Below are 56,414 nucleotides of genomic sequence, written 5' to 3' on the forward strand. Positions count from 1 at the left end.
CCCGTCCCCCCGCAGTCAAAACGCCTGACCGCCCGGAGTGGGCACGGTCGGCCGCAGCCCCAAACCGCAACCAAGGAGGAGCCGTGACACCGACCACAATCCTCACCATCGCCGGCTCCGACTCCGGAGGCGGCGCCGGCATCCAGGCCGATCTCAAGGTCTTCGCGGCGCTCGGCGCGTACGGCACCAGCGTCCTCACGGCGGTCACCGCGCAGAACACCCGGGGCGTCGACGCCGTCCTGCCGCTGCCCCCGCGCACGGTCACCGAGCAGCTGGACAGCGTGCTCGCCGACTTCACGGTCTGCGCGGTCAAGACCGGGATGCTCGGCAATCCCGCCGTCGCCGACGCCGTGGCCGAGGCCGCCCGGGACGGCCGGCTGCCCCAGCTCGTCGTCGACCCGGTGCTGGTGGCCACCAGCGGCCACCGGCTCGGCGTGGTGAGCGCGGTCGAACGGCTCCTGCCGTACGCCAGGGTGGCGACGCCGAACTGCGCGGAGGCCGCCGCCATCACCGGACGCCCGGTGGACGACGTGGCCGGGATGGTCGCGGCCGCCGAGGCCCTCGCGGCCGGCGGCCCGAAGTACGTGGTGGTCACCGGCGGTGACCTGGACGCGGGCGAGGCGGTCGACGTGCTGCACGGCGGCGGCCACACCACCCTGCTGCGCGCACCCCGGGTGGACACCCGGCACACCCACGGCACCGGGTGCTCGTTCTCGGCGGCGATCGCCGTGCGGCTCGCGCTGGGCGATCCGGTGCCGGCGGCGGTGGGGGTCGCCAAGGAGTACGTGCTCCGCGCACTGACTGGAGCGCGGGGTTGGGAGCTGGGTGCGGGCCGTGGGCCGCTGGATCACTTCGGCTGGTCCGCTTGATCACCAGGGAGGCTGTCATGCAGGCACGAGGCAAGGTGTACGTCGAGGGGTCACGGCCCGATGTCCGGGTGCCGTTCGCGGAGGTGGCGCTGACCGGTGACCATCCGCCGGTGCGGCTCTACGACACGTCCGGTCCCGGCTCGGACCCGGAGGTGGGGCTGCCGCCGCTGCGCGGGCCGTGGATCGCCGAACGGGGTGACGTCGCCCCGGCGCGGGGCGCGGGTACGCCATTGGCCGGGGCGGACGGGCGCCGACCGACCCAGCTCGCCTACGCGCGGGCCGGCGTGGTGACGCCCGAGATGGAGTTCGTGGCGATCCGAGAGAACGTCGACCCGGAGCTCGTCCGCGCCGAGATCGCCGCCGGCCGGGCGGTGCTGCCGCTCAACGTCAACCACCCGGAGTGCGAGCCGGCGATCATCGGCAAGGCGTTCCTGGTCAAGGTGAACGCCAACATCGGCACCTCGGCGGTCAGCTCGTCCGTCGCCGAAGAGGTGGAGAAGCTGACCTGGGCCACCCGCTGGGGTGCGGACACGGTGATGGACCTGTCCACCGGCAAGCGGATCCACGAGACCCGCGAGGCGATCGTGCGGAACTCGCCGGTGCCGATCGGGACGGTGCCGATCTACCAGGCCTTGGAGAAGGTCGGCGGCGACCCGGTGAAGCTGAGCTGGGAGGTGTTCCGGGACACCGTGGTCGAGCAGGCCGAGCAGGGCGTGGACTACATGACGGTGCACGCCGGGGTGCTGCTGCCGTACGTGCCGCTCGCGGTGAACCGGGTGACCGGGATCGTCTCCCGGGGCGGCTCGATCATGGCGGCCTGGTGCCTGGCGCACCACGAGGAGAACTTCCTCTACACCAACTTCGCCGAGCTGTGCGAGCTGCTGGCCCGCTACGACGTGACCTTCTCCCTCGGCGACGGGCTGCGGCCCGGCTCCATCGCCGACGCCAACGACGAGGCGCAGTTCGCCGAGCTGCGCACCCTCGGCGAGTTGACCAAGGTCGCCTGGGAGCACGACGTGCAGGTGATGATCGAAGGGCCCGGGCACGTGCCCATGCACAAGATCAAGGAGAACGTGGACCTCCAGCAGGAGTGGTGCCACGAGGCGCCGTTCTACACGCTCGGCCCGCTGACCACCGACATCGCGCCGGCGTACGACCACATCACCTCGGCGATCGGCGCCGCGATGATCGGCATGTTCGGCACCGCGATGCTCTGCTACGTCACCCCGAAGGAGCACCTGGGCCTACCGGACCGCGATGACGTCAAGGCGGGCGTGATCGCGTACAAGATCGCGGCGCACGCCGCGGACCTTGCCAAGGGCCATCCCGGCGCGCAGGCGTGGGACGACGCGCTGTCCAAGGCGCGGTTCGAGTTCCGCTGGGAGGACCAGTTCAACCTGTCGTTGGACCCGGAGACGGCGCGCTCGTACCACGACGCCACGCTGCCCGCCGAGCCGGCGAAGACGGCGCACTTCTGCTCGATGTGCGGCCCGAAGTTCTGCTCCATGAAGATCACGCAGGAGCTCAAGGAGTACGCGGCCCGCGGCATGAAGGACAAGTCGGCGGAGTTCGTCTCCGGCGGTGGAAAGGTCTACCTGCCGCTGGCCTGATCCGCCTACCCCGCGCCGGCCGCCCGTGCACAGGCGAGCCCGCGCGGGGCTGCGGGGTCAGTCGCGGTGGTGTCGTCCGGTGGAGCGCAGCGAGCGGCGGCCGTTCTCCTGCTCCGGCTCGTTGTCCGCCACCGGCTCGCTCAGGCCGCTGACCCAGTCGACGAACTCCTCGTCCTGTGCCGGCAGCGGCTCGGTCGCCTCCGGTGCGGCCGGGCTCTCCTCGTCGGCGCGGGACCGGTTGCGGCGGAACAGGCCGCCGAGCCGTCCCCGGCGGGAGGGCTGCTCCGCGTCGTTGCCGGCGCCCGGTGCGGCGTCGGCGCTCGCCGGACCGTCGGTATAGACGCCGGTCTGTTCCGGCACCAGCGGAGCGGCCGCGGTCGGGGAGGCCTGTCCCGCCGCAACGGTCGGAACAGGCTCGGCGGCCAGGTCCGGCGTGCCGGCCGCCCGTCGCCATCGGGTGGCCGCCCGGTCCGACGCGCTGCGCGGGACAGCCGGTGTGGCTGTGCCGTTCGGTGTGGCGGTGCCGTTCGGGCTCGACGCTCCGGCGGGAGGTGCCGGGTCGCCGGCCGAGGGCGAGTCGGTCGACGCCGGCCAGGTGGCGCCCGCCGAACTTTCCAGCGGGTCTGCCGCCCCCTCGCGGCGTGCGGTGGTGAACGCGTCCCAGGTGCTGGCCCTGCTCAGGTCCGGCAGGGGTGCCCGGTGCCGGGGGCGCAGCGTCCGCTCGGTCGGCTCCTCCGGGCTGATCGGGGTGTCCGATGCGGAAGGTTCCGGGGCGCCGGCCTGTGGAGGTGCCGTCCACGCCGGGGTGACCGGCCAGGCTGGCGCGGCCGGGGTCCACCGATCCGCCTCCGGGGTGGCTGCCGCCGGCCGGATCAGAGGTCCGGCGGGACCACTCGCGGTCGCGGACCGTTCGGTGTCGGTGTCGGTGGTCCGGGGCGCGACCGCGGCTGCGGAATCACCGCCCGGGTCGGCCGCCGTCGGGCCGATGGTGGCGGGGCTCGCCGCCGGGTCGGTGGTGGCGGGGCTCGCAGGGCCGGTGGTGGCGGCCGGGGTCGCCGCGGGCGTCCCGGCTCCCGGACCGGGCTCGGTGCCCGGGGCGTCCTCGCCGGGGCGGGACCCGTCGGTGGCCGTGCCGGTGCCGTCGGTGCCCTTGGCTGGCCGGGTGGTTCTTCTGGCGCGGCCTGCGGTCGTGGACCTGCCCGGGTCGGCGGCGACCTCCGGGTCGGACGGCGTCGTACCGTCGGCCAAGTCTGCGGTCGTGGCGGCCGGTGCGGCCTTCGGCTTGCGGGTCCGGCGCGGCTTGGGCGCCGGTGCGTCGGCCGTGCCGTCACCGGCAGTGCCGGCGCTCTCGTTGGTCGTCCCCGCGCTGGTCGTGCCGGTGCTCTTGCTCGCCGCGCCCGTGCTGGTCGTGCCCGCGCTCGCTGTGGTCGTGCTCGCGCTCGCTGTGGTCGTCTCCGGGCTCGCGCTGGTCGCGGCGGTGGTGCCGTCGATGGTTGAGTGGTGGCTCGTCGCGTCTTCGCCGGTCGGCTGGGCCGTGCCGGTGGTGGCCGTCGCCGCGGTGCTGGTCGAGCCGTCGTCGCCCGGACCGCCCTTCGGAGCGGTGGGGTTCGGAGCGGTGGGGTCGACGCCGACCGGACCGTCCTGGGCCGGGTCGTCGGTGCTCGGCCCGCCCCTGCTTGGCGTGGTCGTGGCCGGCTCGCCCCTGCTTGCCTTGGTCGCGGCCGGCTCGTGCGTAGTGGCCGTCGTCGCGGGGTCACCGAGGTTGTCGCTGTGGTGGCGGGGACCGCCGGCCGGTCGGGGCAGGGGAGTGCCGGTCGGGTGAGCCGGCACCGACCCGTGTTGGCCGATTCCCGAGGTCGCCGGCCAGTCCCAGTGGGCCGGGACGGTGCGGACGGCACCGGTGCTGTCGGCGGCGCCCGGGTCACGTCCGGTGCTGTCGGCGGCGCGCGGGTCACGTCCGGCGCCGGCGCTGGCCAGGTCCGTGCCGGTGGACTCGGCGGCGCCCCGGTCGTCTGCCGCGTCTGCCGCGTCGGCGCCGGGTAGGGCCGGGCCGGCGGGCAACGGGCGCAGGATGTCGGTCGGCTCGATCGCCCGTCGATCGGCGGTGCGGGTACGCGCCGGCCAGCGCAGCAGGGCGGCGGCGGCCGCGCCGAGCGCGCCGGCGAGGATCGCGATCAGCGCGCCGTAGTAGGGGGTGGTCTGGTAACGATCCACCGCGTCGCCGGGACCGGCGGTCAGGTAGGCGAACGCCACCAGCGCCGGGCCGGCCACCCCGGTGGCCCCGCTGACCAGGGGGACCTGGCCACGCCAGCGGGCCAGGCCGGCGGTCGCCACGCCGGCCAGCAGCGCCGTGAGCGGCAGCAGGACCAGCGCCAGCCGTTGCGCCGCGCCGTCGTCCAACCAGCTCGGCTCGAGGACGCCGAGCCGGACCGTGGGCAGCGGGCCGACCGTGCCGAGCGACGGCAGGACGGAGACCAGCGCCAGCACCCAGACCGCACCGGCCACCGCCGCCATGTTCCAGCCCAGCTCGGGCCGGAGCAGGACGGCGATCGCCGCGCCGGCCCCGATCACCGCGCCGAGCACGGCGCAGATGCCGACCGCCCAGACCGGGTCGACGGAGATCAGTTCGGCTGCCCGGGCGGGCTGCATGCAGAGCGGAGCGACGACGGTGGCGCCGAGCGCGGCCGCGGCGCCGATGGCCAACTGCCGGCCGGTGCTGACCGGCGCGGCGTCCCGGCGGGCCAGGCGTCCGGTGAGGACGGCACCGGCAACGGCGGCGTTCGCGGCGAACCAGCCCACCCAGACGAGCTGGGCCGGCCACTGATTGACGGTCGTGCCGGTGAAGGCGCCGGTGAGTCGGACGATGCCGAATCCGTACGCGACGCCGAGCTGGCCGGCTCCGGCCAGCACGCTCACCCCGAGCGCCGTGAGCAGCAGTCTGCCCCAGGTCCGAAAGGCCATGTCCGGCACGTTACGCACCTGGTACACCCGATCGCCACCGGCGCGCCGCGCGGCGCGCCGGCCCGCTCCCGGCGGGTCTACTTGAGTTCGACCAGCCGGGCCAGGTACGTCGTATCTCCGACATTGGTGAGCATGTGTACGGCGCCGGGGTCCCGGTAGACCACTCCGCCGGTGGGTTCGTCGGCGTCGATCAGGGTGCCGTCGACCGTCTGCACGACGTTCTTCGCGCCCTCGATCGCCACCACCAGGTACGGGTGGTCGTGCCGGTGCAGCGGCTGCCGCTCGCCCGGTTCGAGCCGGATGTGCCAGACCCGGACCCGGTCGTTTTCGTACACGATCTCCTGGCCCACCGGCCCGAGCTTGGTCCCGTCGAACACGTCGGTCATCGTTCTCCGTCCAGTTGCGGGAGCACCTCGGCGGCGATCAGCTCGAGGTGGTCCAGGTCAGCGAAATCGATCAGGCGTAGGTGTACCCGGGTGGCCCCAACCGCGGCGAACTCGCCGATCCGCTGCACGAGTTGCGCGGGCGAGCCGACCACCGGGTCCTCCGGAGGTAGCGCGCTCTTCTCGTGCAGTGGCGCGGCCCGTCGCTTCGCCTCGGCGTCGGTCCGCCCGACGGCCACCACGATCCCGGCGGAGAGCACCAGCGGCGCCCGCCCGGACTCCGTCCGGCCGCTGCGGTCGCACGCCTCGCGCACCCGGTCGTACGCCTTCGCGGTCTCCGCCACGGACTTGAACGGCATGTTGAACTCGTCGGCGTACCGGGCGGCCAGCTCGGGGGTGCGCTTGGAGCCGCGCCCGCCCACGATGATCGGCGGCCCGGGCACCTGCACCGGCTTGGGCAGGGCAGGTGCGTCCACCAGCCGGTAGTGGTCGCCGGTGTAGCTGTACGTCGCGCCCGGCGGCGTCCGCCACAGCCCGGTGATCACCTCGAGCTGCTCGGCCAGCCGGTCGAAGCGTTCGCCGACCGCCGGGAAGGGGATGCCGTACGAGATGTGCTCGCGCTCGTACCAGCCGGCGCCGATGCCCAGCTCGACGCGGCCACCGCTCATCTGGTCGACCTGCGCGACCATCACCGCCAGCGGGCCGGGGAGCCGGAAGGTGGCCGACGTGACGAGGGTGCCGAGCCGGATCCGCTCGGTCTCCCGGGCGAGCGCGGCGAGGGTCAGCCAGGCGTCCGTCGGGCCGGGCAGGCCCGGGTCGGCGCCCATCGACTGGTAGTGGTCGGCGCGGAGGAAGCCCTCGAAGCCGCCCGCCTCGACCATCCGCGCGAACCGGAGCTGGTCGTCGTAGCTGGCGCCCCGGTGCGGCTCCGTGAAGACGGACATCCGCATGTCTATCGTCCTTCCGCACCGGCCGCGGCCGGCTGGTCGCGTTCCATCAACAGCTCGTGCAGGTCGGCGCTGACGCTGGCGACGTCAGCGAGGTGGGCATTGCGGCCCAGGGTGCGGGGTCGGGGGATGGTCACCTCGACGACCTTGCGGATACGGCCGGGGCGGGGGCTCAGCACGACCACCCGGTCGGCGAGCAGCACCGCCTCGTCGATCGAGTGGGTGACGAAGACGATGGTCGGCTTGTTCTCCATGTGCACCCGCTGGAGTTCGCCGGAGAGTTCCTCGCGGGTGAGCGCGTCCAGCGCGGAGAACGGCTCGTCCATCAGCATCACCCGGGGCTCGCCGATCAGCGACCGGCACAGCGACACGCGCTGCTGCATGCCACCGGAGAGCTCGTGTGGCAGTCGCTTCTCGAAGCCGGCGAGCCCGGCCACGTCGAGCAGCTGCCGGGCCCGCTCGCGGTGCTTGGCGCGGCTCCAGCCGAAGATCTCCACGGGCAGGAGAACGTTGTCCAGGACGGTGCGCCAGGGCAGCAGCGCCGGCTTCTGGAACAGCATGGCGATGTCCCGGCGGGGCCGGGTGATCGGCGTCCCGGCCACGGTGATCTCGCCGGCGCTCAGCGGGAGCAGCCCGGCCACCAGCCGCAGCAGGGTGGACTTGCCGCAGCCGGAGCGGCCGAGCACGGCGACGAACTCGCCCTCGGCGACGTCGAGGTCGATGCCCCGCAGCGCCTCCACCCGGCCGGATCGGCCCTCGAAGGTACGGGACACCCCGGACAGTCGGATCATCTCGGGCGGACCTCCGCTGAGTGGACGGTCAGGAATCTGGCAAAGGCTAGCCGGCTCATCACCTAATCGCACCGTCCGGGGTGGTCGTCAGGTTGTTTCCGTTCCGCAACCCGATACGCCTGGCGTCGCAAAGGTGGGTTTCTCGTACGCTGTGCCCGCGAAGAGTCCCCTCACGATGGCGGTGCCCGGCTTCCACCCCTCCTGCCGGTTCCGCCGCGACAACCCCCTCCGGTGGCCTGCCGGCCCCGGTCGGAAAGGACATGGTGCACTGATGAGAAGGCTGACCCGTACGGTCGCTACGGCCGCGCTGGCCACCGCCCTCGCCCTTGTCTCCGCCTGCAGCAGCGGGTCGGATTCGGCCGACGACGCCAAGGGCGGCGACAGCAAGACGCTGGAGAAGGTGACCTACCTCACCTCCTTCGGCCAGTTCGGCCGTGACTCCTACGCCTGGGTGGCGAAGGAGAAGGGCTTCTTCAAGGAAGCCGGCTTCGACGTCGAGATCAAGGCAGGTCAGGGCACCGGTGGTGTGATCCAGACCGTCGTAGGTGGCCAGGCCGACTTCGGTCCGATCGACCTCACCGGTGGTCTGCTCCAGGTCGGCAACGGCCAGGCGAGGGACTTCACTGTTGTGGCCGCGATCCAGCAGCGCACCATGGCCGGCATCGCCACGCTCGAGGGCAAGAACATCGCCTCCCCGAAGGACCTGGAGGGCAAGAAGCTCGCCGACACCCCCGGGTCCGTGGTCCGCAACCTCTTCCCGACGTACGCCCGGCTGGCCGGCGTGGACGTCAACAAGGTGACCTGGGTCAACGGTGAGGCGCAGCAGCTGATCGGCACCCTGGCCTCCGGGTCGGTGGACGGCATCGGCCAGTTCGTCGTCGGCCAGCCGACCATCGAGGCGGTGGCCAAGAAGAAGGCCGTCATGCTGCCGTACAGCAACGTGATGCAGGACCTCTACGGCAACGTGCTGATCACCTCCTCGAAGATCGCCAAGGAGAAGCCCGAGATGGTGAAGCGGTTCACCACGGCGCTGCTCAAGGGCCTGGAGTACAGCCTGGCGAACTCCAAGGAGGCCGCCGAGATCCTGAAGAAGAACGTGGACGCCACCAACACGGCGTCCGCCGCCGCCGAGCTGGAGCTGATGGCCGCGTACGTGCGCTCCGGCAACTCCGGTACCGCCATCGGCACGCTGGACAGCGGCCGGGTCGCCAAGAGCATCGCGATCCTGCAGGGCGCCGGCGCGCTGAAGCAGAACATCACCCCCGAGCAGGTCATCGACTTCAGCCTCGCGCCGAAGGCCTGATCGTCCGGTCGTCACCAGGGGGTACGTCCCACCGGCTCCGGTGGGGCGTGCCCCCGTCGCTCGTCGGCCCCGGTGGGGCCGCGGCATATCGAGGAGGACAAGATGACCGACGTCCGGTCAGCGGAGCCGGTGGCGGAAGTGCCCGCGCCCCCGGGCGCCGGCACCGAGGCGGGGCGAGCGGGGCGGGGCGCGGGCCTGCGTACCGGGGTCGGGGCGGGGCTGTTGCCCGTCGCGGGCATCCTGATCGCCCTGGCGGCCTGGTGGTTGATCGCCCGGCTGGAGCTGGTCCACCCGGCCGCCCTGCCACCGCCGGGCGACGTGCTCACCGCATTCGTCGACAAGCCCGCCCGGATGCTGGAGCACACCTGGGACACCCTGTTGGAGATCGTGTTCGGCTTCGCCCTGTCGGCGGCCGCCGGTGTCCTGCTCGGACTCTCCCTGGCCAGCTCCCGCACGGTGGAGCGGATGTTCACCCCGCTGCTGGTCGCCATCAACGCGGTGCCCAAGATCACGCTGGGTCCGCTGCTGGTGGTCGCGCTCGGTTGGGGTCAGAAGCCCATCCTGACCATGGTGTTCCTGCTCTGCTTCTTCCCGATCGTGCTCTCCACCGCGACCGGCCTGACCACGACCCCGGCCGACCTGGCGGAGCTGGTCCGCTCCTGGAACGCCTCCCGCTGGCAGGCGTTCCGCAAGGTGCGCTTCCCGGCCGCGTTGCCGCAGATCTTCGTCGGGCTCAAGGTGGCCATGCCGCTGGCCGCGATCGGCGCGGTGATCGGTGAGTTCCAGGCCGGCGAGAGCGGCCTGGGCTACGTCATCGTCCAGTACGCCGGCATCGGCGACACCGCCACCGCCTGGGCGGCGATCATGCTGGTGGCGCTGGTGAGCATCCTGCTCTACTCGGTGCTGGTGCTGCTCGAACGGCTCGCCCTGCCCTGGGTCCGAGAAACCACCAGCAGCCGCTGACCATTGAGATCATCACCAGGGCGAGCCGGTTCAGTCCCGGCTATCCCGCTCACCGTGACCGGTGAACGGCCTGAGGTGTGGCCCCGCCGTGCCCGGCGGAGGGATCAAGCCTGACCGCCCGGAGCCGGGTACGGCGGGGGCCACACCGTCCACCGACGCGGGATCGCGCCGGAGGGGGTGTGGCCCTCGACCGGCCTCAGCCCGCCAGCCGCCACCGCCCGTTGCGCGCGACCAGCGTGGTGAGCGCCTGCGGCATCAGCCCGGAGTGGTTGTCCGGCGTCATCCGGATCGGGCCGGAGAGGCCGTCCATCTGGGACGTTTCCAGCACGTCCCGGATGCCGTTCCGGTCCACCCGCCCCGCCGGGCCGCCGGCACGCAGCTCGGCGTCGGCGATGAGCTGGACCGCGTCGGCCGCGAAGGACGAGGATCCGTTGTACCCGCCGAAGCGCGCGGTGTAGTCCTGGAACCACTGCCGCCGGGCCGCCTTCGCCGGCGTCGTGGCGATCACGTCGTCGATCACCATGGTCTGGGTGAAGATGAGCGTGGCCCGTTCGGTGGCCCGGGCCGCCGCGCCGAGGAAGAGGTCGCCGGCCGCCCCCGGATCGAAGAAGAGCGACCCGCGGAAGGTGGTCTGCTGGATGCTGGTGGCGGCCAGTGTCGCCTGCTCCGGCGGGGTCCAGACGACCAGCGCGTCGGGCTTGAGCTTGGCCAGCCGCTCGACCTGCTGCGAGACGTCGGTGTCGGTGGTCTTCACCGACTCCTCGCCGAGCGGTTTGATCGTGGTCTTGGCCAGCTCCCTGCGGAGCGCGGCTGCGCCCTCCCGACCGTAGTCGTCGTTGCTGTAGAGCAGGCCAACCTTGCGGACGTTCTTGCGACGCAGTTCGGTGGTCAGTGCCGCGGCGCTGTCCACGGCGTTCGGGCCCAGCTTGAACACGTATCGCCGTTCCGCGACCGGGCTGGCGATCGCGCCGGAAGAGGCGAGCGCAATGGTGGGAATCTGCTTCTCGTTGATGGTCCCGACCGCGCCGACCGCGCATTCGTTGCAGCCACCCATGATGATGGCGCTGACCCGGGAATCACCGCTGAAGTCGGCGATGTTGCGTAACGACTCGGCGGCGTCGGAACGGTTGTCCTTCCACTTCAGCTCGATCTTCCGGCCGTTCAGCGCGCCGGACGAGTTCAACTGTTCGACCTTGAGTTCCAGGGCCCGTTGGTATGCCCGGCCGACCGGAGCGGCTACGCCGGAGAGTTCGAGGTCTGCGGCGATCACGATCGGACTCGTGTCCTGCTCCGCCCCGCCGAACTGACAGCCGGTGAGCGTGGTGGCCACTACGGCCGATGCGAGCGCCGCGATGGTCGCGGAGCGGATGGGGCTCAACTCAGTCCTCCAGGTGCGGGCGCGGGCGCTGCCCGGTCACCGCCGCTAATCCGTCCTCAGTGGAGGACGGGATCTCCTCTGCCGTACGGTGTGCGCGAAGCCTGCAAAACCTTGCCAATGGCCGGCGCTGTGGTCAAGCGCGGACGCGGGTCGCATTTTCGGGACGGCCATCCCACATGCTGGGGTAACGCAATGTTTGCAAAAGCTCACTTTGCATGCACGCGTGACCACTCTGGAGTTACATGCCCTGTTCAGGGGCTTGCGGAAATGAAGGTATCAGTTGACCGGATCATGGGTTGCGCGCCGTCCGACCGTTTCCTGCCCCACTGCGGCTTCCCAAACAGGACCTTCTCTGATGAAATCGCGGCCGTGCCGCGCGTGGTCCCCTCCGCTCGTGGCACGGTTCGGCGGGTCAGGCGGGGAAGAAACGACGGAGGCGATGTCGTGAGCACCGGACCGACGACCCTGCCCGCGCTCGGCGACACCGCTCGGCCCACGCGCCGACGGTTGCCGAGGCTGCGCGACGCCCGGATCCGGTCCAAGCTGGCGCTGATCCTGGTCGTCCCGGTGGCGGCGGTGATCGCGCTGGCCACGGTCCGGCTGATCTCGGTGGGTGAGGGCGCCTTCGACGCCACCCGGGCGCGGTCGCTCACCGCGCTTTCCATCGACGTCAGCGCGCTGACCCAGGACCTCCAGGTCGAGCGGATGGCCGCGGCGGCCTACCTGGCCGCGCCGCAGCAGCCCGCCGACGCGTACAACCTGCGGGTCCGCCAGACGCAGCAGCGGGTGGACGAGTACCGCGCCGAGCGGGCCCGGATCGGCGAGGTGCCGGCGGCTCTGCGGAGCCGGCTGACCGCGATCGACGAGCATCTGGCCACGCTGGACGGAACCCGCCAGGAGGTGCTCGACCGTCGGCAGATGGCCGTCGCCGAGGCGGTGCTGCGTTACGGCGTCATCCTCACCGACCTGGTCGCCTACGGTGACGGGCTGGCCCAACTGCCCGGCGAGGAGCGCCTGTCGGACAGCCGGCGGGCGGTCGCCGCGTTCGCCCGGGCCAAGGCGTCCGTCGCCGAGGAGGAGGCGGTCGCCTTCACCGCGCTGAGCGCCGGCCAGCTCGACGAGGAACAGTTCTCCTCCTTCGTCGCCACCCTGACCAGCCAGCAGGAGGCCCTGGTCGCCTTCTCGCTCGCCGCCGACCCGGTGCAGCGCGCTCTGGTCGACAGCACCGTCTCCGGTGACGCCGTCGGCCTGGCCGACCGGGTGGCCACCGACATCACCCGCTCGGTGGGGCAGCGCCCGCTGGTCGCCGCCCAGGACGCCACCTCCGCCATCGGCGCGGTCCACGACCTGATGCGCTGGGCCGAGATCCAACTGCAGAACCGGCTGCTCGAGCAGGCCGACCAGGCGCGCTCGAGCGTCATCCGGCAGGCCGTGGTCGAGTCGGTGCTGGTGCTGCTGACCCTGATCATCGCCGTGTCGCTGGCCGTGGTGCTGGCCCGCTCGCTGAACCACTCGCTGCGCCGGCTGCGCGAGGGCGCGCTCTCGGTGGCCAACCACGACCTGCCCGACGCGGTGCAGCGGCTGCAGAACATGGGCAGCGTGGGCGACGGCGGGGTGGACGAGATCGTCCGTCAGGTCCGGGACCCGATCCAGCTCAACAACCGCGACGAGGTCGGTCAGGTGGCGCTGGCCTTCAACGTCGTACACCGGGAGGCGGTGCGGGTCGCCGCCGAGCAGGCCGCTCTGCGTACCAGCGTCTCGGCGATGTTCCTCAACCTGGCCCGCCGCAGTCAGACCCTGGTCGACCGGATGATCGGCGAGCTGGACGCGATCGAGCGTGGCGAGGAGGATCCGAAGCGGTTGGCGCAGCTCTTCGAGCTGGACCACCTGGCCACCCGGATGCGCCGCAACGACGAGAACCTGCTGGTCCTGGCCGGCGCCGACTCCGCTGTGCCGCGCCGTGAGGACGCCCTGGTGGTGGACGTCCTGCGCGCCGCCCAGTCCGAGGTCGAGCTCTACAACCGCATCGAGTTCGGCACCGTGGACACCGACATCTCGGTGGCCGCGCACGCGGTCAACGACGTCGTACGGCTCGTCGCCGAACTGCTCGACAACGCCACCCGGTTCTCGCCGCCGAACACCACGGTGGTCGCCGACGGTCGCCGGATCCGCGACTACGTGCTGATCCAGATCGAGGACCGGGGGCTCGGCCTCAGCGATGAGCAGCTCGACTCGCTCAACCGGCGGCTGGCCGCGCCGCCGAGCGTCGACGTCGCCGCGTTCCGGCTGATGGGTCTGGCCGTGGTGAGCCGGCTCGCCTCCCGCTACGGCATCCGCGTCGAGTTGCGCCGCAACATGGAGGGCGGCACTGTTGCTCAGGTGACGTTGCCCGCCGCAACCGTGGTGCTGCCCGTCAACCGCGGCCGCGAGCAGGTGCTGACCCGGCCACGCCAGCCGATGGCGGTCGAGCAGACGCCGCTCACCCCGGTCGGTCACGCCGAGCCGTTCGCCGGTGCCACCACCTCGGCGGCGACGCTGCCCGAACAATGGCGGACCAGCACGCCGGCGCCGGCGACCTGGCCGTCCCCGCTGGAGGCCCGGAACACCGCCCCGGCCGTGCAGGCCGGCGGCTTCACCGGGGCGCACACGACGTTGCCGCCCGCGTCGGCCCCGGCCACCCCGGTCCCGCCGGCCCGAACCCCGTTCAAGGGCGGGGGTGCCTCGGTGGGCAGCCCGACCGTCGACCCGCTGCCCCGGCGCGGCTCGGGGGCGGACGCCACCGACACGCGGAATGCTCCGGTGCTGCCGGTCGGGCCGGTCGCCGGCCCCGGTGCGGTCGCGCCGCCAGCCGCGCCGCCGGTGCCGGCCGCGCCGGTCACCAACCGGCCCGACTTCCCCGCCGAGGCGCCGATCTTCCGGGAGATGGAGGCGGTCTGGTTCCGGTCGCACGGCGACGACGCCACCGCGATCTTCACTCGGCCGCAGTTCGACTCGCCGCCACCCTCCACCGACGCCGGCACCCGCTCGGGCGGCGGTCACCCGACCGCCACTGCCGCGCCGGCCGCGACGCCGGCCCGACCGCCACTGCCGACCCGTACCCCGGGCGGCGGCTCCGCCACCGACGGCACCGCGACGCCGGGTGCCGCGAGCACCGGCGGGTTCGGCGCCGCGACACCGCCGCCCCCGCCGTCGTACAACCCGCCGCCGGCCGCCCGGACCGCGCCCGCGGCGCCCGCCGCCCCGAGCGCGCCCGCCGCTCCGGCGGTGGACCCGAGCGCCTGGCGGACGGCGGCCGACGAGGGCTGGTCCCGGGCCAGCCGGGCCGCCGAGCCGGCCGCCGCCGGCACCACCCGCTCAGGGCTTCCCAAGCGGGTGCCGCAGGCGCAGCTCGTGCCCGGCGGCATCGAACCGAAGAGCGGCCGGGACCGCAGCCGGCGGACCCCCGATGAAGTACGCGGTCTGTTGTCGGCCTACCACCGTGGCGTGCAGCGCGGGCGGACGGCCGGGACGGACCTGAACAGCACCTCGACCAAGGAGAGCCGATGAACAGGCCAGCTGCCATGCAGGACATGGGTTGGCTGCTCACCAACTTCGCCGACAGCGTGGCGGGTATCGCCCACGTGGTGGCGGTGTCCGCCGACGGGCTGCTGCTCGCCTCCTCCCGGGACCTCCCGGGAGACCGGGCGGACCAGCTCGCCGCGATCACCTCTGGCGTGGTGAGCCTGACCGAGGGCGCGGCCCGCATGTTCAGCGCGGGTGGGGTGTTGCAGACCGTCATCGAGATGGACAGCGGCTACCTCTTCCTCATGTCGATCAGCGACGGCTCGTCGATGGCCGTGCTGGCCGCGCGCAGCTGCGACGTGGGCCAGGTGGGCTACGAGATGGCGCTGCTGGTCGAGCGGGTGGGTGCCGCCCTGGTGCCGCTGCCGCGCGACGCGGTGCGCTCGTAGCGACGACACGACGGCGTGCCGACGGTGCGCCGGAGCAGGGAGGGGAGGCGGTGTGGACCGGCTCCACGGGGGACGAGGAGGTGATCGGGGATGGACCAACGACGCGCTGACCCGCGCGGCGCTCTGGTACGTCCCTACGCGGTCACCCGTGGTCGTACCGAGCCCCGGCAGGACATCGCCCTCGAGGCGGTCCTCACGGCTTCTCCCACCCAGGTCGCCGAGTCCCGCTTCGCCGGGCATGACAAGCACCGCATCGCCTCGGTCTGTGAAGGCCGGGCACAGTCGCTGGCGGAGATCGCCGCGTACACCCGGATGCCGCTGGGCGTCGCCCGGGTACTGGTCGCCGACATGGTGGCCGAGAGCCTGCTGACGTTACACACTGCTGCTCCCGCCGAGGGGTTCGAGGAGCGGATGGAACTGCTTGGAAGGGTGCTAAGTGGACTTCGCAGGCTATGACCCCGCCGGGGGACGGCCGAGCCGGGGAATCGTCTCCGCGAAGATCGTCGTCGCGGGCGGCTTCGGCGTCGGTAAGACGACGCTGGTCGGGTCGATCTCCGAGATCACACCGCTGACGACGGAGGCGGTGATGACCGCGGCCGGTGTCGGCATCGACGATCCGTCCAAGGTGCCGGGCAAGGAGACCACCACGGTCGCCATGGACTTCGGCCGTATCACCATGGCGCAGGACCTGATTCTGTACCTCTTCGGCACCCCCGGCCAGACCCGGTTCTGGTTCATGTGGGACGAGATCATCCGGGGTGCGGTGGGTGCGGCCGTGTTGGTGGACACCCGCCGGATCACGGACGCCTTCGCGCCCCTGGACTACTTCGAGAACCGCAACCTGCCGTACGTGGTGGCGCTGAACCGGTTCGACGACGCTCCCCAGTACGAGCTGGAGGAGGTCCGCGAGGCGCTGGCCATCTCGCCGCAGGTGCCACTGGTGATGACCGACGCCCGGCACCGGGAGTCGGTCAAGCAGGTGCTGGTGACGGTGGTCGAGCACGCCATGCTCCGGCTCGAGGCCGAGCACGGCCGGGGATTCGCCACGCCGGTCGGCTGACCCGGGGCGACCGGCCGGCACACGCCGGCCGGTCGCGAGGCGTCAGTCGACCCGGAGCCGGTAGCCGCGCTTGACCACGGTCTGCACCACGCGGGGGGCGTGCAGGCCGGCCCGGAGCCTGGCCACGGCCATCTCCACCGCGTGCTCGTCCGCGCCCCGGGGCAGGGTTCGCAGGAGCGCGGTACGGGACAGCACCCGGCCGGGGGACTGGGCCAGCGCACGCAGCACCGCCATCGGGGCGGGGGCGAGCGGGCGCAGCTCGCCGTCGATCACCGCGGCGTGTCCGCGCAGGGTGAGCAGGTGCCCACCGGCCTTGAACGTCGTCGTCCGGCGGGGCAGCTCGTCGACGATGGTCCGTACCAGCGCGCCCAGCCGGGCCCGGCCCGGCGCGCTGACCGGCACCCCGAGCCGTAGCAGCGGCTCGGCGGTCACCGCGCCGACGCAGCTGGCCAGCACGTCGCCACGGAACGCGGACAGCACGGCGTCGGTACGGTCGCCGGCCGTCCGCAGCAGCGCCTCGGCCGCCGGTGCCGAGGTGAACGTCACCGCGTCCACCAGCCGGCCGGCGATCAGGTCGACCAGCCGGTGCAGCGGCGCCGGGTCGGTCGGCGGTGCCCAGCGGTAGACCGGCACCTCGATCACCGTGGCCCCGGCGGCCTCCAGCGCGAGCGTGCAGTCCGGCTGCCGCTCGCCGTGCAGCTGCATGGCGATCACCTGCCCGGCCACCCCGCGCCGCCGCAGGTGGTCGACGACCTCGTCGCAGCTCTCCGAGGCGGGCGACCACTGGTCGTGCAGCCCGGCGGCGCGGATCGCGCCGCGTGCCTTGGGGCCTCGGGCCACCACGTACGACCTGGCGAGCACCGAGCGCAGTGGCTCGGCCAGCCCCCAGCCCTCGGCAGCCTCCAGCCACCCGCGCATGCCGATGCCGGTGTTGGCCATCAGGATGTCCGGCGGCCGGTCCAGGCAGGCGCGGGTCGCCTCGCGCAGCTCGGTGTCGTCGGACAGCGGCACGATGCGCAGAGCCGGGGCGAGGACCACCCGGGCACCTCGGCGTTCGAGCAGCGCGGCCAACTCGTCGCGCCGCCGGTCGGCGGTCACCCCGATGGTGAAGCCGGCCAGTTCCTCCCGCATCAGGCCTCCTGTCGCAGCCGCACCTCGACCAGCCCGTCCCGGCAGCGCACGTCGTGCCGGGCCACGGCCACCCCGGGCAGGTCGAGGCAGCGACCGGTGCGCAGGTCGTACACCTGCTTGTGCAGCGGCGAGGCAACCGTCGGCGCCGCGCCGCGGCTGCCCACGATGCCCCGGGACAGCACGTACGCGCCGGTGACCGGATCGTGGTTGTCGATGGCGAACAGCCCGTCCGTGGTCCGGAAGAGTGCCACCTGCACGCCGTCGACCAGGGCGGCGACGCCGCGGTCGGGCTCCAGCCGGTCGAGCCGGCAGATCCGGGTCCAGGTCAGGGTGGCGGTCCCGCTCATCGCCGTACCTCCGGCAGGCCCAGTGCCACGGGCTGCCGCCGCCGGCCGGTGTCGGCCGGTTCCCGTTCCCGACGGTCGTCGCCCGGGGTGGCGGGCGGCGGACCACCGCCCGCCGGCACCGGCTGGCCGCGCTCCAGCGCGAAGGTGATCGACGGGTCGGGTACGTCCGGCGCGTTGACGAAGGAGGTGAACCGGCGCAGCCGCTCCGGGTCGTTCAGCACGTCCCGCCACTCGTCGGAGTACGACGCGACGTGCCGGGCCATCGCCGCGTCGAGGTCGGCGCAGAGCCCCAGCGAGTCGTCGACGATGACCGACCGCAGATGGTCGAGGCCGCCGTCCATCGCCTCGATCCAGGCGGCGGTGCGTTGCAGCCGCTCGGCGGTGCGGATGTAATACATCAGGAACCTGTCGATCAGCGAGATCAGCGCTTCGGTGGACAGGTCGGAGGCGAACAGGTCGGCGTGCCGGGGCCGGAAACCGCCGTTGCCGCCGACGTACAGGTTCCAGCCGGTCTCGGTGGCGATCACGCCGAAGTCCTTGCCGCGCGCCTCGGCGCACTCCCGGGCGCAGCCGGAGACCGCCGACTTGATCTTGTGCGGGGCGCGTAGCCCCCGGTAGCGCAGCTCCAGCGCGACGGCGAGCCCCACCGAGTCCTGCACCCCGTACCGGCACCAGGTCTCGCCGACACAGGACTTCACCGTGCGCAGCGCCTTGCCGTACGCGTGGCCGGACTCGAAGCCGGCATCCACCAGCCGCCGCCAGATCTGCGGCAGCTGCTCCACCCGGGCTCCCAACAGGTCGATCCGCTGACCACCGGTGATCTTCGTGTAGAGGCGGAAGTCCCGGGCCACCTCGCCGATGACGATCAGCTTCTCCGGGGTGATCTCCCCGCCGGGGATCCGCGGCACGACGGAGTAACTGCCGTCGCGTTGCAGGTTGGCCAGGAAGTGGTCGTTGGTGTCCTGTAGCGACGCCTGCTCGCCGTCGAGCACGTGCCCCGCGCCCAGCGAGGCGAGGATCGACGCCACCACGGGCTTGCAGATGTCGCAGCCGCGTCCCCGGCCGTGTTCGGCGACCAGCCGGGAGAAGGTGCGGATGCGGCGTACCCGGACGATCTCGAACAGCTCGCGCCGGCTGGCGTCGAAGTGCTCGCAGAGCGCGGTGGACTGCGCCACGCCGGCCGCGTCCAGGAGCTGCTTCAGCATCGGCACGCAGGAGCCGCAGCTGGTGCCGGCCCTGGTGCACGCCTTCAGTGCCGACACGTCCGCGCATCCACCGGCGATGGCGGCGTCCACGTCGCCCCGGGTCACCGCGTTGCAGGAGCAGACCTGGGTGGCGGCGGGCAGCGCGCCGGCGTCCGCGCCGCCGTCCGGCGCGAGCAGCGCCAGCGGAGCGGCCGGCAACGGGCCACCGACGCTGGCCCGCAGCGTCGGGTACGCGCTGGCGTCACCGACCAGCACACCACCGAGCAGGGTGCGCGCGTCGTCGGAGAGGACCAGCTTGGCGTAGACCCGGGTGGCCGGGTCGGTGAACGTGACATCCAGGCAGCCCGGGGTCACGCCGTGCGCGTCGCCGAACGAGGCCACGTCGACGCCGAGCAGTTTCAGCCTGGTGGCGGTGTCCGCGCCCGGGAAGGTCGCCGCACCGCCGAGGAGCCGGTCGACCACCACCTCGGCCGTGGCGTACCCCGGGGCGACCAGCCCGTGGCAGGTGCCGTCGACCGCCGCGCACTCGCCGACCGCCCAGATCCGCTCGTCGGCGCTGCGGCAGGTCGCGTCGACCAGCACCCCGCCGCGCGGACCCAGCGGCGGGCCGGCGGCCCGGGCCAGTTCGTCCCGGGGCCGGATGCCGGCGGCCACCACCACCAGTTCGGCCTCCACCGTGCGGCCGTCGGAGAGGTCCAGCGCGGCGACCGCGCCGTCCGGACCGGGCCGGATCGCGGTGGTGGCCACCCCGAGGTGGGTCCGCACGCCCAGCTCCTCGACGTAGCGGCGGAGCATCGCGCCGCCGGCCGGGTCCACCTGCACCGGCATCAGCCGGGGTGCGAACTCGACCACGTCGGTGCTCAGGCCGAGCAGCCGCAGGGCGTTCGCCGCCTCCAGCCCCAGCAGCCCGCCGCCGATCACCGCGCCGGCCCGCCGGCCCCGCGCGTACGTCCGGATCGCCACCAGGTCGTCGAGGGTGCGGTAGACGAAGACCCCGGGCAGGTCCGCGCCGGGCACCGGCGGCACGAACGGGTACGACCCGGTGGCCAGCACCAGCGCGTCGTACCGGTGTTCGCCGGTGGCCGTGCTGACCACCCGCCGCTCGCGGTCGATCGCGGTGGCCGGCTCGCCCAGGCGTAGCCGCACCCCGTCGTGCGGGGTGTGCAGGTTCAACGCGTCCGCGTCCACCCCGTCGAAGAAGGCCGAGAGTCGCACCCGGTCGTACGCGGGTCGGCTCTCCTCGGCGAGCACCGTCACCCGCCAGCGCCCGTGCGGGTCGCGGGCCCGCAGCGCGTCCACGAAGCGCTGCCCGACCATGCCGTTGCCGATGACGACCAGATCGCCGTCGTTCATCGTGTCACCTCCACGGAGTCCGCCTGGGAAAGCCAGTCGACGATGCCGGCGACGGCGTCCCGACAGCCGCCGCAGCCGGTTCCGGCCCGGGTCGCCGCCAGCACGGCGTCGACGCTCCGGGCGCCGGAGCGCCAGCAGCTCACCAGGGCGCCCTTGGTCACGGTGTTGCACTGGCAGACCGTGGCCGCGTCCGGCATCAGCGCCGGGGACGCGGCCGGTGCCGCGCCGGCGCTGCCCGAGGCCCGGCCCAGCAGCAGTGACCGCCGGTCGGCCGGGACCGGCTGACCCCGGTCGAAGAGCTGGATCACGGTGCCGATCGTCGGGTTGTCGCCGATCAGGATCGCGCCGGTCAGCCGCTCGTCGCGGATCCGCAGCCGGGCGTACGTGCCCCGGGTCGGGTCGCTGAAGGTCAGTTCCTCACCCGGACCACCGCCGGTGGCGTCGCCCATCGCGGCCAGGTCGACACCGGCCGCCTTGAGCCGGGTCACCGCCGGCCGGGGCCGGTACCGGGCCAGCGGCTCGGCACCGCTGAGCACCTGGGCCAGCACCCGTGCCTGGGCCCAGGCGGGGGCGACCAGCCCGGTGAGTGTGTCGTCGTGCTCGGCGCAGTCGCCGATCGCGGAGATCCGCCGGTCGCTGGTGCGCAGCCGGTCGTCCACGACCACGCCGCGACGCACGTCCAGGCCGGCGTCGGCGGCGAGCGTGGTGTCGGGGCGTACCCCGCAGGAGAGCACCAACAGGTCGGCGTGGAGCGACCGGCCGTCGGCCAGGTCGAGGCGGACGCCGGTCGCGTCCGCGGCCACGCCGGTCGCCGGCACGGCCAGCTGGATGGTGACGCCCAGGCCGGTGAGCGTGTCGGCGAGCACGCCGCCGGCCATCGGGTCGAGCTGCCGTTCCATCAGGTGCCCGGTGGGGTGGACCACGGTGGTCGCCAGCCCCCGGGTGGCCAGTTCGCGGGCGGCCTCCAGGCCGAGCAGTCCGCCGCCCAGGACCAGCGCGCTGCGCGCGCCGCCGGCCACCCGGAGGATCCGCCGGCAGTCGTCCAGGGTGCGGAACGGCGCCACCCGGCGCGGCAGCTCCCCGGTCAGGCCGGGCAGCGGCGGCACCATCGCCCGGCTTCCGGTGGCCAGCACCAGGTGGTCGTAGCCGATCCGGTCGCCGTCGGCGGTGTGGACCGTCCGGCCGGCCCGGTCGATGCCGGTCACCGGCACGCCGGTGCGCAGGTCGCTGCTGTGCCTGGCGGCCTCGGCCAGCTCCACGTCCTGCTCGCCGATCCGGCCGGCCAGCAGCGCGGAGAGCATGATCCGGTTGTACGCCCGGTGCGGTTCCGCCCCGAGCACGGTGACCTTCCGGTCGCCGGCGCGGGCGTGCAGCTCGGCGGCGAGCCGTGCGCCCGCCATCCCGTTGCCGACGACCACCACGCGCTCGGTCATGCCCTCTCCACCCGCACGGCGCAGATCTTGAACTCGGGCATGCCGGAGATCGGGTCCACCGCGTCGTTGGTGACCGAGTTGGCCCGGGCGGGGCCCGGCCAGTGGAACGGCGCGAAGACGGTGTCCGGCCGGATGGTCGGGCTGAGCCGGGCCGGCGCCCGCAGCTCGCCCCGCCGGGAGGTGACCCGTACCGGCTCACCGTCGCCGATGCCGAGCCGGGCGGCCAGGTCGGGGTGCAGCTCGACGAAGGCGTCCGGTGCGGCCAGACGCAGCGCGTCCACCCGGCGGGTCTGGGTGCCGGACTGGTACTGGGCGAGCACCCGGCCGGTGGTGAAGTGCAGCGGGTACTCGTCGCAGACCGGCTCGGCGGCGGGACGGTGGTCCACCGGATGGAACCGGGCCCGCCCGTCCGGGGTGGCGAACCGGTCGGTGAAGAGTCGTGGCGTGTCCGGCCCGTCCTCGGTGGGGCAGGGCCAGAAGACACCGTCGGCGGCGTCGATCCGGGACCAGCTGATCCCGGCGTAGTCGGCCGGCCCACCGGCGGAGGCCCGCCGCAGCTCCGCGAAGACGGCGGCCGGGTCGGTCGGGAACCGGGCCACCGCGGCGCCGGTCGGCACCTCTGTCGGCTCGGCGGCGGCCAACCGGGCCGCCAGGTCGGCGAGGATGGCCAGATCGGTACGGACGCCCGGCGGGGGAGGGCGGAGCGCCCGTCGGTGCAGCACCCGGCCCTCCAGGTTGGTCATGGTGCCGTTCTCCTCGGCCCACTGCGCGGTGGGCAGCACCACGTCGGCCAGCGCGGCCGTCTCGGACAGCAGCAGGTCGGCCACGACCAGCAGATCGAGCTCCCGCAGTCGGCGTTCGACGTGGGCCGCCCGGGGTGCGGACACCACCGGGTTGGAGCCGAGCACCAGCAGCGCCCGTGGCCCGCCCGGGGTGCCGAGCGAGTCGAGCAGTTGGTACGCCGGCACGCCCGGGCCGGGCAGCTCGTCGGCCGGTACGCCCCAGACCCCGGCGACGTGCTCCCGTGCGGCCGGGTCGTCGATGCGCCGGTAACCGGGCAACTGGTCGGCCTTCTGCCCGTGCTCCCGTCCACCCTGGCCGTTGCCCTGGCCGGTCAGGCAGCCGTACCCGGAGCCGGGGCGGCCGGGTAGCCCGAGGGCGAGTGCGAGGTTGACGTACGCGGTGACGGTGTCCACGCCCTTGGCGTGCTGTTCGGCGCCGCGCGCGGTGAGGATGATCGCCCGTCCGGCGGTGCCCAGAGCCCGGGCGGTCGCCTCCAGGTCGGCCACCGGCACGCCGGAGAGCTGTTCCGCGCGGGCCGGCCACCAGGCCGCCACGCTGCGCCGGACCGCCGCGAAGCCGGTGGTCCGCTCCCCGACGTACGCCCGGTCGACCCAGCCCTCGGTGAGCGCGATGTGCAGCAGCGCGTTGGCCACCGCCAGGTCGGTGCCGGGCAGCGGTTGCAGGTGCAGGTCGGCCTGGCGTGCGGTGGCGGTGGCCCGTGGGTCGACCACGATCAGCCGGCCGCCGTTGCGGCGCTGCTCGGTCAGCCAGCGGACCAGCGGCGGCATGGTCTCCGCCGGGTTGGCGCCGACCAGCAGCAACGTGTCGGCCCGGCCCAGGTCGGCGAGGGGGAACGGCAGCCCGCGGTCGACGCCGAAGGCACGTAGGCCGGCGGCAGCCGCCGAGGACATGCAGAACCGTCCGTTGTAGTCGATGTGCCGGGTGCGCAGCGCGACCCGGGCGAACTTCCCCAGCGCGTAGGCCTTCTCGTTGGTCAGTCCGCCGCCGCCGAACACGGCGACCGCGTCCCGGCCGGACTCGGCCTGGACGGCGCGGATGCCGGTGACGATCCGTTTCAGCGCGGCGTCCCAGCTGGCCGGGCGCAGCTCGCCGCTGGCCGGGTCGCGCAGCAACGGGGTGGTCAGTCGTTCGGGGTGGTCGAGCAGCTCGGCGGCGGTCCAGCCCTTCTGGCACAGCCCGCCCCGGTTGGTGGGGAACTGCCGGGGGAGCACCGTCACCCCGTCGGGCTCCTCGCGCAGCAGCATGCCGCACTGGAGCGCGCAGTACGGGCAGTGCGTGGCAACCTCGCGGGGCGGGAACCCCGGTGGAGTTGCCGACCGTGCACCGTCTGTCATGTCGGCAAAGCGTGCCGTCGGGCGGTTTCCGGTCCGGGTCCCTTCTGTTTCGGTCCTGTCAAGTGGGGCTCACACCGCACCGAGGCAGGGGACGCGATGGCGGGGCGACGCCCTCGGCCTAGAATATGAGAAACCTGTCTCGATAATTGGGAGGGCGCGATGAGCGTGGCGGACGCCTTCGACGCGGTGGCGGGCAGCTACGACGCGGCACGCCGACGGTTGGTCCCCTGCTTCGACTCCTTCTACGGCACGGCGGTGCAGGTGGCCGCGCCCCCGCTGCGGGCCGCGCAGGCGGCCGGGCGTACCCCGGAGGTGCTGGACCTGGGCGCGGGCACCGGCCTGCTCTCGTTGCTGCTCGCCGCCGCGGTACCGGGGGTGCGGCTGACCCTGGTGGACGCCGCGCCGGCGATGCTCGCCCGCGCCGCCGACCAGCTGCACGTCCGGTCCGTGCCGCACCGGACGGTCCGGGCCGACCTGGCCGACCCGCTGCCGACAGGCCGGTACGACGCGGTGGTCAGCGCGCTGGCGATCCACCACCTGGCCGACACCGGCAAACGTGCCCTCTACCGGCGGGCCGCCGCCGCGCTGGTGCCCGGCGGGGTGTTCGTCAACGCCGAGCAGGTGGCCGGCCCGACCCCGACTCTGGACCGGCGCTACGACGAGGTGTGGACCGAGCGGATCACCGAGCTGGGCTCGCCCTCCGAGGAGATCGCCGCCGCCCGGGAGCGGATGCGGCACGACCGACCGGCGACCGTCGCCGACCAGTGCCGGTGGCTCACCGAGGCCGGCCTGGTCGATGTCGACTGCTACTTCAAGGAATGGCGCTTCGCGGTGTTCGGCGGTCGGGCGACCGGCGCCGGGCGCTGACGCGGTCCGACCAACGCCGGAATGTACGTTTCGACGCCAATGGTGACCTGCCCGGTCGCGAGGATGACTGACGGTCATACCGATGGGTAGTCTCACCGGCATGACTGCCAAGGTGACCCTGTCGTTCACAGACGAGACGATCGAGGAGGCCCGACGGTTCGCCAAGCGCGAGGGCCTGTCGCTCTCCGCGTGGATGGACCAGGCCGCCCGGGAGAAGGCGCTGCGTGAGGTCTTCACCGCACACGCCGCCGCGGTGAACCGCGCTGGCCTGGATCTGGAATCCGCCGCCCTCGCCGACGCGCGCGAGGTGGGCATGGTCGACGACCTGCTCTTCCGCGGCCGGCCGCGTGCTGCGTAGGGGTGAGGTCTGGCGCATCGAGGGCGCCCGGGAACGCCTCGGACTCGTGATCAGCTCGGACGTCTACAACTCCACCGACGTGCCCATCGTGATCGTCGTCGAGGTGGTCGAGGAGTCGCTGCTGCGGGACTCCCCGCTCGCCGTGTCGATGGGCCGGTACGTGGTGATGCCCGACCGGCTCTCCTCGCCGATGAAGAAGTGGTTCACCGAATGCGTGGATGTCGCCGACACCGACACCATGCTCCGGGTCGGCCGCGCGCTGCGCATCCTCCAGGAGCTCTGACCACCGCCGCTACCCGTCCGGCCGTCGCCGGGCGGGTCTCACCGTCGCCGCCGGCCTGCGGTGCGGCCCTCGTTTCCGCGCCGACCCGCGACGGGCACTGCCCGGCAACCCGGCGTTCCTAGCGTTCCCCCTGGTCACACCGACGAGGAGGAGCCGCAGTGAGCACGCTCACCAGCACAACCGCCCCACCCGCCGCCGCCGGGCGCCGGCACGAGCTCGCCGACTGGCGGCCCGAGGACCCCGACTTCTGGCGTACGACGGGCGCGCCGATCGCCCGGCGCAACCTCTGGGTCTCGATCTTCGCCGAGCACGTCGGCTTCTCGGTGTGGAGCCTCTGGTCGGTGACCGTGCTCTTCCTCGGCCCCGAGTACGGCATCGACCCGGCCGGCAAGTTCCTGCTCACCGCGGTGCCAGCCGCGCTGGGCGCGGTGCTGAGGCTGCCGTACACGCTGGCGGTGGCCCGCTTCGGCGGACGACGGTGGACCATCGTCAGCGCGCTGCTGCTGCTGGTGCCCGCCGTGCCGATGGCGGTGCTGCTGGAGCCGGGCGTCTCGTACCCGACCCTGATGGTGCTGGCCTGTCTGACCGGGGTCGGCGGCGGCAACTTCGCCTCCTCGATGGCGAACATCAACCTGTTCTATCCGCAGCGGCTCAAGGGCCGGGCCCTCGGGCTCAACGCCGGTGGCGGCAACCTGGGCGTACCCGCGGTGCAACTGGTCGGGCTGACGGTGCTGGCCACCGCCGGGGCCGCGTACCCCCGGCTGGTGCCGGCGGTCTACCTACCGCTGATCGTGCTGGCCGCGCTGGCGGCAGCCCGGTGGCTGGACACCGTCCCCGGGGCCCGGAACGAGCCCGGCGCGCTGCGCGAGGCGGCCCGCGACCCGCACACCTGGATCATGTCGGTGCTCTACGTCGGCACCTTCGGGTCGTTCATCGGGTTCGGCTTCGCCTTCGGCCAGGTGCTCCAGCTCCAGTTCGCCGAACGCTTCCCCACCCCGGTCGACGCCGCCGGGCTGACCTTCCTCGGCCCGTTGGTCGGCTCGCTGATCCGGCCGCTGGGCGGGCACCTCGCCGACCGGCTGGGCGGAGCCCGGGTGACCTTCTGGAACTTCGTGGCGATGGCGGCCGGCGCCGGAACCGTCCTGTACGCGGCCCGGGAGCGGTCGTTCGTGCTCTACCTGGTGGGTTTCCTCGCCCTGTTCGTCTTCTCCGGCGTCGGCAACGGCTCCACGTACAAGATGATCCCGGCGATCTTCCGGGCCCGGGCGGCGGGCGCGGTGGCCGACGGCCGGCGCGATCCGGTGGCCGCCGCCCGCTGGGCCCGCCGGATGACCGGCGCGCTGATCGGCATCGCGGGAGCCGTGGGCGCCTCCGGCGGACTGCTGGTCAACGTCGCGTTCCGCCAGTCGTTCCGCACCACCGGCACGGCCGACGCCGCCTACCTCGCGTTCATCACCTGGTACGCGTTCTGCGTCGCGGTGACCTGGCTCGTCTACCGTCGGCGGGGGGCGGCCCGACTGGCCGGCGTGTGAGCTGTGCCATGATGGGCCGTGTCGGCACGCGCGACCGTACCCCCGTTTTGACCTGCTGATGGGGCGCCGGGTATCGTTGCCTGCTGTTGTACGACATCCAGAGGCGTGCCCTATCAGGTACGCTTGGTCGTTCGTGCGCGCTGGTCCGGCCTGCAAGATCTGGTCACCTCGGCGCGCGACCCCAGACCGACGACGAGACAAGGTAGACCTGTGCGTACGTACAGCCCGAAGCCGGGTGAGATCGAGCGTCAGTGGCACGTCATCGACGCCTCTGATGTCGTGCTGGGCCGCCTGGCCACCCACGCCGCCACGTTGCTGCGTGGTAAGCACAAGCCGACTTTCGCGCCGCACGTCGACACGGGCGACTTTGTCGTCATCGTGAACGCGGGCAAGGTTGCGCTGACCGGCAACAAGCGCCAGACCAAGATCGCCTACCGCCACTCCGGTTACCCGGGTGGTCTGAAGCAGATCGGCTACGAGGAGCTGCTGACCAAGCGCCCCGAGCGGGCCATCGAGCTCGCCGTGAAGGGGATGCTCCCGCACAACAAGCTCGGCCGTCAGCTGATCAAGAAGCTGAAGGTCTACGCCGGTGCCGAGCACCCGCACCTCGCGCAGCAGCCGGTGCCGTTCGAGATCAAGCAGATCGCGCAGTGAGCGCGGGCGAAGGAAGCAGCATGACCGACATCACCGAGACCGAGGTTGCCCCGGAAGCCCCCGAGGCCACCGAGGCGCCGGCGCCCGTCGCCCGCGCGCCTCGTGGTGACCGGCCGATCCAGACCGTGGGCCGCCGCAAGGAGGCCATCGTCCGGGTCCGTATCGTCCCGGGCACCGGCAAGATCACCTGCAACGGCCAGGACCTCGAGGCCTACTTCCCGAGCAAGGTGCACCAGCAGCTCATCAAGGACCCGCTGGTCACCGCCGAGAAGCTCGAGCAGTTCGACGTCATCGCCAACCTGCGTGGCGGCGGCACCACCGGGCAGGCCGGTGCGCTCCGGCTGGGCATTGCCCGCGCGCTGATCATCAACGAGCCGGACGACCGCCCGGCCCTGAAGAAGGCCGGCTTCCTCACCCGGGACGCCCGGGTCAAGGAGAGCAAGAAGTACGGCCTCAAGAAGGCCCGTAAGGCTCCCCAGTACTCGAAGCGCTGATCTTCGCCAGCGCCTTGTACTTCTGACGGACGGCCGGTCCGCCTCCCCTCGAACGGGGAGGTGGGCCGGCCGTTCCGCTTTCTCCTCATTGGCAGTGCTCATCGGAGGTTGGCGGGTATGGGTCGGTTGTTCGGCACGGACGGCGTACGCGGGCGGGCAAACGCGGATCTCACCCCGGAGTTGGCGCTCGCGCTCGCGGTGGCCGCCGCGCACACTCTCGCCGAGACGGACCGCAGCCATCCGCCGCTCGCCGTGGTCGGCCGGGACACCCGGGCCAGCGGCGAGATGCTGGAAGCGGCCGTGGTGGCCGGGCTGACCAGCGCCGGCGCCAACGTGGTGCGGGTCGGCGTGCTGCCCACTCCGGCGGTCGCGTTCCTCACCGCGGAGGCCAAGGCCGACCTCGGGGTGATGCTCTCCGCGTCACACAACCCGATGCCGGACAACGGCATCAAGCTCTTCGCCGCCGGCGGGCACAAGCTGCCCGACGAGATCGAGATGCAGATCGAGGCGGCCGTCGAGACGAACGCCACCACCGCCTGGGACCGGCCGATCGGCGCCGGTGTCGGCCGGGTGCACGACCTGCTCGACGGCGCCGACCACTACGTCCAGCACCTGGTCGGCACCGTGCCGCACCGGCTCGACGGGATCAAGGTCGTGGTCGACTGCGCCAACGGCGCCGCCGCCGAGGTCGCCCCGGTCGCCTACCGGGAGGCCGGCGCGGAGGTCGTGGCGATCCACGCCGAGCCGGACGGGCTGAACATCAACGACGACTGCGGCTCGAACCACATCGAGGCGCTGCGAGAGGCCGTCGTCGAGCACGGCGCCCACCTGGGCATCGCCCACGACGGCGACGCCGACCGCTGCGTGGCGGTCACCGCCGACGGCGACGAGGTCGACGGCGACCAGGTGATGGCCATCCTCGCGCTCGCCATGCGGGACGCCGGCACGCTCACCCAGGACACCCTGGTGGCCACCGTGATGAGCAACCTCGGGCTGCGGCTGGCGATGTCCGCCGAGGGCATCCGGCTCATCGAGACGAAGGTCGGCGACCGGTACGTGCTGGAGGAGCTGCGCGCCTCCGGGCTGGCGCTCGGCGGTGAGCAGAGCGGCCACATCGTCATGCCCGCGCACGCCACCACCGGCGACGGAGTGCTCACCGGCCTGCACCTGATGGCCCGGATGGCGGACACCGGCCGATCCCTGGCCGAGTTGGCCTCGGTCGTCACCAAGCTGCCCCAGGTGCTGATCAACGTGCCGGTCGGCGACCGCACCGTCGGCGCCGCCGCGCCGGCCGTACGCGCCGAGGTCGAGCGGGCCGAGGCGGAGCTGGGCGAGACCGGTCGGGTGCTGCTGCGCCCGTCGGGCACCGAGCTGCTGGTCCGGGTGATGGTCGAGGCGGCCACCGAGCAGACCGCCCGCTCCGTCGCCGAGCGGATCGCGGAGCAGGTCCGCACCGCCAGCCCGGTCGGCTGAGGCCGCCACCCGGCGGCCTCACCACCGCAGTTGAGCCGCCCGCTCGTACGTGTCGGCGGGGTCCTCGCCGTCGGTGAGGTCGAGGTCCTCGACCATGCTGCCGTCACCGAGCCGGACCAACCGGTCGCAGCGGGCCGCGATCGACCGTTCGTGGGTGGCCAGCAGGATCGTCATGCCGTGCCGCTCCCGCAGGTCGAGCAGCAGGTCGAGGATCTGGGCGCTGGTGGTCGAGTCGAGGTTGCCGGTGGGCTCGTCGGCCAGCAGCAGCCCGGGCGCGCCCATCAGCGCCCGAGCGATGGCGACCCGCTGCTGCTCGCCACCGGACAATTGCGCCGGCATCGCCCGCTCCCGTCCCGCGAGGCCGACCGCGTCGAGCAGCTCACGGGCCCGGGTCGCGTGGTCGGCCCGGCCGCGTTGCGGCAGCACCGGGGCGATCACGTTGTCCAGCACGGTCAACGCGGGCAGCAGGTGGTAGCGCTGGAAGACGAACCCCACCCGCTGCCGGTACCGGGCCAGCGCGGTGCGGCGCAGCGCCGTGATCTCCACGTCGTCGACCGTGATGGTGCCGCTGTCGGCCTGTTCGATGGCGCCGATCAGGTGCAGCAGGGTCGACTTGCCGGAGCCGCTGGGACCGGTCAGTGCCACCACCGACCCGGCCGTGATCTCCAGCGAGACGTCGTCGACCGCGGTCAGCCGCTCCGCTCCGGTGCGGAACTGCCGGGTCAGCCCGAGGGTCCGGACCGTGCTGCCCGTCGTTGCCTCCATCGTCACTCCTCTGCGAGTAGCCCTGCGGTCGGGAGCCGGCGCAGCAACGCGGCCGGCACGAGCGCCGCGAGACAGGTGACCAGCACCCCGCCGAGCGCCACCGCGGCGGCGACCAGGACCAGGGCGCTCGGCAGGCCACCGACCAACCAGGCGGCCCCGGCGAGCCCGAGCCCGGCGCCGGCCACCGTCCCGAGCGCGCCGATGAGGAGCCCTTCGTAACCCACCAGGCGGCCCAGCGCGGCGTCCGTCCAGCCGACCGCGCGCAGGGTGGACAACTCCGCGGCGCGGTCCCGGACGTTCAGGTACAGCACGTCGGCGACGGCGCCCGCGCCGAGCAGGACGGTGACGACCGCGGCCAGGGTGTCCGCGCCCCGCACATTCAGCGAGACGGTGTCACCGAGCAGGTTGCCGACGATCGCGCCGCGGAAGGCGTAGGCGGCGGCGCTGACCAGGGTGAGCGCGGCCAGCCCGATGGCCTGCGCGCCCGCCCCGAGCAGGGTGCGCCCGGGGGTGCGGATCACATTGACCAGGGCCATCCCGAACAGGCCGCGGGGCCGACGCACCCAGCGGGCCGGGGCCACCAGCGGTCGCAGGGCGGCGGCCGGGTGGGCGCCCGCGGCCCGCAGCGCCGGGACCAGGCCCGCCACCAGCGCCAGCAGCAGAGCCACCGGTACGGCGAGCACCGCCTGACGCCAACCGATCCCGATGTCCAGCGCGGCGGCCAGGGGGAACGCCAACCCCAGGGCGAGCAGGCCGGCGGCCAGCCCCAGCGCGGCCACCTCGCCGAGGACCAGCGCCGCGATCCGACGGGCTGACCAGCCCAGGCAGGCGAGCACCGCCAGCTCGCGGCGCCGGTCCCGGACGGCGGCGGACACGGCGTTGCCGAGGAACAGCCCGCAGACCACCAGCACCAGCCCGAACAGCACGAGGCTCTTGCGGTCGACGGCCTTGGTGATGACCGACGCCACCCCGAGGGCGGACCACGGCTCGGTGAGCCGCAGCTCGGGCTGGCCGAACGAGCCCGCTGGCAGCTCCACGGTCTGCGGGGCGGGAGACGAGCCGAAGGTGAGATCGACGTCCAGCCCGGTCGTGTCGGCGATCCGCTCGGCGATGAGCCGGACCCGCTCGGCGGACCGGTCGGTGTAGCCGTCGACGCCGGCGACCCGGACCCGGATCGCGCTGATCGGCGCTGTTCGGGTGGGGGTGGCGTCGTCCGCCAGCAGCTTCGGCACCGCGGTCAGGCTGGTGAGCATCAGCGGCGGCGAGGAGAGGTAGCCCGCCGGGTTTCCGCTCGGCTCCAGCGGCCGACCGTCCAGCGCCTGGCGGCTGCGTTCGTCGGCGCCGTCGGTGCGTGGCGGCTCGTAGGTCTCCAGTGGCACCCGGGACAGGTCGCTGAACCCGCTCACCTTCTCCGGATCGAAGATGCCGACGGTCCGCCAGAGCCGGACCTGGAGGTGCGCGCCCGACGGCGGCTGAGGAAGCGCGGTCACCGGGCGGAAGCCGTTGTCGTCGGCCAGCCACGGACGGGAGCGGAAGTTGAGATCGTTCTCGCCGCCGTAGAGCGCGTGATCGAACGGTGGTCGCGCGACAGCGCGGAGAGTGCCGTCGGGGAGCCGCTCGTACTCCGGTGCGCCCGCCTGAATGATCGTCTGTAAATCACCCGTGCAGCAGCCGGTCTTGGAGATGCCCTCGGCGAGCAGGTCGCGGTACCCGTCGGTCAGCGCGTACTCCTCGGTCCCGACGCCGAGCCCGGTGGCGCTGCCCAGCGTCCGCTCCAGCTCGTCGATCGGCCGCCCCGCGGGTCGCGCCTGCGGCAGCCGGGTGAGGGCGGACCGCACGGTGACGTCGAGGTAGGGACGGCTGGTGCTCAACACCGGGACCGACCGCTCGGTCACATTGGGCCCGGGAGAGGTCTCGGTGGCCGTGTCGTCGAGCCGGAGCGAGCGGCCCTCGGTCACCGCGTCGTCCAGGCCGACGAGGCGCTGCTCCGCGTCGGGGTCGACCGCCGCCAGCAGGAACGGCACCGTCACCCGGTAGGTGACCACCAGTTGGTCAGTGACGACGCGTTCGGCGCGGCCGGGGAACCAGCGGTTCGCCTCGAAGCGCCCGTCGGGCAGGAGCCGGACGGTGTCGACGCTCCAGTCCTCCCGTTCGGAGGTCAGCCCACCGTTCGCCGTCCGCACGGTCAGGCGCGGGTCGCAGATCGGTTCGCTGCGTCCACCGGGGAGCACCTCCCGTGGGACCTGCCCGCAATAGTCGTCGTACTTGTACGTCTTGCCGTCCGAGTACGGAGACGAGGAATCGTTCACGTCGCCGCCCCACTCGGGATAGAGCAGCGGGCGCTTGGTCACGTACACGTAGCGCGGGCTGCTGGGGGCGGTGGAGAGCCCTCGCTCGGCGGTGAAGGTGGGGTTGAGCCGGATGACCTGCTGCTCCAGCGAGGGGTCGACCGCGCTGGTCACGTCGAATCGGACCGGCACCGTCGAGGTCGAATAGCCCAGCATGGCGATCGGCGCGGCGACGTCGATGCCGGCGAGCCCCTTCACCTGCTCGTACTGCGCGGGGGTGATGCCGCCGAAGAGGCCGGAGAGGTAGTTTGGGCGGACCAGCCCGCGTTCGGCCTCGAGCGGTGTGCGCGCCCCCTTGGGCCGGACCAGGATGTCGTAGGCGGCTCGGGTGTTGCGCTCCACCGCGCCGGTGACGTCGAGGCGGGAGGTGGTGGTGGCGCCGGTCAGGACGACGAAGCCGGTGGTCGCCACCAGCACCCCCGCCAGCAGCGCCACCGACCGCCCAGCACGGCCGCGTAGCTGCCCCCAGATGAACCCCAGCATGTCGCGCCTCCCCGTGTGCCACCTCACACTCTGCGCGTTACATTGTCACAATGCAAGACCTGGTCCGGTCGGCCAGTGGAATCGGAGGAGACGGTGGCGATCCAGCACGCGGTCCTGGCACTGCTCGCACGCGGCCCGAGCTACGGCTACGAGCTGAAAGGCGCCTTCGAGGCCGCCACGGGTCCACAGTGGGGGTCGCTCAACATCGGCCACCTCTACCAGATCCTCGACCGGCTCTCCCGGGACAGCCTGGTGGTCGCCGAGCGGCAGGCCCAGCAGGTCAAACCCGACCGGGTGGTCTACCAGATCACTCCCGCTGGCCGGGCCGAACTCGACCGATGGCTCAACGAGCCGAGCCCGCGCAGCGGCGGCTTCCGGGACGACTTCTTCCTCAAGGTCACCGCTGCCGCCCGATCGGGTTCCGCGCACACCGTCCGCACCGTGCTGAGCAACCAACGCGGGCACCTGCTCCGCGAGCTGCGCAACCTCGACGGGCTGCGCCGCAGGGCCGGCGACCCGGTGGTCGGGCTGCTGCTCGCCGCGGCGAGCCGGCACGTTGAGGCCGACCTCGCCTTCGTCGACGATGCCGAGGCGGTGCTGCTGGCCGACAGCGGCGCGCTGCTCGCCACCCTGGCGGTCACACCGTCGGAGATCACGGCGTCCGCCGGCGACGCCTCGCCGCCCCCGCGGGCGGACGACGCCGGACCGGCCCGCGCGGCCGGCTGACCCCACCGGTCAGTGCAGCCCGCGCAGCCGGGTGACCGCCTCGGTCAGCACCTCCGGGCGCTTGCAGAAGGCGAACCGGACCAGCCGCCGGCCGGCCTCCTGGTCGTCGTAGAAGACCTGGGTGGGCACGGCCACCACGCCGCAGCGCTCCGGCAGCGAACGGCAGAACTCCACCCCGTCCCGACCGCCGAGGGCGGCGACGTCGGCGGTGACGAAGTACGTGCCCTCCGGCACCAGCACCTCGAACCCGGCGTCGGTGAGACCGCCGACGAGCTGGTCACGGCGCTGCTGGAGCCCGTCCCGGAAGCCGGTGTAGTAGTCGTCGGGCAGGGCCAGCGCCACGGCGACCGCGGGTTGCAGCGGGGCGGCGTTGACGAAGGTGAGGAACTGCTTCACCCGCAGCACCGCCGAGACGAGCGCCGCCGGACCACTCACCCACCCGACCTTCCAGCCGGTGCACGAGAACGTCTTGCCGGCCGAGGAGATGCGCAAAGTCCGCTCCCGCATCCCGGGCAGGCTGGCCAGCGGCACGTGCGGGCCCGACGCGTCGGTGAAGACCAGGTGCTCGTACACCTCGTCGGTGACCGCGTACGCGCCGTACTCCTGGCACAGCTCCGCGACCAGTGCCAGCTCGGCCCGGGTGAAGACCTTGCCGGTGGGGTTGTGCGGCGAGTTGAGCAGCACCAACCGGGTGCGTGGGCCGAACGCCGCGCGCAGCTCGGCCGGGTCGAAGGCGTACCGACCATCGGCGGCGGGGCGCAGGGTGACCGGCCGCCGGACCGCGCCGGCCAGCGCGATCGAGGCGGCGTACGAGTCGTAGTACGGCTCGAAGCAGACCACCTCGTCGCCCGGCTCGCACAAGGCGAGGATGCTGGCCGCGATCGCCTCGGTCGCGCCCGCGGTGATCACGATCTCGCCGTCCGGGTCGTACGCCAGGTTGTGGAACCGCCGCTGGTGGGCCGCGACCGCCGCGCGCAGGGCGGGGATCCCCGGCCCGGGCGGGTACTGGTTCTGCCCGCCGCGCAGCGCCTCGGCCGCGGCGGCCAGCATCTCCGGTGGGCCGTCGGTGTCCGGGAAGCCCTGGCCGAGGTTGACCGCCCCGGTCCGTACGGCGAGGGCGGACATCTCGGCGAAGATCGTCGTGCCGAACGGCCGCATCCGGGCCACCAGCGGGTCGACATCGGTGCTCGTCGTCACCTGCGCCAGCCTACGGGCACCCGCGGGCCGAACCCCAGCCTCAACAATCCGTTTCGAAACATGATCGACTCGAGATCGTTGATATCGGGGTGTCAGCGGCATCCCGATACCGCGGTATCGCTGATCCCGTGTCGATCAAGCGAGAGCCTCACTCCGCCGTGCAGGTGGTCCGCCAGTAACCGCGGGTCTTGTCGACGACCGGCTTGCCGGTGCCGGTGACCGTGACCGTGCAGTCGAGAGGTCCTTGATATTCGATGTCGGGCCAGGTGGCTTCCACCATCACCCGGCTCCGGCCGTTGGTTCGGATGGTGGTGCGCCACGGCAGCTTCACGTCGTCGACGTGGATGAGGTCGCTCTCGGCGTCGTAGTACGAGATGTCGGCCTCGCCCGCTCCGGTGACCTCGTAGACCACCGTCACCGGGGCCGGCCCGGAGGTGGGGCGTGTGATCGGCTTCTTGGTGGGGGTGGGCGCGACGGCCGTTGGTCCGGCGGTGGGCGGCTCGGCCGTGGGCGTGGTCCGGCCGTCGTCGGGAACGACGTACGGCTCTCCGGCGATCGGATCCGGGGTGGACGCTTCGAGCAGCAGGCCGGCCCCGCAGGCGCAGCCGCAGACGGCCAGCACCAGCGTCACGACGATCGCGATCACGATCCCGACGACCCGACCGGTGCCCGTGGAGGCGCTGCTGGCCGGTGGGTGCCCGGGGTGGGTGTAGGGCGGCGGATAGCCCGGCACCGGCCATCCCTGGGGTGTCGGCTGGCCGGCGCTCGGCGGCCAGTCCGCGGGCGGCTGCGGCGTGGACGTCCATGGCGGGGTGGGGGGTGCGGGCGTCCACGGCGCGGCGGACGGATCGGGCGTCCATGGCGGGGTGGGCGGGGGCGGTGCCCACGACGGAGTCGGTGAGGTTGGCGTCCACGGTGACGGTGGCGCCCATGGTTGCCCTGGAGCCAGTGGGTCCGGCGCTGGCAGCGGTGCCGACGGGGTCCACGAGTGCGGTGCGGTGGGGTCCGGTGGGAGGCCGCCACCCGGGGCGGCCGATGGTTCCGGTGCCGCCGAGCCGCCGGGAGACGGATCCGAGGGCGGCGTCGGGGACGGGTCGGGCGGGGGCGCGTCGGACATGGCTGCTCCGGGCGGGAGTGGGTATGGGTCGAGCGAGCCGCGGAGAGGACCCGCCGCACCCGCCGAGAGACTTTCGTACCCGGGAAAGCCTCGCAACCCCGTCGCGCCGGGCACGCCCCGAGCGGACCGGGGTGGCTCGTCCCGTTGTTACCCACCAGCCACCGATCGCTCAGATTCAGTGATTGTTTAGCCGACTTTCGAGCAACCATCGTGAGCGAAACTGGGTTAGGCTGCGGGCCATGTGTGGAATCGTGGGTTACGCGGGCGCACGCCCCGCACTCGGCATCGTGCTGGACGGGCTGCGGCGGCTGGAATACCGCGGCTACGACTCGGCGGGCGTCGCCATCGTCTGCGACGACCAGCTGCTGATCGAGAAGAAGGCCGGCAAGCTGGCCAACCTGGAGAAGGTGCTCTCCGAGCGGGCCGCCGACGACCCGACCTCCTGCGCGGCCAGCCCGATCGGCATCGGTGACGGCACCACCGGCATCGGGCACACCCGCTGGGCCACCCACGGCGGCCCGACCGACCGCAACGCCCACCCGCACCTCGCCCCCGACGGCCGGGTCGCGGTGATCCACAACGGCATCATCGAAAACTTCGCCAAGCTGCGCGCCGAGCTTGAGGCCGACGGCGTCCAGTTCACCAGCGACACCGACACCGAGTGCGCCGCCCACCTGCTCTCCGCCGCGCTGGCCGACCTGCGCGCCGCCGGCCAGCCCGACAGCCCGCAGCTGCTCGCCGCCGGCATGCGGGTGGTCTGCCAGCGGCTGGAGGGCGCCTTCACCCTGCTCGCGGTGGACGCCGCGGTGCCCGGCGCGGTCGTCGGCGCCCGGCGCAACTCGCCGCTCGTCGTCGGCCGGGGCGACGGGGAGAACTACCTGGCCAGTGACGTGGCCGCGTTCATCGAGCACACGCGGGACGCGGTGGAGCTGGGCCAGGACCAGATCGTCCTGATCACCGGCGACAGCATCGAGATCACCGACTTCGAGGGCCAGCCCGCCACCGGCAAGGACTTCCACATCGACTGGGACTCGTCGGCCGCGGAGAAGGGCGGCTACGACTGGTTCATGCTCAAGGAGATCGAGGAGCAGCCGCAGGCCATCGCCGACACGCTGCTCGGCCGGCTCACCGAGACCGGTGAGATCGCCCTCGACGAGGTCCGCCTCAGCGACCAGGACCTGCGCGACGTCGACAAGATCTTCATCGTGGCCTGCGGCACGGCGTACCACTCCGGCCTGGTCGCCAAGTACGCCATCGAGCACTGGACCCGGATCCCCTGCGAGGTGGAGCTGGCCAGCGAGTTCCGCTACCGCGACCCGGTGCTCGACCGGTCCACGCTGATCGTGGTGATCTCCCAGTCCGGCGAGACGATGGACACCCTGATGGCCCTGCGCCACGCGAAGGACCAGAAGGCCCGGGTGCTGGCGATCTGCAACACCAACGGCTCGACCATCCCCCGCGAGTCCGACGCGGTGCTCTACACCCACGGCGGGCCGGAGATCGCCGTCGCGTCCACCAAGGCGTTCCTCACCCAGGTCGTCGCCTGCTACCTGATCGGCCTGCACCTCGCCCAGGTGCGCGGGATCAAGTTCGCCGACGAGGTGGGCGCGGTGGTCGCGCAGTTGCAGGAGATCCCGAGCAAGCTGCGTGAGCTGCTCGACCGGATCGACCCCGTGCGCGAGCTGGCCCGGGAGCTGAAGTCCGAGCCCACCGTGCTGTTCATCGGCCGGCACGTCGGCTACCCGGTGGCCCTCGAGGGCGCGCTCAAGCTCAAGGAGCTGGCGTACATGCACGCCGAGGGCTTCGCCGCCGGCGAGCTGAAGCACGGCCCGATCGCCCTGATCGACAAGGGCACGCCGGTGATCTGCGTGGTGCCCTCGCCGGTCGGCCGGGGCATGCTGCACGACAAGGTCGTCTCCAACATCCAGGAGGTGCGGGCGCGCGGCGCCCGGACCATCGTGATCGCGGAGGAGGGCGACGAGGCCGTCGTCCGGTACGCCGATCACCTGATCTACGTGCCGCGTACGCCGACCCTGCTCGCCCCGCTGGTCACCACCGTGCCGCTCCAGGTGCTCGCCGCCGAGATCGCCGCCGCCCGGGGGCACGACGTGGACCAGCCCCGCAACCTGGCCAAGTCCGTCACCGTCGAGTAACCGAGCCTGACCACCGACCCGGGCCCCGGACGTCGCACCACGCGGCGACCGGGGCCTCCGTCGTGCCTGACCCGGCCCGTCAGCGGCCCAGGACGATGCGGGCCATGCCGTCCAGCGCCGGGTTGGCCGGATCCCAGTAGCCCACGTGACCGTGCCGCCCGCTGGGGAAGGTGCGCCCACCGAAGCCCGCTCCGGCCGGATCCCGGCCGAACCACAGCTCGTGCTCGCCCTGCCCGGCCAGGTTGAGCGCGGCCGCCAGCGGTGACGTGCCGAGCAGCACCTGCCGGGCCAGGTCGGCCGGGGGCCGGGTCAGCCGGATCACGTCGTCCGGGGCGCTGCTCGCCCAGACCTGCCCTGCCGGCACGCCCAACTCGGCGGCCTGCGCGGCGCCGACCCCCGGTGAGCCGACGAAGACCAGCGCGTCGGCGGCCAGCCCGTGGTCCCGGGCGGCCATGCCCACCACCAGCGACCCGTAGCTGTGCCCGAGCACGGTCTGCCGGGCCGGCGGCCCCTCGTGGCTGGCCCGCAGCCCCTCCTGGAAGCGGTGCAACGCCGGACCGGCGTCCCGCGCCTGGCCGGCCGTGGCCGCCTCGTGCAGAAAGTCCGGGGCGTCGTAGTCCAGCCAGAGCACCCCGGCGGTCTGCTCGCCCGGGTCGAGCGTGGCGCACCGGCCCTGCACACGCGCCACCCGGGCCAGTTCGCCCGGCGCGTCGTCGAGGCCGGCGGTCATCCCCGGCACGTAGGTCACCACCCGGTCGGCCTGGTCCGGGTCGCCGAGCGAGACCACCACCCGTCCCTCGCCGGCCGGGTCCAGCCCGAGCAGGTAGGCCCGCGGGGCTCGCGGCTCGCCCAGCCGGTCGGCGAGAGCCTCCAGCCCGGCCAGGCGCGCGTCGACCCGGCGCAGCCGCAGTGCGCCGACCGGCCCGGGCGGCACGCGGGACAGCAGCCGCCGCCGCTCGGCGACCAGCTCCTCCCGCCGGGCGTCGAGCAGCAGCCGGTTGGCCTGGTCGCGGGCTGCCACCGGCAGGCCGTCGAGCCGCCCGACGAGCGTCGGCTCGTGCCCCACCAGCCACCGGCGCTGCGCCGGGGTCAGCCCCGCCCACCACGCCCGGACGTCGACCGGGGCGGCACCCGGCGCAGGCCGGCCGGGCGGCGGCGGTGCCTGCCAGCCGTCGAGAGCCGCCGTGACGAGTTCGCCCAGCCGGGCGGTCGCGGCCCGGTCCGCCGCCCCGGCCAGCTCCAGCGCCGCCCGTAGCGCCGCCGCCACCCTGGCGGCCGCCGGCCCGTCCCGCTCACCGGGTGGTCGCGACCGGGCCGGATCCGCGCCGACCCGCCCGTCCCGGTCGATCAGCAGCCCCGCTCCGTCTGCCAGGGCCACCGCCGCGGCCAGCCGGCCCTTCGCCACCGTGAGCCGACCGGCGAACTCGGCGAGCACCTGATCGGCCTCGATCAGCGCGGGTGCGATCGAGGTCAGCTCGCCGCGCAGCCCCGCGAGCCGACCGTCGGCCGCCGTCGCCGCACGGCCCGACCAGGCGACGCGCAACGCCCTCGCGTCCGTGCTCAGCTCGCCGGCCCGCCTCTCGACCAGCGCGGTCAGCCCGGCCCACGCGGCTCCGGCGGCCTGCCACGACCCCGGATCGGCGGCCCAGAGCTGGGCGTAGCCGACCGCGGGCGCCGACGGGCCGTCGCGATCCGCCGCGCCGCGTCCCCGGGCCCCCGCCGGCCCGCCGTCCGTACGCGGGCGAGTCGGCGCGGTCACCGGGGTAGCGCGGTGAGCCGGCGGGCGGCCCGGTCGTCCACCGCCCGGTAGGACTCCACCGCCGTCCGGACCGCTCCGCCGGTCACCGCCACCAGGCCGCCGAGTCGGCCCAGCCACCCGTGCACCGCCGACTCCAGCCCGACCAGCGCCGCGCCGGTCGGCCAGTCGGGCGCGGACACCACCAGCCCGGGCGCCCCGACCAGCCCGTGCGCCAGCCGGTACGCGTCGTCGTCCAGCGCCCGGGCCACCCCCCGCAACAGCTCCGGTCGGACCGTCAACGGCTCCTCTGTCATCCCACACCCCCGCGTGCGATCGGCATCGACGTGTCGACGGTAGGCGGGACACGTACACCCCGAAGTGCCCTGTGGACGGCCGCTGGCGGCCGTACCCCGACCTGTCCACAGGCGTTGCCCACCGCCTGGCCGACGGCTAATCTGCGGCCTCCGACGCCGGTAGGGTGGGTTGGTGATCGTCGCGGTCGGCATCGACGTCGTCCTGGTCGACCGGTTCGCCCGGTCCCTGGCGCGGACGCCGCTGCTCGCCGACCGGCTCTTCACCGAGGCCGAGCGGTACACGCGCTCCGGCAATCCACGCTCGCCGGAGTCGCTCGCCGCCCGCTTCGCCGCCAAGGAGGCCGTCGCCAAGGCGCTCGGCGCGCCGGCCAATCTGAGCTGGCACGACTGCGAGATCGTGTCCGACCCGGACGGCCGTCCCTGGCTGACGGTCTCCGGCACGGTGGCGGCGGCGGCCGTGGAGCGCGGGGTCGACCGCTGGCATCTCTCGCTGTCGCACGACGGCGGGATCGCGTCGGCGATGGTGGTCGCGGAACGGTGACGTCGGCCGGGTGGGCCGTTCCGGCCGCCCGCAAGCGGAATGGGGCGGTGGCATGAGATCGGTGTGGCGGGTGGCCGACGTACGGGCGGCCGAGGCGGGGCTGATGGGCACGCTGCCCGAGGGCACGCTGATGCAGCGGGCCGCCGCCGGTCTGGCCCGTCGGGCCGCGCTGCTGCTCGCGGAGCGGGGCGGGGTGTACGGCGGGCAGGTGCTGCTGCTGGTCGGCTCCGGCGACAACGGTGGCGACGCCCTGTACGCCGGGGAGCGGCTGGCCCGTCGGGGCGTCACCGTGTCCGCCCTACTGCTCACGCCCGGGCGGGCGCACGCCGCTGGGCTGGCCGCGCTGCGGGCCGCGGGCGGCCGGTTGGTGGACCACCCGACCGGCCCGGTCGACCTGGTGCTGGACGGCATCGTCGGCATCGGTGGCACCGGCGGGCTGCGGACGAACGCGGACGAGGTGGTCCAGGGTCTCGGTGAGCTGCGCGGGCGGGACGGCGGCCGGGCCACGGTGCTGGCGGTGGACGTGCCGAGCGGAGTGGCGGTGGACACCGGGCACGTGCCGTTGTCCGCGTCCGGCCGGCCCACCGCGGTCCGCGCCGACGTGACGGTCACCTTCGGCGCGCTGAAGCCCGCCCTGGTGGTCGGGCCGGCAGCCCCGCTGGCCGGTCAGGTGGAACTGGTCGACATCGGGCTGCGGCCGTGGCTGCGGGGCACCCCGGCGCTGCGGGTCACCGAGTGGTCCGACCTGGTCGACTGGTGGCCGAGGCTGGGCCCGGCATCGGAGAAGTACAGCCGGGGCGTGGTCGGCCTGGCGACCGGCTCGGAGACGTACCCGGGGGCAGCGGTGCTCTCCGTCGGCGGGGCACTGGCCGGGCCTACCGGCATGGTCCGCTACGCCGGCGGCGCCCGGGCCGAGGTGCTGCACCAGCATCCCTCGGTGATCGCCACCGGCCGGGTCGCCGACGCGGGCCGGGTGCAGGCCTGGGTCTGCGGCTCCGGGCTGGGCACGGGGGAGGACGCGGCGGCCGAGCTGCGCGCCGTGCTGGCCGCGCCGGTGCCCGTGGTGCTCGACGCCGACGCGCTGACCCTGCTGGTCGACGGTTCGCTCGCCGACCGGCTGCGCGGCCGGGACGCCCCGATCGTGGTCACCCCGCACGACCGGGAGTTCGCCCGGCTCTGCGGGGAGGAGCCCGGCGCGGACCGGGTCGCCGCAGCGCTGCGGCTGTCCGCCTGGATGAACGCGGTGGTGCTGCTCAAGGGGGACCGCACGGTGATCGGCACGCCGGACGGTCGGGCGTACGTCAACCCCACCGGCACCCCGGTTCTGGCCACCGGCGGCACCGGCGACGTGCTGGCCGGGCTGCTCGGCTCGCTGCTGGCCGGCGGTGTGCCCGCGGACCGGGCGGCGGCCTCGGCCGCGTACCTGCACGGGCTGGCCGGCCGGGAGGCGGCCCGAGGCGGGCCGGTGACCGCGCCCGACGTGGCCACCGCGCTGCGTCCGGTCGTCGCCCGGCTGGGCTGATCGCGGCGTTGCGGCCGGGATGACCGGATCGACGACTCGGGACGTGCGTCGCCGCCCGCGGTGATCACGGCGGAAAGTAGGCTGGGCTCATGTGGCAGGCCGAGGTACGCGTCGATCTTGACGCGATCCGTGAGAACGTGAGTCGACTCCGGTCCGGCACCAACGCCGAGCTGATGGCGGTGGTGAAGGCCGACGGGTACGGCCACGGCATGGTCCCGGCCGCCCGGGCGGCGATCGACGCCGGTGCGGACTGGCTCGGTGTCTGCACCCTCGACGAGGCGCTCACCCTGCGTCGGGCCGGTGTGGCCGTGCCGGTGCTGGCCTGGCTGCTCGCGCCCGGCCTGCCGCTGCACGAGGGCGTCAGCGCGGGGGTGGACCTGGCGGCGGCCAGCCTGCCGCAACTGGACGAGATGATCGAGGCGAGTCGGCGTGCCGAGCGCCCGGCCCGGCTGCACCTGAAGATCGACACCGGGTTGTCCCGGGGTGGGGCGACCGTCGCCGACTGGCCGGCGCTGCTCGACGCCGCCGCCAAGGCGCAGGCCGACGGCCTGGTCGAGGTGGTCGGTGTGTGGAGCCACTTCGTGTACGCGGACATGCCCGGCCACCCGACCACGGACCGGCAGTTGGCCGTCTTCCACGAGGGGCTGGCGATGGTGGAGCGGGCCGGGCTGCGCCCGCGCTGGCGGCACCTGGCCAACTCGGCGGCCACCCTGACCCGGCCGGACACCCACTTCGACCTGGTCCGCCCGGGGCTGGCCGTCTACGGGCTCTCCCCGGTGGCTGGCGAGACGTACGGGCTGCGGCCCGCGATGACCGCCCGGGCCCGCGTGATGCTCACCAAGCGGGTGCCGTCCGGCACCGGCGTCTCCTACGGGCACACCTACACCACGGCGAGCGACGCGAACCTGGCCGTGGTGCCGCTCGGGTACGCCGACGGAGTGCCCCGGCACGCGTCCAACAGTGGGCCGGTGCAGCTCGCCGGCGCGCGGCGGACCATCTCCGGGCGGGTCTGCATGGACCAGTTCGTGCTGGACTGCGGCGACGACCCGGTGGCCGACGGCGACATCGCCACGCTGTTCGGCAGCGGCGCCGACGGCGAGCCGACCGCCGACGACTGGGCCGAGGCCGTCGGCACGATCAACTACGAGATCGTCACCCGGTTCGGCAGCACCCGGGTGCCCCGGGTCTATGACGGTGAGCGGCCATGAGCCCGTACCGCATTCCACGACCGCGGACCGCTGCCGGCCGGGTCGCCGGGCTGGTCGGCGCCGCGGTCGGAGTGGCCGCGGCCGGCCTGGCGGCCGGCGTCGCGACCGAGCGCACGCTGGTCCGCCGGCTCAAGGCCGACCCGACGGACCGCTACGCGCACGAGACGTTCGGCGAGCAGCGGTACGACGACGCGTTCCGGCTGGAGCTGCCGGACGGCACCGACATCCACGTCGAGGTGGTCGAGCCGACCCGGCCGGTGCCCGGGCACCCGACGGTGGTGCTGGTGCACGGCTTCTGCCTGGACATGGGCACGTTCCACTTCCAGCGCCAGATGCTCGCCGCGCGCGGCGACTACCGGATCGTGACGTACGACCAGCCCGGTCACGGTCGGTCCGGCCGGCTGGAGAGCGGCGAGTACGACCTCGCCGCGCTCGGCCAGACGCTGCGCCGAGTGATCGACCGGACCGCGCCCGAGGGGCCCCTGGTGCTGGTCGGTCACTCGATGGGCGGCATGACCATCATGGCGTTCGCCGAGTTGTTCCCGGAGCTGTTCGGTGACCGGGTGGTGGGTACGGTGCTGATGGCCACCTCGGGCGGGCTGATCGCGGAGACCAAGCTGGTCGCGCCGGCGCTGCTCGGCCGGGTCGGCGGCCCGGTGCTGTTCATGGTCAGCAACGCCACCCGGTACGGCGGGCCGGTGATCGACAAAGCCCGCAAGTCGACCTCGAACGTGGCCTGGTTGCTGACCCGCAAGTACGGCTTCGGCACCCGCAAGCCCAGCCCGGCGCTGGTGTCCTACGTGGAGACGATGAACTCCCGGACTTCGGCCGACACGGTGACCCGCTACCTGCGGACCCTGGCGACCCACTCGCGCTTCCCGGCGCTCGCGGCGCTGGCCGACACCCCCGTGCTGGTGGTGGTCGGCGACAAGGACATGATCACTCCGGTGACACACTCGGAGGAGATCGTCCGGCGGTTGCCGCACGCCGAGTTCGTGAAGATCCAGGACAGCGGGCACGTGGTGATGCTGGAGCACGCGGACGAGGTCAACACCGCGCTGGCGGGGTTCCTCGAGTCACTGGAGAGCGTGGAGGAACGGTGAGTCACGTCGTCAAGCTCCCGACCGTCGAGGACACCCGGGAGTTCGGCCGCCGGTTGGCCGGGCTGCTGCGCGCCGGTGACCTGGTGCTGTTGACCGGGCCGCTGGGCGCCGGCAAGACCGCCCTCACCCAGGGCGTCGGCGCCGGGCTCGGGGTGCTCGGAGACGTCACCTCGCCGACGTTCGTGATCGCCCGGGTGCACCGGCCCGATCCGGCACGGGGTGGCCGGGTGGCCCTGGTGCACGCCGACGCGTACCGGCTGGGTGACGCCACGGACCCGCGCGCCGAGATCGACGACCTGGACCTGGACGCATCGGTCGATGAGTCGGTGACCGTGGTGGAGTGGGGCGAGGGGCTGGTGGAGCAGTTGGTGGACGCGCACCTGCGGGTCCGCATCGACCGCCGCGACGACGACACCCGGATCGTCGAGCTGGACCCGGTCGGTGGCGACTGGTCCCGGCGGCTCGCCGACCTGGGTTAGGCCGCCGGGCCGCTGTCGTACCCGATGCCTAGAGTGTGGGGGACCGACCCGCGCTGTGAGAGGTTCCCGATGCCCGACGACGCCCCCGCCCTGGATCTGCTGGCCCTGCTGCCGGAGCAGTGGCGTGCCGTGCTCACCCCCCACCTGGATCCGGCCCGCGCCGCCGCGCTGGCCGAGTTCGTCGCCCGGGAGTACGCGACGCACACCGTCTTCCCGCCGTTGGCGGACCTGTTCTCCGCATACCGGCTCTGCCCGCCGCAGGGCACCCGGGTGCTGATCCTCGGGCAGGACCCGTACCACCGGGCCGGGCAGGCGCACGGGTTGAGCTTCAGCGTCCGGGACGGGGTGACGGTGCCGCCGTCGCTGCGCAACGTCTTCAAGGAGCTGGGCGAGGACCTGGGCGTGCCCAAGCCGCGTAGCGGCAACCTAGACGGCTGGGCCGCGCAGGGCGTGCTGCTGCTCAACGCGGTGCTGACGGTCCGTCAGGCCACTCCGGGCTCGCACGCCAACTCCGGTTGGGAAGAGTTCACCGACGCCACGATTCGAGCGTTGGACGCGTCACCCGACCGGGTGGTCTTCCTGCTCTGGGGCGGGTATGCCCGCAAGAAGGCCGCGCTGGTCACCAACCCGCAGCACGTGGTGCTGGAGGCCGGTCACCCCAGCCCGATGAACCCGCGCGGCTTCCTCGGCAGCCGGCCGTTCAGCGCGGCCAACAAGGCGCTGGCCGACGCCGGCCTGCCCACCATCGACTGGGACCGCACCGCCGGCTGACGCGGTCCCGCCGACGGGTCGGGACCGTCACTTCCCGCTGGCGACCTGCCGGGCCCGGTAGCGGCGCAGCAGGTCGCCGGCCCGCGGCTCGGTCAGCTCCAGCTCTACCAGCGGCACGACCCGGTAACTCCGGCCGCCGTGGCGTACCTCGATCGTTTCGGGCAGTTCGTCACACATCGTGGCCCTGATCTCGCCGTACCGGGTCGTCCAGAGGTGCTCGCCCTGCTCCTCGGGCTCCAACCACACCCCGCCGAACTCACCCCAGCGGGCGTTCCACCGCTGGCCGTAGGCCGCCTCCAGCCAGCGGGTGAACAGTTTCGAGTCCTGCCAACGCACGGCGATCTCCAGCGCCTCGACCGGCACCGGAGCGCCCTGCAGCAGGGCCGCCGTGCTTCCGGTGATCACCTGTGGGAAGTCGGTGAGCCGGTCCAGCATCCGGTGCAGGCCCAGCTCGTCGATCCGCTCGGCGATCGGGCGGGCGGCCAGGTCGTCGATCCGGGCGTCGAGGTGCGCGTCCAGCGGTTCGACCCCGACAACCAACTGCACGTCCATGGCCGCGAGCAGTCGCTCCAGCACCGGGATGCTGGGCGCCCGATCGCCGCGCTCGATCCGGGCGACGGCTGCCTGGCCGACCTCGGCCAGGTCCGCCAGCTCCCGCTGGCTCAGCTCGCACAGGTGCCGTTGCCGTCGCACGACGGCGCCGAGGAGGGGGACGAGGCGAGTGGAGGACATCCCGGCATCGTGGATCAGGGGAAGCGGCGGCGATACCGGTGAGGCAACTTGTCGACTCACGGGGCTCCGGTGGGGAGCCGACCCCAGGAGGACGACGTGCCTCGGGGCGGCGGGCCTCGCTCTGATGAGCCTGATACCTGTGAGGCATAAATATGCCTGAGAGGTATCACGCTCAGGGGGGTGACCGGCCCCCTGACCCAAGCCCCGCGCCTTCGCCGGGGCCACCGGGTGGTGGGCCGGGCTGGGGCGGCTAGGCTGGCTAACCGTGCTCGTACTCGTGGTGGACAGCTCGACCCCCGCGGTGACCGCAGCGCTGGTGGAGGTCTCGGCGGACGGTGTGGCGTCCCGGGCGCACCGGTGCACGGTCGACGCCCGCGCGCACGGTGAACTGCTGGCCCCTCAGGTCGACGCGGTCCTCGCCGACGCCGACGCGCGCCCGCGGGACCTGGGCGCCATCGTCGCGGGGCTCGGGCCGGGGCCGTTCACCGGACTGCGGGTGGGTCTGGTCACCGCCGCCACCATGGGCCAGGTGCTCAACATCCCGACGTACGGCGTCTGCTCGCTGGACGGCATCGGCTACCCGGCGGCAGCCGGCGAGCCGGTGCTGGCCGCCAGCGACGCTCGGCGCAAGGAGCTCTACTGGGCCGTCTACGACGGCGCCGGCCAGCGGATCGTCGGACCCGAGGTTTCCACGCCCGCGGTGGCCGCCGCCCGCGCCCGGGAACTGGGAGCGACGGTCGCGGTCGGTGACGGTGCACACCGGTACGCCGAGACTCTGAGCCTTCCGGTCCGGGTCGAGCCGCGCTACCCGGACGCCACCGTGCTGGCGCTGCTCGCCGCCGAGCGGATCCGGGCCGGCGCACCCGGTGAGCGGCTCACCCCGCTCTACCTGCGCCGTCCGGACGCCGTGGTGGCGACCGCGCGCAAACCGGTCCTCCCGTGAGTGTGCGGCTGGACCGGTTCCGCTGGTGGCACATCGACCAGGTGCTGCCGATCGAGGCGGACCTCTTCGGTGCCGAGCAGTGGTCGCCGGCGATGTTCTGGAACGAGCTGGCGAACGGGCACCACTACCGGGTCGCCGTCGACGACGACGGCACGGTGTTGGGCTACGCCGGCCTCGCCGGGGCTCCGCCGGACGAGGTGTGGGTGCAGAACATCGCGGTCCGCCGCGACGCGCAGCGGCGCGGCGTCGGCCGTGCCCTGCTGGAGGAACTGCTCGCCGAGGCGGCCCGGGTCGGCGCCCGCAGCACCCTGCTGGAGGTCGCCATCGACAACGCTCCGGCCCAGCGGCTCTACGCGATGTACGGGTTCGAGCCGATCGGGGTGCGGCGCGGCTACTACCAACCGAGCAACACCGACGCGCTGGTCATGCAGCGCGTCGCCGAGTCGACCGGGGACGGACCACACGACCATGGCTGACGAACCGCTGATCCTGGGCATCGAGACCTCCTGCGACGAGACCGGCGTCGGCATCGTGCGAGGGCACACACTGCTGGCCGACGCGCTCGCCTCCAGCGTCGAGGAGCACGCCCGGTTCGGGGGCGTGGTGCCCGAGGTGGCCAGCCGGGCCCACCTCGAGGCCATCGTGCCGACCATGGACCGGGCGCTGGCCGATGCCGGCGTCACCCTGGCCGACATCGACGCCATCGCGGTCACCTCCGGCCCCGGGCTGGCCGGCGCGCTGCTCGTCGGCGTCGCCGCCGCCAAGGGATACGCGGTCGCCGCGGAGAAGCCGGTGTACGGCGTCAACCACCTGGCGGCGCACGTCGCCGTGGACACCCTGGAGCACGGTCCGCTCCCCGAACCCGCCATCGCGCTGCTGGTGTCCGGCGGGCACTCGTCCCTCCTGCTGGTCGACGACCTGGCCCGGGGCGTCACCCCGCTCGGCGCCACCATCGACGACGCGGCCGGCGAGGCGTTCGACAAGGTCGCCCGGCTGCTCGGGCTGCCGTTCCCGGGTGGACCGCCCATCGACCGCGAGGCCCGGGCCGGCGACGCGGCCGCGATCGCCTTCCCGCGCGGCCTGACCGCCGCCAAGGACCTAGCCGCGCACCGGTACGACTTCTCGTTCTCCGGACTGAAGACGGCGGTGGCCCGCTGGGTCGAGGCGCGGCAGCGCGCCGGCGAGCCCGTGCCGGTGGCCGATGTCGCCGCGTCCTTCCAGGAGGCCGTGTGTGACGTGCTGACCACCAAGGCGCTCGCCGCCTGCCGGGCGAACGGAATCGAGACCCTGGTGATCGGCGGGGGCGTGGCGGCGAACTCGCGGCTGCGAGCTCTGGCCGAGCAGCGGGCCGAAAAGTACGGCATCCGGGTCCGGGTGCCCCGGCCGAAGCTGTGCACCGACAACGGGGCGATGGTTGCCGCGCTCGGGTCGCACCTGGTCGCCGCCGGGGTGGCGCCCAGCCGGCTGGACCTGCCGGCCGACTCGGCGCTGCCGTTGACCACGGTCAGCGTGTGACGGAGGCGACGGACATGATCGTGCGGATGTGGGAGGCGCGCGCCGAGGCGTACGGCGTCGCCGACCTGATCACCTGGGTGTGCGACACCGCCCTGCCCGAGTTGGAGCACGACCCGCTGCACGTGTCCAGCGAGGTCTTCTCCTCCACCGACCACCGGGTGGTGGTCATCTCCAAGTGGCGCAGCAACCCGCGCCCGTTACCGGATCCGCCGGCTCTGCTGGTGGCCCGCGCCCCGCACTCCTGGGACTTCACCCAGGTCGACCGCTGACCCGTCGACCCCGCCCGCGCCGTGAGCTGCGGCACCTTCGGCGCCTTCGGGCGGTAATTGATTCGCCCGGGCCAGTGTCGCCGCCTAGCGTCGAGCCGCTATGCGCTTCTCACCGGCCGGCGAACCCGGCGTACCCGATGCCCGGTCGGCGACCCGCTACCTGATCTGGTTGGCCGGACGGCACAAGCGGCTGTTCACCGCCGGCATCGCGCTCGGTGTGGTGTGGATGGTGGCGCAGGCGCTGATGCCGGCCGCCGTCGGCCGGGCCGTCGACGGGTTGGCACGCCGCGACGAGGACGCCCTGCTCACCTGGGGTCTGGTGCTGCTCGGGCTGGGCGTGCTCCAAGCGGCAGCAGGGATCCTGCGGCACCGCTGCGCCGTGCACAACTGGCTGGCCGGGGCATACCGCACGGTGCAGTTGACGGTCGAGGCGGCGAACCGGCTCGGAGCCGCGCTGCCCCGCCGGGTGGCCGCCGGCGAGGTGGTGAGCATCGGCACGGCCGACATCGGCCAGATCGGGCACGCCATCGACATCACCGCCCGGGGCGCCGGTTCGCTGGTCGCGATCGCCACCGTCGCGGTGATCCTGCTGAACGCCTCGATGCCGCTCGGGCTGGTCGTGGTGCTCGGCGTGCCGTTGCTGATGGCCGTGGTGGCGCTGCTCATCCGGCCGCTGCACCGCCAGCAGCAGGCGTACCGGGACGCGGAGGGAGCGCTGACCACCCGGGCCGGCGACATCGTGTCCGGGCTGCGGGTGCTGCAGGGCGTCGGGGGCGAGCCGGTGCTCTCCGCCCGCTACCGGACCCGGTCGCAGGAGCTGCGTACGCGTGGCCTGCGGGTGGCGCGGGTGGAGTCGCTGCTGGAGGCGGCGCAGGTGCTGCTGCCCGGTGCCTTCCTGGTGCTGGTGACCTGGCTGGGCGCCCGGTTCGCGCTGCGTGACCAGATCAGCGCCGGGCAGCTGGTCGCCTTCTACGGCTACACCGCGTTCCTGGTCAGCCCGCTGCGCAACCTCACCGAGGCGGTCGACAAGCTGACCCGTGGGCACGTGTCGGCCCGCCGGGTGGTCCGGCTGCTGCAACTCACCCCGGAGCTGGTCGATCCGGCGCAGCCGGTGGCGCTGCCGGACGGGCCGGGTGAGCTGGCCGACCCCGACTCGGGGGTGGTGCTGCTCCCCGGCCGGTTCACCGCGCTGGCCGCCACCGCCCCCGAGGACGCGGCCACGATCGTGGACCGGCTCGGCCGGTACACCGATTCGGACGCCACGCTGCACGGCGTACCGCTGCGGTCGCTGGCACTGGCGACGGTGCGCGCGCGGATCCTGGTGGCCGACAACGACGCACATCTGTTCACCGGCCGGCTCCGCACGGAGCTGGACCCGCACGACCGGGGCGACGACGCGGCACTCGCCGCGGCGCTGGTGGCGGCGAGCGCCACGGACATCGTCGAGGCGCTGCCCGACGGGCTGGACAGCGCGGTGGCCGAGCGTGGCCGGGAGTTCTCCGGGGGGCAGCGGCAGCGGCTGCGGTTGGCCCGCGCGCTGGTCGCCGACCCGGAGACGTTGCTGCTGGTCGAGCCGACCAGCGCGGTCGACGCGCACACCGAGGCGCGCATCGCGCAGCGGTTGGGTGACGCGCGCGCCGGCCGGACCACCCTGGTCTGCACCACCAGCCCGCTGGTGCTCAGCCGAGCCGACCGGGTGATCTTCGTGGAGGACGGCAAGGTGGTGGCCGAGGGGACGCACGCCGAGCTGCTGGACGGCGAGCCGCGCTACCGGGCGACGGTCAGCCGGGAGGAGGACTGATGGCCACCGCACTGCCGGTCGCCGACGCGCGGCAGGTCCGCCGGTACGCGCGCACGCTGGTCCGCCGGCACCCGCGCGCGCTGGCCGCCGCGCTCGGCCTGCACGCGCTGGCCGCAGCCGCCGGGCTGGCCGCGCCGCGGCTGCTCGGCGACATCGTGGAGGGCATCGCCCGAGGTGTCGGTCAGTCCACCGTGGACCGGGCCGCGCTGCTCATCGGCGGTTTCGTGCTGGCCCAGTCGGTGCTGGTCCGGTTCGCCCACCTGGCCTCGGCCCGACTCGGTGAGAGGGTCCTCGCCGAGCTGCGTGAGGAGTTCGTGGACCGGATCCTCGACCTGCCACTGGCCACCGTCGAGCGGGCCGGCACCGGCGATCTGCTCACCCGTACCTCCCGGGACGTCTCCGCGCTGTCGCGGACCGTCCGCCTGGCGGTGCCCGAGACTCTGATCGCGGTGGTCACCACCGGGTTCGTGATCGGCGCGCTGCTGTTGATCGGCCCGCTGCTCGCGCTGCCCTGCCTGCTGGCGGTGCCGCTGCTCTGGGCCGGCACCCGCTGGTACCTGCGCCGCGCACCCGCCGGCTACCTGCGGGAGAACGCCGCCTACTCGGACATCACCGACGGCATCAGCGAGACCGTCGAGGGTTCGCGGACCACCGAGGCGTTGCGGCAGCAGGCGCGCCGCCGGGCCCGCACCGACGTGGACGTCCGCCGGTCGTACGCGGCGGAGCGGTACACCCTCAACCTGCGGACCGTCTTCTTCCCGGTGGCCGAGATCGGGTACGTGGTGCCGGTGGTCGCCACGCTGCTGATCGGCGGCTGGTTCTACCTGCGGGGCTGGGTCAGCCTCGGTCAGGTCACCGCGGCCACCCTCTACGTGCAGCAGCTGGTGGACCCGGTCGACCGGCTGCTGTCCTGGCTGGACGAGCTCCAGGTCGGCGGCGCGTCGATGGCCCGGCTGCTGGGGGTGGCCCGCACCGGCGACAGCCCCGCCGCCGACGCGCGACCCGCAGGCACCGCGCCGTCCCCCGCCGCGTCCGTCGACGGCGGCGTCGAGCAGCTCGCCGCTCGCGACGTCCGGTACGCGTACCGGACCGGGCGGGACGTGCTGCACGGGGTGACCCTGATCCCGAGGCCGGGGGAGAAGCTGGCCATGGTGGGGCCGTCCGGCGCCGGCAAGTCCACCCTGGGTCGCCTGCTGGCCGGGGTGCACGCCCCGCGCAGCGGCTCGGTGACCGTGGACGGCCGGCGGCTGGACGAGTTGCCGCTGGACGAGCTGCGCTCGCACGTCGCGTTGGTCACCCAGGAGCACCACGTCTTCATCGGCTCGCTGCGGGAGAACGTGGCCATGGTCCGGCCCGGCGCCGACCCGGCGCAGGTGCGGGCGGCGCTCGCCGCGGTCGCCGCCCTGGACTGGGCCGACGCGCTTCCCGACGGGCTGGACACCGTGGTCGGCGCCGGTGGCCACCCGCTCTCCCCGGCGCAGTCGCAGCAGGTGGCGCTGGCCCGGCTGGTGCTGGCCGACCCACACACCCTGGTGCTGGACGAGGCGACCTCGCTGATCGACCCGCGTGCCGCCCGGGAGTTGGAACGCTCCCTGGCCGCCGTGCTCGCCGGCCGTACCGTGATCGCCATCGCGCACCGGCTCTTCTCGGCGCACGACGCCGACCGGGTGGCGGTGGTGGAGGACGGCCGGATCACCGAGCTGGGCCCGCACGACGAGCTGGTGGCGGCCGGTGGTTCGTACGCGGCGTTGTGGCGCTCCTGGCACCACAGCGACGCGCCCGACGACCGACCCGCCACGAGCTAGGCAGCACCGACGGTCAGCTGCGGCGCAGCATCCGGTAGGTGGCGATCCCGCCGGTGCCCAGCGCGGCGAGGAAGACCAGCCAGACGACGGTGCTGCTGACACCGACCTGCGGGCCGGTGTTCGCGGCGGCGGCCGCCAGCAGCCCGTCGTTGCCGGGGGCGGGCAGAGCCGCCGGCGGCAGCTCCGGCCAGCGGACCAGATTGGTGCTCTCCAACATCTGCATGTGGTGCAGCACGAAGCTGTTGGCGTCGTCGCAGAGCTTGCGGACGGTGGCGTCCCGAGTGCTCGCCCGCACCGCGCCGATCACCGGGAAGATCTTGCCGTGGGCCACCCGGAGCCGGGTGACGAAGATCTGGTCGAACCGGGCGCCGGAGGCCTTCTGCATCTCCGACAGCCAGCCCTTCTGCTCGGCGGTCGGCTCGGACGGGATGCTCGCGCCCAGCTTGTTGGCGGCGTCCACGACGAGCTGGTCGAGCTTCTGGTGCTCGTTGGCGATGCCCGCGCCGATTTCCCGGACCTTGGCCGACTGCCCCTTCTCGGCGGCCATCTGACCGGCCGGCATCTCCCACAGCCCGGCCAGCCGCACCCCGTTGAGCAGCGTCATGTCGGCGGCGTTGAGCTGCTGCCCGCCGGCGGGTGCGGCGACGGCCACGCCGGGCAGGACACCGACCCCCGCGATGACGGCGATGAGCAGCATCGCCGCCCGGTGGGTCCGGTTGCCCGGCCGGCGACGGGCGGATCTGAGCGGTGCCATGTCTGCGGTGCCTCCTCGGTCCGGACCGAAACGCGTCTGGACCGGGCAGTCGCGTGCCGACTGCCCGTCCGTCCACTGGTACGGACTGACCGCCCGATCAGTTCACCGGTTGGGGCAGCGGGTCAGCGGGTGACGGCGAGGAAGCCGCCGAGCAGCAGCAGGGTGAGCGCGGCGACGGCGAAGAGCACCAGCAGCTCCCGGCGGCCGTGCCCGGTGGGGTCGCCGCCGGCCGAGGCGTCGGCGGCCAGGGCCGGCAGGTCGCGGGTCAGTGCGGCCAGGTCACCGAGGGTGCGGGCGCTCCACACCGCGCCCACCCGGTCGGAGAACTCGTCCAGGGTGAGCCGGCCCGCCGTGGTGTGCCGGTGCAGCTCGGCGACCACCCGGTTGCGGTCGTCGTCGGAGGCGCGCAGCTCGACATCCACGCCGGACAGGGTACGCGGATCAGCCCACATCGAGGGGGTCGGCGAGCAGCCGTTCGAAGGCCAGCTCGGCGGCGCCGATCAGGGGCGCGTCCTTGCCCAGTTTGGGGGTGCGCAGCCGGACGTGCTCCAGGCAGGCGCCGAGCGCGTTGGAGTTGAGCCGGCTGCGGACCTGGGCTGCCGCGGCGAGGTAGAGGTCGCGCATGGTGCCGCCGAAGATGACCATCTCGGGGTTGAAGACGTTCACCAGGTTGGCCACCCCGAAACCGAGCCAGTCACCGGCCTGGCGGACCGCCGTCTGAGCCCGGGCGTCGCCCCGGTCAGCGGCGTCGAAGACCGCCAGCAGCGCGTCCCGGCCCCGGGCGTCGGAGCGCCCGGCGGCACGGAGCAGGCCGTGCTCGCCGATCTCGGTCTCCCAGCAGCCCCGGGAACCGCACTCGCAGGGCATGCCGTCGCGGACCACCTTCATGTGGCCGACCTCGCCGCCGTACCCGCCGTGCCCGGTCAGCCGACGCCCGCCGGCGATGATGCCGGCGCCCACGCCGACGTCGCCGTACAGGTAGATGACGTTGTCGCAGCCGGCGGCGACACCTCGCGCGTGCTCGGCGAACGCGGCCACGTCGGCCACGTTGCCCACCGTGATGGGCACGTCGATGCCCAGTTCGGCGCCGAGCGCCGCGCCGATCGGCTCGTCCACCCAGCCGGTGGTCGGGCCGAGTCGGACCAGGCCGTCGTCGCGGCGGACCATGCCGCAGACCGCGACGCCGGCGCCCACGCAGATCGCGTCGGGCGGTACGCCCTGCTGCATCTCCTTGACCGCGCCGGCCAGCAGCGGCGCCGCCTCCGCGGCGAGCAGGCCGCGCGGTCGGTCCAGCTCCCGTTGGTCCAGCACCGCGCCGCCGAGGCCGATCCGGGCGGCGCGCAGCCGATCCACCTCAACGGAGTACGCGTACGCGAACACCCGGTCCGACTCGGGCCGGACGACCAGCGACGGTCGTCCGGCCCGGCCGGTCTCCCTCGGTGCTTCCTCGCTGACCAGCCCGACTCCGGCCAGGTCGGCGGTGAGTGCGCCGATGGTGCTGCGGTTCAGGCCCAGCGTGGTGGTGAGTTCGGCACGTGTGGTCGCCCCGTGGACGTGCACGTGCCGCAGCAGAGCTCCGAGGTTCTGCCGTCGGACCTCGTCCTGGCTTGGTGCCGGGCGCATCGCGGTGCTACCTCCCGCGGTCAGCGGGTGCCGGTGGCCGCCGCGCGGCGGCGGGAGACGGCGTCGACACTCGCGGCGAGCAGCAGCACGACGCCGGTGACCACGTACTTGACTCCCGCGCTGTACCCCATCAGGCCCATTCCGTTTTCGATGACCGCGACCACCGCGCCGCCGAGCACGGCGTCGAGGACGCGGCCCTTGCCGCCGAAGAGGCTCGTGCCGCCGATCACCGCCGCGCCGACCGCGTAGAGCAGTACGTTACTGCCCCCCGTGTTCGGGTCGACCGAGTTGGCCCGGCTGGCCGCCACGATGCCACCGACGGCGGCCATGGACGAGCAGATCACGAACACCGAGATCCGGATCCGGTCGACGTTGATGCCGGCCCGGCGGGCCGCTTCCCGGTTGCCGCCCACGGCGTAGATGTGCCGGCCGTAGCTGGTGCGTTGGAGCACGAAGGTCCAGACGATCAGCAGCACCGCGATGACCGGCACCACGATCGGCACACCCTTGAGCGAGACGATCAGTACGTTGCGGCTGCGCTCCAGGTTGAGGACGTACACCGCCGTGCCGAGGATGACGGCCAGCCCGCCGATCCGGAGCGCCACCACCGCGATCGGGTCGGTGATCAGACCGCGGGCCACCCGGTTGCGGTGCCGCAGCAGCTGCACCGTCCCGTACCCGGCGACCGCGAGGGCGGCCAGCACCCAGCCCAGGACGGGGCTGAGGTTGCGGTTGGCGATGGCGACCAGCACCTCGTCCCGGACGGAGATGTTGGTTCCCTCCTTCACGAGCAGCAGGACGATGCCCTGGAAGGCGAGGAAGCCGGCGAGGGTGACCACGAAGGACGGAATTCCGATCTTCGCGACGAGCAGACCGAGACCGGTGCCGATGACCAGACCGGTGGCGACTGCGGCGAGCACGGCCACCCACCAGGGGTAACCGAGCACGGTGACCACATTGGCCAGCACCGCCGCGCAGACCCCGCTGGCGAAGCCGGCGGAGAGGTCGATCTCGCCGAGCAGCA

At 73.5% G+C, this 56,414-nt stretch carries 49 protein-coding genes and 2 pseudogenes (1 of these 51 running past the window's edge); 29 read left to right on the forward strand and 22 right to left on the reverse strand.

The features are described 5' to 3' along the window. Positions 1-83: 83 nt before the first annotated feature. Entirely contained in the window at positions 84-869 is a 786-nt protein-coding gene (thiD, locus tag ACWD5O_RS20415; RefSeq protein WP_354964776.1) for a bifunctional hydroxymethylpyrimidine kinase/phosphomethylpyrimidine kinase, read from the forward strand. 17 nt (positions 870-886) lie between these two features. Beyond that, on the forward strand, positions 887-2,479 hold the full coding sequence (gene thiC, locus ACWD5O_RS20420) for a phosphomethylpyrimidine synthase ThiC (RefSeq protein ID WP_354964775.1): 1,593 nt from the start codon (positions 887-889) through the stop codon (positions 2,477-2,479). Between the two features lie 57 nt (positions 2,480-2,536). On the opposite strand, the gene ACWD5O_RS20425 is transcribed toward thiC, so the two are convergent. The 4 genes from ACWD5O_RS20425 to ACWD5O_RS20440 form a co-directional block, all read right to left on the reverse strand. Further along, entirely contained in the window at positions 2,537-5,440 is a 2,904-nt protein-coding gene (locus tag ACWD5O_RS20425) for a hypothetical protein (protein ID WP_450086239.1), read from the reverse strand. Between the two features lie 77 nt (positions 5,441-5,517). Beyond that, positions 5,518-5,826, reverse strand: coding sequence for a cupin domain-containing protein (locus tag ACWD5O_RS20430; RefSeq protein ID WP_354964773.1), 309 nt, complete (start codon positions 5,824-5,826; stop codon positions 5,518-5,520). Continuing rightward, positions 5,823-6,773: an LLM class F420-dependent oxidoreductase gene (locus ACWD5O_RS20435; RefSeq protein ID WP_450086240.1), complete on the reverse strand. Its 951-nt coding sequence runs from the start codon at positions 6,771-6,773 to the stop codon at positions 5,823-5,825. Before ACWD5O_RS20435 ends, ACWD5O_RS20430 begins: the two co-directional genes overlap by 4 nt. Before the next feature lie 2 nt (positions 6,774-6,775). Continuing rightward, positions 6,776-7,561 carry an ABC transporter ATP-binding protein gene (locus ACWD5O_RS20440; protein ID WP_354964771.1) on the reverse strand — a complete coding sequence of 262 codons (786 nt, stop codon included), beginning with the start codon at positions 7,559-7,561 and terminating at the stop codon, positions 6,776-6,778. Positions 7,562-7,832: 271 nt separating this feature from the next. On the opposite strand from ACWD5O_RS20440, the gene ACWD5O_RS20445 reads away from it, so the two are divergent. Both ACWD5O_RS20445 and ACWD5O_RS20450 read left to right on the forward strand, forming a co-directional pair. Then, a complete protein-coding gene (locus ACWD5O_RS20445) occupies positions 7,833-8,864 on the forward strand; it encodes an ABC transporter substrate-binding protein (protein ID WP_354964770.1) in 1,032 nt (343 codons plus the stop codon). A 102-nt stretch (positions 8,865-8,966) separates the two neighbouring features. Further along, a complete protein-coding gene (locus ACWD5O_RS20450) occupies positions 8,967-9,827 on the forward strand; it encodes an ABC transporter permease (protein WP_354964769.1) in 861 nt (286 codons plus the stop codon). Positions 9,828-10,023: 196 nt separating this feature from the next. On the opposite strand, the gene ACWD5O_RS20455 is transcribed toward ACWD5O_RS20450, so the two are convergent. After that, on the reverse strand, positions 10,024-11,205 hold the full coding sequence (locus ACWD5O_RS20455) for an ABC transporter substrate-binding protein (RefSeq protein ID WP_354964768.1): 1,182 nt from the start codon (positions 11,203-11,205) through the stop codon (positions 10,024-10,026). A 444-nt stretch (positions 11,206-11,649) separates the two neighbouring features. On the opposite strand from ACWD5O_RS20455, the gene ACWD5O_RS20460 reads away from it, so the two are divergent. From ACWD5O_RS20460 to ACWD5O_RS20475, 4 genes are all read left to right on the forward strand, one after another. Next, positions 11,650-14,751, forward strand: coding sequence for a nitrate- and nitrite sensing domain-containing protein (locus ACWD5O_RS20460; protein WP_450086241.1), 3,102 nt, complete (start codon positions 11,650-11,652; stop codon positions 14,749-14,751). Then, positions 14,748-15,155: a roadblock/LC7 domain-containing protein gene (locus ACWD5O_RS20465; protein WP_007465177.1), complete on the forward strand. Its 408-nt coding sequence runs from the start codon at positions 14,748-14,750 to the stop codon at positions 15,153-15,155. The genes ACWD5O_RS20460 and ACWD5O_RS20465 overlap by 4 nt, the downstream gene beginning before the upstream one ends. A gap of 90 nt (positions 15,156-15,245) precedes the next feature. Continuing rightward, positions 15,246-15,611, forward strand: coding sequence for a DUF742 domain-containing protein (locus ACWD5O_RS20470; RefSeq protein WP_354964766.1), 366 nt, complete (start codon positions 15,246-15,248; stop codon positions 15,609-15,611). Continuing rightward, positions 15,592-16,215, forward strand: coding sequence for a GTP-binding protein (locus tag ACWD5O_RS20475; protein ID WP_354964765.1), 624 nt, complete (start codon positions 15,592-15,594; stop codon positions 16,213-16,215). Before ACWD5O_RS20470 ends, ACWD5O_RS20475 begins: the two co-directional genes overlap by 20 nt. A 42-nt stretch (positions 16,216-16,257) precedes the next feature. Here ACWD5O_RS20475 and ACWD5O_RS20480 read toward each other — a convergent pair whose 3' ends face one another. The 6 genes and pseudogenes from ACWD5O_RS20480 to ACWD5O_RS20505 form a co-directional block, all read right to left on the reverse strand. After that, positions 16,258-17,346, reverse strand: coding sequence for a uroporphyrinogen-III synthase (locus tag ACWD5O_RS20480; protein WP_450086242.1), 1,089 nt, complete (start codon positions 17,344-17,346; stop codon positions 16,258-16,260). Then, the gene (gene nirD / locus ACWD5O_RS20485; protein WP_354964763.1) at positions 17,346-17,693 is read right to left on the reverse strand and encodes a nitrite reductase small subunit NirD; all 348 of its coding nucleotides are present in this window, start codon (positions 17,691-17,693) and stop codon (positions 17,346-17,348) included. The genes ACWD5O_RS20480 and nirD overlap by 1 nt, the downstream gene beginning before the upstream one ends. Beyond that, positions 17,690-20,251 (reverse strand): nitrite reductase large subunit NirB, encoded by a 2,562-nt coding sequence (gene nirB, locus ACWD5O_RS20490; protein ID WP_450086243.1) that lies wholly within the window; start codon positions 20,249-20,251, stop codon positions 17,690-17,692. The genes nirD and nirB overlap by 4 nt, the downstream gene beginning before the upstream one ends. Continuing rightward, positions 20,248-21,684: an FAD-dependent oxidoreductase gene (locus ACWD5O_RS20495; protein WP_450086244.1), complete on the reverse strand. Its 1,437-nt coding sequence runs from the start codon at positions 21,682-21,684 to the stop codon at positions 20,248-20,250. The genes nirB and ACWD5O_RS20495 overlap by 4 nt, the downstream gene beginning before the upstream one ends. Beyond that, positions 21,681-22,262: pseudogene (locus tag ACWD5O_RS20500) on the reverse strand (molybdopterin oxidoreductase family protein); the annotation flags it as partial. The pseudogene ACWD5O_RS20500 and the gene ACWD5O_RS20495, both read right to left, overlap by 4 nt. 60 nt (positions 22,263-22,322) lie before the next feature. Then, positions 22,323-23,822 (reverse strand): annotated as a pseudogene (locus ACWD5O_RS20505) (molybdopterin oxidoreductase family protein); the annotation flags it as partial. Between the two features lie 159 nt (positions 23,823-23,981). Here ACWD5O_RS20505 and ACWD5O_RS20510 point away from each other — a divergent pair. The 7 genes from ACWD5O_RS20510 (at position 23,982) to glmM (ending at position 29,483) form a co-directional block, all read left to right on the forward strand. Next, positions 23,982-24,689 carry a methyltransferase domain-containing protein gene (locus ACWD5O_RS20510; protein ID WP_354964759.1) on the forward strand — a complete coding sequence of 236 codons (708 nt, stop codon included), beginning with the start codon at positions 23,982-23,984 and terminating at the stop codon, positions 24,687-24,689. 100 nt (positions 24,690-24,789) lie between these two features. Then, the gene (locus ACWD5O_RS20515) at positions 24,790-25,047 is read left to right on the forward strand and encodes a DUF6364 family protein (RefSeq protein WP_354964758.1); all 258 of its coding nucleotides are present in this window, start codon (positions 24,790-24,792) and stop codon (positions 25,045-25,047) included. Next, on the forward strand, positions 25,037-25,330 hold the full coding sequence (locus tag ACWD5O_RS20520) for a hypothetical protein (protein ID WP_354964757.1): 294 nt from the start codon (positions 25,037-25,039) through the stop codon (positions 25,328-25,330). The genes ACWD5O_RS20515 and ACWD5O_RS20520 overlap by 11 nt, the downstream gene beginning before the upstream one ends. Positions 25,331-25,488: 158 nt before the next feature. Continuing rightward, the gene (locus ACWD5O_RS20525) at positions 25,489-26,862 is read left to right on the forward strand and encodes an MFS transporter (protein ID WP_450086245.1); all 1,374 of its coding nucleotides are present in this window, start codon (positions 25,489-25,491) and stop codon (positions 26,860-26,862) included. A gap of 210 nt (positions 26,863-27,072) precedes the next feature. After that, entirely contained in the window at positions 27,073-27,516 is a 444-nt protein-coding gene (gene rplM, locus ACWD5O_RS20530; RefSeq protein ID WP_074314528.1) for a 50S ribosomal protein L13, read from the forward strand. A 20-nt stretch (positions 27,517-27,536) separates the two neighbouring features. Beyond that, positions 27,537-28,010, forward strand: coding sequence for a 30S ribosomal protein S9 (rpsI, locus tag ACWD5O_RS20535; protein ID WP_053653862.1), 474 nt, complete (start codon positions 27,537-27,539; stop codon positions 28,008-28,010). A 117-nt stretch (positions 28,011-28,127) separates the two neighbouring features. Continuing rightward, complete coding sequence (gene glmM, locus ACWD5O_RS20540) at positions 28,128-29,483, forward strand: phosphoglucosamine mutase (protein ID WP_354964755.1); 1,356 nt, start codon at positions 28,128-28,130, stop codon at positions 29,481-29,483. An 18-nt stretch (positions 29,484-29,501) separates the two neighbouring features. On the opposite strand, the gene ACWD5O_RS20545 is transcribed toward glmM, so the two are convergent. Both ACWD5O_RS20545 and ACWD5O_RS20550 read right to left on the reverse strand, forming a co-directional pair. Beyond that, positions 29,502-30,248 carry an ABC transporter ATP-binding protein gene (locus ACWD5O_RS20545; protein ID WP_450086246.1) on the reverse strand — a complete coding sequence of 249 codons (747 nt, stop codon included), beginning with the start codon at positions 30,246-30,248 and terminating at the stop codon, positions 29,502-29,504. Between the two features lie 2 nt (positions 30,249-30,250). Continuing rightward, a complete protein-coding gene (locus ACWD5O_RS20550; protein ID WP_450086247.1) occupies positions 30,251-33,079 on the reverse strand; it encodes an FtsX-like permease family protein in 2,829 nt (942 codons plus the stop codon). Between the two features lie 75 nt (positions 33,080-33,154). On the opposite strand from ACWD5O_RS20550, the gene ACWD5O_RS20555 reads away from it, so the two are divergent. Then, positions 33,155-33,805 carry a PadR family transcriptional regulator gene (locus ACWD5O_RS20555; protein ID WP_450086248.1) on the forward strand — a complete coding sequence of 217 codons (651 nt, stop codon included), beginning with the start codon at positions 33,155-33,157 and terminating at the stop codon, positions 33,803-33,805. Between the two features lie 9 nt (positions 33,806-33,814). Here the strand turns inward: ACWD5O_RS20555 and ACWD5O_RS20560 are convergent, their stop codons facing one another. Together ACWD5O_RS20560 and ACWD5O_RS20565 are read right to left on the reverse strand one after the other, a co-directional pair. Beyond that, positions 33,815-35,002 (reverse strand): pyridoxal phosphate-dependent aminotransferase, encoded by a 1,188-nt coding sequence (locus ACWD5O_RS20560; protein WP_450086249.1) that lies wholly within the window; start codon positions 35,000-35,002, stop codon positions 33,815-33,817. A gap of 148 nt (positions 35,003-35,150) precedes the next feature. Then, entirely contained in the window at positions 35,151-35,735 is a 585-nt protein-coding gene (locus ACWD5O_RS20565) for an MmpS family transport accessory protein (RefSeq protein WP_354964750.1), read from the reverse strand. Between the two features lie 623 nt (positions 35,736-36,358). Here ACWD5O_RS20565 and glmS point away from each other — a divergent pair. Next, positions 36,359-38,272, forward strand: a complete 1,914-nt coding sequence (glmS, locus tag ACWD5O_RS20570) for a glutamine--fructose-6-phosphate transaminase (isomerizing) (RefSeq protein ID WP_450086250.1) — start codon at positions 36,359-36,361, stop codon at positions 38,270-38,272. Between the two features lie 79 nt (positions 38,273-38,351). On the opposite strand, the gene ACWD5O_RS20575 is transcribed toward glmS, so the two are convergent. Next, positions 38,352-40,031: an alpha/beta hydrolase gene (locus ACWD5O_RS20575; RefSeq protein ID WP_450086251.1), complete on the reverse strand. Its 1,680-nt coding sequence runs from the start codon at positions 40,029-40,031 to the stop codon at positions 38,352-38,354. After that, the gene (locus tag ACWD5O_RS20580) at positions 40,028-40,324 is read right to left on the reverse strand and encodes a hypothetical protein (RefSeq protein ID WP_450086252.1); all 297 of its coding nucleotides are present in this window, start codon (positions 40,322-40,324) and stop codon (positions 40,028-40,030) included. Before ACWD5O_RS20580 ends, ACWD5O_RS20575 begins: the two co-directional genes overlap by 4 nt. 172 nt (positions 40,325-40,496) lie before the next feature. Here ACWD5O_RS20580 and ACWD5O_RS20585 point away from each other — a divergent pair, with 172 nt between their 5' ends. The 6 genes from ACWD5O_RS20585 (at position 40,497) to ung (ending at position 45,948) form a co-directional block, all read left to right on the forward strand. Beyond that, positions 40,497-40,865 (forward strand): holo-ACP synthase, encoded by a 369-nt coding sequence (locus tag ACWD5O_RS20585; protein ID WP_354964746.1) that lies wholly within the window; start codon positions 40,497-40,499, stop codon positions 40,863-40,865. 52 nt (positions 40,866-40,917) lie between these two features. After that, on the forward strand, positions 40,918-42,387 hold the full coding sequence (locus tag ACWD5O_RS20590) for an NAD(P)H-hydrate dehydratase (RefSeq protein WP_450086253.1): 1,470 nt from the start codon (positions 40,918-40,920) through the stop codon (positions 42,385-42,387). 89 nt (positions 42,388-42,476) lie between these two features. After that, a complete protein-coding gene (gene alr / locus ACWD5O_RS20595; RefSeq protein ID WP_450086254.1) occupies positions 42,477-43,595 on the forward strand; it encodes an alanine racemase in 1,119 nt (372 codons plus the stop codon). Further along, a complete protein-coding gene (locus tag ACWD5O_RS20600) occupies positions 43,592-44,698 on the forward strand; it encodes an alpha/beta fold hydrolase (RefSeq protein WP_450086255.1) in 1,107 nt (368 codons plus the stop codon). Before alr ends, ACWD5O_RS20600 begins: the two co-directional genes overlap by 4 nt. Then, complete coding sequence (tsaE, locus tag ACWD5O_RS20605) at positions 44,695-45,177, forward strand: tRNA (adenosine(37)-N6)-threonylcarbamoyltransferase complex ATPase subunit type 1 TsaE (protein ID WP_354964742.1); 483 nt, start codon at positions 44,695-44,697, stop codon at positions 45,175-45,177. The genes ACWD5O_RS20600 and tsaE overlap by 4 nt, the downstream gene beginning before the upstream one ends. Before the next feature lie 69 nt (positions 45,178-45,246). Next, positions 45,247-45,948: a uracil-DNA glycosylase gene (gene ung / locus ACWD5O_RS20610; RefSeq protein WP_450086256.1), complete on the forward strand. Its 702-nt coding sequence runs from the start codon at positions 45,247-45,249 to the stop codon at positions 45,946-45,948. 27 nt (positions 45,949-45,975) lie between these two features. On the opposite strand, the gene ACWD5O_RS20615 is transcribed toward ung, so the two are convergent. Continuing rightward, positions 45,976-46,680, reverse strand: coding sequence for a helix-turn-helix domain-containing protein (locus tag ACWD5O_RS20615; RefSeq protein WP_450086257.1), 705 nt, complete (start codon positions 46,678-46,680; stop codon positions 45,976-45,978). A 265-nt stretch (positions 46,681-46,945) separates the two neighbouring features. Here ACWD5O_RS20615 and tsaB point away from each other — a divergent pair, with 265 nt between their 5' ends. The 6 genes from tsaB (at position 46,946) to ACWD5O_RS20645 (ending at position 53,013) form a co-directional block, all read left to right on the forward strand. Further along, positions 46,946-47,623, forward strand: coding sequence for a tRNA (adenosine(37)-N6)-threonylcarbamoyltransferase complex dimerization subunit type 1 TsaB (tsaB, locus tag ACWD5O_RS20620; RefSeq protein WP_450086258.1), 678 nt, complete (start codon positions 46,946-46,948; stop codon positions 47,621-47,623). 2 nt (positions 47,624-47,625) lie between these two features. Then, complete coding sequence (gene rimI, locus ACWD5O_RS20625) at positions 47,626-48,099, forward strand: ribosomal protein S18-alanine N-acetyltransferase (protein ID WP_450086278.1); 474 nt, start codon at positions 47,626-47,628, stop codon at positions 48,097-48,099. Further along, positions 48,092-49,138, forward strand: a complete 1,047-nt coding sequence (gene tsaD / locus ACWD5O_RS20630) for a tRNA (adenosine(37)-N6)-threonylcarbamoyltransferase complex transferase subunit TsaD (RefSeq protein ID WP_354964738.1) — start codon at positions 48,092-48,094, stop codon at positions 49,136-49,138. The genes rimI and tsaD overlap by 8 nt, the downstream gene beginning before the upstream one ends. Positions 49,139-49,152: 14 nt before the next feature. Beyond that, positions 49,153-49,407 carry a hypothetical protein gene (locus ACWD5O_RS20635; protein WP_053660576.1) on the forward strand — a complete coding sequence of 85 codons (255 nt, stop codon included), beginning with the start codon at positions 49,153-49,155 and terminating at the stop codon, positions 49,405-49,407. Between the two features lie 100 nt (positions 49,408-49,507). After that, entirely contained in the window at positions 49,508-51,208 is a 1,701-nt protein-coding gene (locus ACWD5O_RS20640) for an ABC transporter transmembrane domain-containing protein (protein ID WP_450086259.1), read from the forward strand. Next, complete coding sequence (locus ACWD5O_RS20645) at positions 51,208-53,013, forward strand: ABC transporter ATP-binding protein (RefSeq protein ID WP_354964736.1); 1,806 nt, start codon at positions 51,208-51,210, stop codon at positions 53,011-53,013. The genes ACWD5O_RS20640 and ACWD5O_RS20645 overlap by 1 nt, the downstream gene beginning before the upstream one ends. Before the next feature lie 13 nt (positions 53,014-53,026). Here ACWD5O_RS20645 and ACWD5O_RS20650 read toward each other — a convergent pair whose 3' ends face one another. The 4 genes from ACWD5O_RS20650 to ACWD5O_RS20665 all read right to left on the reverse strand — a co-directional run. Next, positions 53,027-53,767, reverse strand: a complete 741-nt coding sequence (locus tag ACWD5O_RS20650) for a DUF4142 domain-containing protein (RefSeq protein ID WP_354964735.1) — start codon at positions 53,765-53,767, stop codon at positions 53,027-53,029. A gap of 122 nt (positions 53,768-53,889) precedes the next feature. Further along, positions 53,890-54,189: a DUF1707 SHOCT-like domain-containing protein gene (locus ACWD5O_RS20655; RefSeq protein WP_354964734.1), complete on the reverse strand. Its 300-nt coding sequence runs from the start codon at positions 54,187-54,189 to the stop codon at positions 53,890-53,892. A 19-nt stretch (positions 54,190-54,208) separates the two neighbouring features. Continuing rightward, entirely contained in the window at positions 54,209-55,390 is a 1,182-nt protein-coding gene (locus tag ACWD5O_RS20660) for an ROK family protein (protein ID WP_354964733.1), read from the reverse strand. A 20-nt stretch (positions 55,391-55,410) separates the two neighbouring features. Further along, positions 55,411-56,414, reverse strand: the 3' portion of a protein-coding gene (locus ACWD5O_RS20665) for a sugar ABC transporter permease (RefSeq protein ID WP_387327798.1). It continues 259 nt past the right edge of the window; the window shows 1,004 of its 1,263 coding nt (coding positions 260-1,263); its start codon lies off the right edge, out of view; it ends in the stop codon at positions 55,411-55,413.

Source organism: Micromonospora sp. NPDC005161, from assembly GCF_053599855.1.

Bases quoted from the DNA above. Each gene is read 5' to 3' on its own strand.
- ACWD5O_RS20470 (WP_354964766.1), top strand. From the start codon at position 15,246: ATGGACCAACGACGCGCTGACCCGCGCGGCGCTCTGGTACGTCCCTAC.
- ung (WP_450086256.1), top strand. From the start codon at position 45,247: ATGCCCGACGACGCCCCCGCCCTGGATCTGCTGGCCCTGCTGCCGGAG.
- ACWD5O_RS20435 (WP_450086240.1), bottom strand. From the start codon at position 6,773: ATGCGGATGTCCGTCTTCACGGAGCCGCACCGGGGCGCCAGCTACGAC.
- glmS (WP_450086250.1), top strand. From the start codon at position 36,359: ATGTGTGGAATCGTGGGTTACGCGGGCGCACGCCCCGCACTCGGCATC.
- ACWD5O_RS20495 (WP_450086244.1), bottom strand. From the start codon at position 21,684: ATGACCGAGCGCGTGGTGGTCGTCGGCAACGGGATGGCGGGCGCACGG.
- ACWD5O_RS20660 (WP_354964733.1), bottom strand. From the start codon at position 55,390: ATGCGCCCGGCACCAAGCCAGGACGAGGTCCGACGGCAGAACCTCGGA.
- ACWD5O_RS20645 (WP_354964736.1), top strand. From the start codon at position 51,208: ATGGCCACCGCACTGCCGGTCGCCGACGCGCGGCAGGTCCGCCGGTAC.
- ACWD5O_RS20445 (WP_354964770.1), top strand. From the start codon at position 7,833: ATGAGAAGGCTGACCCGTACGGTCGCTACGGCCGCGCTGGCCACCGCC.
- thiC (WP_354964775.1), top strand. From the start codon at position 887: ATGCAGGCACGAGGCAAGGTGTACGTCGAGGGGTCACGGCCCGATGTC.
- ACWD5O_RS20615 (WP_450086257.1), bottom strand. From the start codon at position 46,680: ATGTCCTCCACTCGCCTCGTCCCCCTCCTCGGCGCCGTCGTGCGACGG.
- ACWD5O_RS20590 (WP_450086253.1), top strand. From the start codon at position 40,918: ATGAGATCGGTGTGGCGGGTGGCCGACGTACGGGCGGCCGAGGCGGGG.
- ACWD5O_RS20650 (WP_354964735.1), bottom strand. From the start codon at position 53,767: ATGGCACCGCTCAGATCCGCCCGTCGCCGGCCGGGCAACCGGACCCAC.
- ACWD5O_RS20635 (WP_053660576.1), top strand. From the start codon at position 49,153: ATGATCGTGCGGATGTGGGAGGCGCGCGCCGAGGCGTACGGCGTCGCC.
- ACWD5O_RS20515 (WP_354964758.1), top strand. From the start codon at position 24,790: ATGACTGCCAAGGTGACCCTGTCGTTCACAGACGAGACGATCGAGGAG.
- ACWD5O_RS20440 (WP_354964771.1), bottom strand. From the start codon at position 7,561: ATGATCCGACTGTCCGGGGTGTCCCGTACCTTCGAGGGCCGATCCGGC.
- ACWD5O_RS20450 (WP_354964769.1), top strand. From the start codon at position 8,967: ATGACCGACGTCCGGTCAGCGGAGCCGGTGGCGGAAGTGCCCGCGCCC.
- ACWD5O_RS20550 (WP_450086247.1), bottom strand. From the start codon at position 33,079: ATGCTGGGGTTCATCTGGGGGCAGCTACGCGGCCGTGCTGGGCGGTCG.
- ACWD5O_RS20600 (WP_450086255.1), top strand. From the start codon at position 43,592: ATGAGCCCGTACCGCATTCCACGACCGCGGACCGCTGCCGGCCGGGTC.
- ACWD5O_RS20510 (WP_354964759.1), top strand. From the start codon at position 23,982: ATGAGCGTGGCGGACGCCTTCGACGCGGTGGCGGGCAGCTACGACGCG.
- ACWD5O_RS20425 (WP_450086239.1), bottom strand. From the start codon at position 5,440: ATGGCCTTTCGGACCTGGGGCAGACTGCTGCTCACGGCGCTCGGGGTG.
- ACWD5O_RS20545 (WP_450086246.1), bottom strand. From the start codon at position 30,248: ATGGAGGCAACGACGGGCAGCACGGTCCGGACCCTCGGGCTGACCCGG.
- rpsI (WP_053653862.1), top strand. From the start codon at position 27,537: ATGACCGACATCACCGAGACCGAGGTTGCCCCGGAAGCCCCCGAGGCC.
- tsaD (WP_354964738.1), top strand. From the start codon at position 48,092: ATGGCTGACGAACCGCTGATCCTGGGCATCGAGACCTCCTGCGACGAG.
- nirD (WP_354964763.1), bottom strand. From the start codon at position 17,693: ATGAGCGGGACCGCCACCCTGACCTGGACCCGGATCTGCCGGCTCGAC.
- nirB (WP_450086243.1), bottom strand. From the start codon at position 20,251: ATGAACGACGGCGATCTGGTCGTCATCGGCAACGGCATGGTCGGGCAG.
- ACWD5O_RS20480 (WP_450086242.1), bottom strand. From the start codon at position 17,346: ATGCGGGAGGAACTGGCCGGCTTCACCATCGGGGTGACCGCCGACCGG.
- ACWD5O_RS20580 (WP_450086252.1), bottom strand. From the start codon at position 40,324: ATGACAGAGGAGCCGTTGACGGTCCGACCGGAGCTGTTGCGGGGGGTG.
- alr (WP_450086254.1), top strand. From the start codon at position 42,477: ATGTGGCAGGCCGAGGTACGCGTCGATCTTGACGCGATCCGTGAGAAC.
- ACWD5O_RS20640 (WP_450086259.1), top strand. From the start codon at position 49,508: ATGCGCTTCTCACCGGCCGGCGAACCCGGCGTACCCGATGCCCGGTCG.
- ACWD5O_RS20430 (WP_354964773.1), bottom strand. From the start codon at position 5,826: ATGACCGACGTGTTCGACGGGACCAAGCTCGGGCCGGTGGGCCAGGAG.
- ACWD5O_RS20465 (WP_007465177.1), top strand. From the start codon at position 14,748: ATGAACAGGCCAGCTGCCATGCAGGACATGGGTTGGCTGCTCACCAAC.
- glmM (WP_354964755.1), top strand. From the start codon at position 28,128: ATGGGTCGGTTGTTCGGCACGGACGGCGTACGCGGGCGGGCAAACGCG.